Origin of the sequence: Acinetobacter sp. CWB-B33 (assembly GCF_039655955.1) — a bacterium.
Classification (GTDB): Bacteria; Pseudomonadota; Gammaproteobacteria; order Pseudomonadales; family Moraxellaceae; genus Acinetobacter; species Acinetobacter bouvetii.
On the sequence record NZ_JAGFEU010000003.1, the window covers coordinates 229,480 to 287,150 of the forward strand.

Below are 57,671 nucleotides of genomic sequence, written 5' to 3' on the forward strand. Positions count from 1 at the left end.
CTTCCAAACCAAGAGAAAGCGCTTACTATGCTTGCAAGCGTTCTTCAAGCTCCTATTTCGAAATTGGGCCGCTTGCTTACAGCGCTTCAAGAGAAAAACGAGTCAGAAGCTGCATAAGCTCAAACTTAAACACACATCATTCAATACCCATTTGGAGTTACTCTCATGGCTTTAACAAACGAAGAAATCTTAAACGCAGTTGCTGAAAAAACTGTTCTTGAACTTGTTGAACTTATTTCTGCTTTCGAAGAAAAATTCAACGTATCTGCTGCTGCTGTAGCTGTAGCTGCAGGTCCTGCTGCTGCTGCTGCTGAAGAGCAATCAGAATTCAACGTAGAGTTGACTTCTTTCGGCGCGAACAAAGTAGCGGTAATTAAAGCAGTTCGTGAAGCGACTGGCCTTGGTCTTAAAGAAGCTAAAGACATGGTTGAAGGCGCACCTGCAGTTCTTAAAGAAGGCGTTTCTAAAGAAGAAGGCGAAGAACTTAAGAAGAAACTTGAAGAAGCTGGTGCTACAGTTACACTTAAGTAATCTTAAGAGGAGCCGATTTTTTTATAATCGGCTCCAGAAAATGGCTGATGGCTCTTGGGTCATCAGCCTTTTTGCGTTACAATAATCGGCTCGATTTTTGTTTGCATGATATAAAAATCATACAAATTAGAAATACAGATAAATGTCAAACGCTTACCAATATTTTTCCGTTTAAAAAATATTGTTAAGCGTTTTAATACCACTATAAATTGCAGCATTTGTCAAAGTGGTGGCCATATCGGCCTGCGTAATTCCTTCTAAACCCGTTCTGCAGGCGGGTTTAGTTTACTTTCCGAGGACTCCAGATGGCATACTCATATACCGAAAAGAAACGGATCCGTAAGAATTTTGGTAAATTGCCCAAGGTAATGGATGTTCCGTACTTGCTCGCGATTCAAGTCGACTCGTACAGAACTTTCTTGCAAGATGGCAAAACTCCAAAAAACCGCGAAGATATCGGTCTCCAAGCCGCATTTCGTTCAGTTTTTCCTATAGAAAGTTATTCTGGCAATGCTGCTTTAGAATTTGTTGAGTATAGTCTTGGTAAGCCTGAGTTTGATGTGCGTGAGTGTATTCTCCGCGGCTCAACTTATGCAGCGCCAATGCGTGTAAAAATTCGTCTGATCTTAAAAGACCGCGAAACTAAATCAATCAAAGACGTGCGCGAGCAAGAAGTCTACATGGGCGAAATGCCGCTCATGACTGATAACGGTACCTTCGTTATTAACGGTACTGAGCGTGTCATCGTATCTCAATTGCACCGTTCACCGGGCGTGTTCTTTGACCATGATAAGGGCAAAACCCATTCAAGCGGTAAAGTGCTTTATTCAGCGCGGATTATTCCTTACCGCGGTTCATGGTTAGACTTTGAATTTGATGCGAAAGACCTGGTCTTTGTACGTATTGACCGCCGCCGCAAATTGCTTGCGACTGTGGTGCTTCGTGCCTTAGGTTACAACAACTCTCAAATTCTTGATTTGTTCTATGAAAAAGTGCCTGTCTACCTAGACATGGGCAGCTATCAGATTGATCTTGTGCCTGAACGCCTGCGCGGTGAAATGGCCCAGTTTGATATTGCTGATAAAGACGGCAAGGTCATTGTAGAGCAAGGCAAACGTATCAACGCGCGTCACGTGCGTCAGATGGAAGCAGCAGGGCTTGAGAAGCTTTCTGTTCCAGATGAATACTTGTATGAACGCATTATTGCTGAAGACGTGGCTTTACGCGGCGGCGATGTGATTGCGGCAAATACAGTGCTTAGCCATGAAATTATGGTGAAATTGGCTGAAGGCGGTGTGAAGCAATTCAACATCCTGTTCACCAACGATATTGACCGCGGTTCATTCATCGCGGACTCTTTGCGTGCAGATACAACGTCCAGCCGTGAAGAAGCGCTTGTAGAAATCTACAAAGTGATGCGTCCAGGCGAGCCGCCGACGAAAGAAGCAGCTGAAAACTTATTCAACAACCTGTTCTTCTCTTCTGAACGTTATGACCTGTCTCCTGTAGGCCGCATGAAGTTCAACCGCCGTTTGGGCCGCCCTTACGAAGTGGGTACAGATCAGAAGTCACGTGAAGTTGAAGGCATTCTTTCAAATGAAGACATTACTGATGTTCTTCAAACACTGATTGAAATCCGCAACGGTAAAGGTGAAGTCGATGATATCGATCACTTGGGTAACCGCCGTGTGCGTTCTGTCGGTGAAATGACAGAAAACCAATTCCGTGTAGGTCTAGTTCGTGTAGAACGCGCTGTAAAAGAGCGTTTATCACAAGCTGAAACTGACAACCTGTCTCCGCAAGATTTGATCAATGCGAAGCCAGTTGCTGCTGCAATCAAAGAATTCTTTGGTTCAAGCCAATTGTCTCAGTTCATGGACCAAAACAACCCATTGTCTGAAATTACACACAAACGCCGTGTATCAGCGCTTGGGCCTGGCGGTTTGACGCGTGAACGCGCAGGCTTTGAAGTACGTGACGTACATCAAACTCACTACGGCCGTGTGTGCCCAATTGAGACTCCTGAAGGTCCAAACATTGGTTTGATCAACTCACTTTCAGTTTACGCTAAATGCAACAACTTCGGTTTCTTGGAAACTCCATACCGTAAAGTTGTTGATGGCCGTGTAACTGATGACGTTGAATACTTATCTGCAATTGAAGAAGTCGGTACTGTTATTGCACAGGCCGATTCTGGCGTCGATAAAGACGGCAACCTGCAGGAAGAATTCGTATCTGTACGTCATCAAGGTGAATTCGTACGTATGCCTCCTGAAAAAGTGACGCATATGGACGTATCTGCTCAGCAGGTTGTATCTGTAGCAGCATCATTGATTCCGTTCCTTGAACACGATGACGCCAACCGTGCATTGATGGGTTCTAACATGCAGCGTCAAGCTGTGCCTACGTTAATTGCTGACAAACCGCTTGTAGGTACAGGCATGGAAGCAAACGTAGCGCATGACTCTGGTGTGTGTGTAATTGCGAACCGCGGCGGCCGCATTGAATTTGTTGACGCATCACGTGTCGTGATCCGTGTCAATGAAGATGAAATGGTTGCTGGTGAAGCAGGCGTAGATATCTATAACCTGATTAAATACACCCGTTCGAACCAAAACACCTGTATCAACCAGAAAGTTCTGGTGAAACTGGGTGATAAAGTTGGCCGCGGCGATGTATTGGCTGATGGTCCATCGACTGATGGCGGTGAGCTGGCGCTGGGTCAAAACATGCGCGTAGCGTTCATGACTTGGAATGGTTACAACTACGAAGACTCGATCTTGTTATCTGAGCGTGTACTTCAAGAAGACCGTTTAACGTCGATTCACATCCAAGAATTATCATGTGTAGCGCGTGATACTAAACTGGGTGCTGAAGAAATCACTGCGGATATTCCAAACGTTGGTGAAGCTGCACTGTCTAAGCTTGATGAATCAGGTATTGTTTACATCGGTGCTGAAGTCACTGCTGGTGATATCTTGGTTGGTAAAGTGACACCTAAAGGTGAAACTCAGCTGACTCCTGAAGAAAAACTGCTTCGCGCAATCTTCGGTGAAAAAGCGGCTGACGTAAAAGACTCATCTTTACGCGTATCTTCATCTGTGAAAGGTACGGTTATTGACGTTCAAGTGTTTACACGTGACGGCCTTGAAAAAGACGAACGTGCTCAAGCAATTGAAAAAGCGCAATTAGATGCATACCGCAAAGACTTGAAAGAAGAATACAAAATCTTCGAAGAAGCTGCGCGTGAACGTATTGTGCGCTTGCTGAAGGGTCAAGAATCGAATGGTGGCGGCACGACTAAACGCGGTGACAAGCTTTCTGAAGAAGTATTGTCTGGTTTAGAGCTTGCTGACCTGCTTGAAATTCAGCCGACAGACGAAGGCATTGCTGAGCGCTTAACTCAAATTCAAGTGTTCTTGAAAGAGAAGAGCACTGAAATTGATGAGAAATTTGCTGAGAAGAAACGCAAACTTTCTACGGGCGATGAATTGACAACTGGCGTATTGAAAGTTGTTAAAGTTTACTTAGCTGTAAAACGCCGCATCCAGCCGGGTGATAAGATGGCGGGCCGTCACGGTAACAAAGGTGTTGTATCTAACATCTTGCCTGTAGAAGACATGCCGCACGATGCCAACGGTGTTCCTGTAGACGTAGTGCTTAACCCGCTGGGTGTACCGTCACGTATGAACGTGGGTCAGATTCTTGAGACTCACTTGGGCATGGCAGCGAAAGGTCTTGGCGACAAAATCGACAAGATGATGAAAGAGCAGCGCACAGTTCTTGAACTTCGTGAATTCTTAGACAAGATTTACAACAAAGTTGGCGGCGAGCAAGAAGATCTTGACAGCTTGACTGACGATGAAATCTTGGCGCTTTCAGGCAACCTGCGTGCCGGTGTTCCTTTGGCAACGCCTGTATTTGACGGTGCTGAAGAATCACAAATTAAAGAATTGCTGGAACTTGGCGGCATCTCACGTACTGGTCAAACAGTATTGTATGATGGCCGTACTGGTGAGCGTTTCGACCGTCCTGTAACTGTAGGTTACATGTACATGCTGAAACTGAACCACTTGGTAGACGACAAAATGCATGCGCGTTCTACCGGTTCTTACTCTCTTGTTACGCAGCAGCCATTGGGCGGTAAAGCGCAGTTCGGTGGTCAGCGTTTCGGTGAGATGGAAGTCTGGGCACTGGAAGCATATGGCGCAGCGTACACGCTCCAAGAAATGCTTACAGTTAAGTCGGATGACGTTGAAGGCCGTACCCGCATCTATAAGAACATTGTAGATGGCAACCATTATATGGATCCGGGCATGCCTGAATCGTTCAACGTATTGACCAAAGAGATCCGTTCTTTAGGTATCAACATTGAACTGAAAAATGGTGACTAAGAAATCTCCCCCGACGCCCTCTTTAGAAAAGAGGGGAGAAAGTCCCCCTTCATAAAGGGGGACTTAGGGGGATTTTCAAGATTCCCGAAATTCAGTAAAAACAATATTTGTGACCCAGTTGTGAAGTGAAAATCTCCACAACACACGGAGAAAAAAATTGAAAGACTTGCTCGATATCATGCGCAAAAAGACGGATTCAGACGGCCACGCTCCTGTAGAGTTTGACCGCATCCGTATTGGTCTTGCGTCACCAGAAATGATTAAGTCATGGTCTCACGGCGAAGTTAAAAAGCCTGAGACAATCAACTACCGTACGTTCAAGCCAGAGCGTGACGGTTTGTTCTGTGCCAAAATCTTTGGTCCAGTAAAAGATTACGAATGCTTGTGCGGTAAATACAAGCGTATGAAATACAAAGGCGTCATTTGTGAAAAATGTGGCGTTGAAGTAACAACAGCGAAAGTTCGCCGTGAACGCATGGGTCACATTGAGCTTGCTTCTCCAGTTGCGCACATCTGGTTCTTAAAATCACTTCCAAGCCGTATCGGTCTTCTTTTAGACATGACGCTGCGTGATATCGAACGTGTATTGTATTTCGAATCTTATGTTGTCACTGACCCAGGCATGACTCCATTTGAGAAATACCAGCTTCTTAACGATGAAGAATACTTCAATGCGTTAGAAGAGCACGGTGATGAATTCACAGCGAAAATGGGTGCGGAAGCTGTTCAGGACTTGTTGAAAGACATCGATCTTGAAGCTGAAATTTCTCGCCTGCGCGAAGAAATTCCGAACACAACTTCAGAAACGAAGCTTAAAAAAGCCTCTAAACGTCTGAAATTGATGGAAGCGTTTAAAGAGTCAAACAACAAGCCAGAATGGATGGTGATGAATGTACTTCCAGTACTTCCGCCAGATCTTCGTCCGTTGGTTCCGCTTGAAGGCGGCCGCTTCGCGACTTCTGACTTGAACGACCTTTACCGCCGTGTGATTAACCGTAACAACCGTTTGAAGCGTCTTCTTGACCTTGCAGCGCCAGATATCATCGTACGTAACGAAAAACGTATGCTGCAAGAATCTGTAGATGCATTGCTGGATAACGGCCGCCGCGGCCGTGCAATTACGGGCTCGAATAAACGTCCGCTTAAATCTTTGGCAGACATGATTAAAGGTAAGCAAGGCCGTTTCCGTCAAAACTTACTTGGTAAGCGTGTTGACTATTCTGGCCGTTCGGTAATTACTGTAGGTCCATCACTGCGTTTGCACCAATGCGGTCTTCCGAAAAAAATGGCGCTTGAATTATTCAAGCCATTCATTTTCGCTAAACTGCAGGCATCTGGCCAAGCGACAACCATTAAAGCTGCGAAGAAAATGGTTGAACGTGAAACTCCAGAAGTTTGGGACGTTCTTGCTCACGTGATCCGTCAGCATCCAATCATGCTGAACCGTGCGCCTACACTTCACCGTTTGGGTCTTCAAGCATTTGAACCGACTCTTATTGAAGGTAAAGCGATCCGTCTTCACCCACTCGTATGTGCTGCGTTTAACGCCGACTTCGATGGTGACCAAATGGCGGTACACGTACCATTAACACTTGAAGCTCAATTAGAAGCTCGTGCGTTAATGATGTCTACAAACAACATCTTGTCTCCAGCGAACGGTGAGCCAATCATCGTGCCGTCACAGGACGTTGTCTTGGGCTTGTATTACATCACGCGTGATGCAATCAATGCCAAAGGTGAAGGCATGGTGTTTGCGGATACTGACGAAGTAAACCGCGCGCTTGCAACAGGCCAAGTTGATTTACACGCCCGCGTTAAAGCGCGTGTACATCAAACGGTGATTGATGAAAATGGTAACCGTGAGCATCAAACCATTGTTGTAGATACAACACCTGGCCGCTGCTTGCTTTGGGAAGTTGTGCCTGAAGGTATGGACTTCCAGCAAATTAATGTTGAGATGACCAAAAAGAACATCTCTAAAATCATTAACTCTTGCTACCGTAAACTGGGCTTGAAAGATACGGTTATCTTTGCTGACCAATTGATGTATTTGGGTTTCCGTCAAGCGACACGTTCAGGTGTGTCTGTCGGTATGGAAGACATGCTGATTCCACCGCAAAAACAAGCCATTATTGACAAAGCTGAAACTGAAGTTCGTGAAATTGAACAGCAGTTTGAACAAGGCTTCGTAACTGCGGGCGAACGTTACAACAAAGTGGTCGATATTTGGGCGCGTACCAACGACCAAGTTGCGAAAGCGATGATGGACAACTTGTCATTCACGACTGTTAAAAACAAGCAGGGTGAAGACGAGAAGCAAAAATCATTCAACTCAATCTATATGATGTCTGACTCGGGTGCCCGTGGTTCGGCAGCGCAGATTCGTCAGTTGGCGGGTATGCGTGGTTTGATGGCGAAACCGGATGGCTCGATCATTGAAACCCCAATTAAAGCCAACTTCCGTGAAGGTTTGACCGTACTTCAGTACTTCATTTCAACACACGGTGCGCGTAAAGGTTTGGCCGATACAGCACTGAAAACAGCAAACTCAGGTTACTTAACGCGCCGTCTTGTAGACGTAGCGCAGGATTTGGTTATTACTGAGCCAGATTGCGGTACATTCGACGGTCTAGTGATGACGCCATTCATTCAAGGTGGCGATGTCATTGAGAACCTGGGTGCACGAGTTCTGGGCCGCGTTGTTGCTGAAGATGTGAAGAAAGTGGGTTCGGAAGAAGTTCTTCTTGCGCGCAATACTTTAATTGATGAAAAACTAGCTACATTTATTGAAAATGCTGGTATTGACGAAATTAAAGTGCGTTCAGTGGTTAACTGTGCGTCAACATTCGGTGTTTGTGCGAAATGTTACGGCCGTGACCTTGCACGCGGTCATCAGGTGAACCCTGGTGAATCTGTAGGTGTAATGGCTGCGCAGTCAATTGGTGAGCCGGGTACACAGTTAACCATGCGTACATTCCACGTGGGTGGTGCTGCAAGCCGAACATCTGCTGCCAACAGTATTCAAGTGCGCAACAAAGGTACTGTACGTTTCCATAATGTGAAAACTGTACAGCACGCAAAAGGCCACTTGGTATCGACTTCTCGTTCAGGCGAAATCGGTATTGCAGATGACTTGGGCCGTGAACGCGAACGCTACAAAATTCCATACGGTGCTTCGATCATTCTGAAAGATGGCGAAGAAGTAGCTGCAGGCGGTATCGTGGCGACTTGGGATCCGCATACGCATCCACTTGTTACAGAAGTTGCCGGTAAAGTGCGTTTCAGCCAAATCGCTGACGGCGTAACTGTGACATCGAAAACTGATGATGCAACAGGCATGACTACAATCGAAATCTTGCCAGTGACTTCACGTCCTGCGTCAGGTAAAGATTTACGTCCTGCAGTTGTGTTAGACACAGTTGATGGCGGTGAGCAGTTCTACTTCCTGCCGCAAAACACGATTCTTTCTGTCCGTAATGGCGAAACAATCGGTGTCGGTGATGTTATCGGCCGTGTACCGCAAGAAACTTCACGTACCCGTGACATTACCGGTGGTTTGCCGCGCGTAGCTGACTTGTTCGAAGCACGTAAGCCGAAAGAGCATGCGATCCTTGCTGAAATTTCAGGTGTGGTCAGCTTCGGTAAAGAAACGAAAGGCAAAAACCGTTTAGTGATTACCCCGGATGACGGTTCTGAGATCTACGAAGAACTGATTCCGAAATGGCGTACCATTAACGTGTTCGAAGGCGAACATGTGAACCGCGGTGAAACGATTTCTGACGGTCCGCAAAACCCGCATGACATCTTGCGTCTGAAGGGTGAAGTGGCGTTGACTAACTACATCGTGAACGAAGTTCAAGATGTATACCGCCTGCAAGGTGTGAAAATCAACGATAAGCATATTGAAGTGATCGTGCGTCAAATGCTGCGTAAAGTCGACATCACGGATGGCGGCGATACAAGCTTCATTAAAGGCGAACAAGTGGATTATATCCGCGTTGTCGGTGAAAACCAGGCCGTATTGGCTCAGAACAAGTTCCCTGCGAAGTTTGAACGTCAGTTAATGGGTATCACCAAAGCATCGCTTTCTACTGATTCGTTCATCTCTGCTGCATCGTTCCAGGAAACAACTCGCGTGTTGACTGAAGCGGCTGTAACAGGCAAAGAAGATGACTTGCGCGGTCTGAAAGAAAATGTGGTTGTAGGCCGTCTGATTCCAGCAGGTACAGGTTTGGCTTACCACTTGGAACGCCGCCGTCAAGAAGCAGAAGCTGCTGAACAAGAGCTTCATAATGACTTCTCTGATGTTGATCAGGCGCTTAGCCAAGCATTTAGCCAAGAGTTCAACAACGGTCTTTAAGCCCTGAGTTGATGTGATATGAAAGGCGCCTTCGGGCGCCTTTTTTTATGCCGGCAATGTTCCAGATAAATGAAAAATACCGCTTTATTATTATTCAAAATTTGCCTATATTGAAATGAGAACGAATTTATTTACTTTATTTTTTTAATAAAAGAATAGGAAAAATTTATGAAAGCAATTCAAAAAGTTTTAGCATTTACGGTTTTATCTACGTCTGCAAGTGTGTTTGCAGCACCGCTGCCAGCCAGTATTGTGGTGGAAGATAAGGCTGTTGTCCCTGTCTTGAAAACTGAAGTAATCCGTAAGGCAGCAGGGCAAGAACCTGTACGTGAGGTTCAAGCAACTGTTTTTGAAGTAACCAATAACGGCAAAGATATTGTGGCTAGAGAAATTCAGCTGCAAGATAATCAAGCTCAGTTTTCAGACAAAAAATTGTCCGCGCCTGTGATCAAAAAAGGCGGCGTGATTGTTCCAACCTCGAAAGTTGAAGTCAATAAAACGGTTAAGCAGGATGGCCAAGTTCTGCTTCAAACGAAAAGCATTGATGCGGAAGGCGTAGAATTTAAGAAGGGTCAGGAGCCAGTGAAGCGTACTTTACAAGTGGAGCAGGCCAAACTTCCAGAAAGTAAGGCGAAGGTTTCACATGCGGTCATCACTAACAATGGTACAGTGACCAGAGACGTGACTGTACTCAGTGAAGATGAATAAGATCACTGTATTTTATGCAGTTTTGAGTCATGAATAGCGCTGATTTATTCAGAGCTATTTTACAAATTACTGCAAATTTTTTCTTAGAATTAACAATCATTCAGATTTAGTTCCATAATATGAAAATATAATGTAACTAAAGCAAAATGGGGAATGGTTATGAAAAAAGTATTAGGCGCAGTTGCAATAACTGCGATGTCTGCAATGCTGTTGGCTGGCTGTGAAAACATGTCCGCCAATGAACAGCGGATCGGCGCAGCGGCATTAGGCGGTGCAATCGGCGGCGGCGCAGGCGCTGCAATCGGCAGCAAGACCCAAAATGGCTCTAACCGCAACGCGACATATAGCGGTGTGGGAGGCGCAATTGGTTCTGCAGTCGGCAAAAGTGTTTTTGGCGGCAATGCAGGCGCAGCAATCGGCGGCGCAATCGGCGGCGGCGCAGGCGCTGCAATCGAGCAGAAACGCTAGGCTTGAATATTGAGAAAAGCGCTTGAATGATCGGGCGCTTTTTTATTTGCGGGCTTTAGACGATTTCCGCCGGATATACAGTGTTTTTTGAACTTCGGCAATGCGCAGGCCTGCCTCATCAAAAATATTTAAAGAATAGTTGCGGATCACAGGCGTGTAGTTTTCCGCTAAAACTTTGATATGTTCAATTTCCTGAAAGTCCAGGCGGACGTCCGCATAGACGGTGCCGCGCCCAGGCGACAGAAATTGAATATTGGCGCCTTTATCCCAGACAATATATTTTGAGCCTAAATGATGCATCAGGAGCAGCATATATAGAGGATCCACCATGGAATATAGGCTGCCGCCAAAATGCACGCCAATGATATTGCGGTTCTTATGCGTCAGCGGCATTTTTACGCGAATATGATAATTAGGCAGGTCTATCTTGGTGATTTCAATGCCGGCGCCTTTATACGGCGCGTAGTGGTTGAGTAAAAATTTCGAGACAATTGGAATTGTCATTATTTTTTGCTTTAAGCTCATATCGGTCAATTTCTTTTTATGATCAGACCACCATACTAGAACAGAATAAAAGCTCTGGCATTGATCGGACAGCCAGCGCATCAGCGCAAAACGCCAATAAAAGGACCGCGACATGGAAGCACGTACACAGTGGGTGAATACCTCGGATCAGCAGCGACTTTACGTGAAAGCCTGGGGCGATGAGCGCAGCCCGGCTTTGGTTTTGGTGCACGGCTATCCGGATAACCAAGAGGTTTGGGAGCCGGTGATTCAGCTGCTGATGAAAGATTTTTATATTGTGACCTATGATGTCCGCGGCGCTGGCCAGTCAACTATTCCCAAGCGCGTGAAGGATTTTCGGCTGGAACAGCTGTCGCAGGATTTAGACAGCGTCACGCAGGCTGTATTGGGCGGCCGGCCTTTTCACTTGGCTGCGCATGACTGGGGATCTATTCAGTCGTGGGAGTCTGTGACTGAACCGAAGTTCCGCGGGCAGATTTTATCCTATACCACAATATCTGGACCTTGCCTGGATCATGCCGCTTTTCTGTTGCGTGAGCAGTTTAAAAATAAAAAAGCAAATTTGCTGAAATTGCTCAGCAAGTCTTGGTATATCGGAGTATTTCAATTGCCTTTTCTTGCGCCTGCAGTATGGCATTTTTTTAATCCTGAGCGTTGGGGGAAAATTGTCAACGAGCTGGAGCGGAAACAGCAGCTGCCGCTGAATCATAATATTCAAAAAGACGGCAAATATGGTATCAGTTTATACCGTGCGAATTTTATTCCGCGTTTAACCAAGCCTAGACAGCGCTATGCGGTTTGTCCAGTACAAGCAATTGTTTTAAAGCATGATAATTTTGTCAGTCCAGACTATATTGCTACTCTTCCGCAATGGGTAGAGGATTTATCGATCATTGAAGTTGAAGCTAACCATTGGGCAGTGTTAAGCCAGCCCGAAAAAATCGCGCATTCGATTGCTGAATTTGCTCAGAAGCAGCCCAGCCAGGAAATTTAATCTGGGGCAGCAAACCGGCCCATCTGCAAAGTGAAGATGAATGCGGCTCAAATTGCAGTTTATGGTTTTTTAATCTGCTAAAATGGCGTTTTTTCATCTTCCCTTAATCTATTCATGAATGCCGTAGTAATCGCGATTGCGGTGATGTTTATACTCTCCATCGCACGAGTTTCTGTTGTCTTGACTTTGGTCATTTCAGCAATCATTGGCGGCCTGGTCGCTGGACTGAGCCTGTCAGATACCATCAATGCATTTAACTCAGGCTTAGGCGATGGCGCAGAAGTTGCGCTGGCTTATGCAGTGCTTGGCGCATTTGCGCTAGCGCTGTCAAAATCAGGGCTTCCTGATTTATTGGCGCATAAGCTGATTGGCCTGCTGGGTGCAGAAGTCAGCCATGTCCGGGCCAAAAGGGTGAAATATTTGCTGTTAAGTATTTTGCTGGTGGCTGCAATCTGCTCTCAAAACCTCATTCCTGTGCATATTGCCTTTATCCCTGTATTGGTTCCACCTTTATTGAAGGTCATGAACCATTTGAATTTAGACCGCCGCGCCGCTGCCTGCGTTTTAACGCTGGGCTTGGTGGGGACGTATATTTTGCTGCCGGTCGGCTTTGGCGCTATTTTCCTGGAACAGATTTTGATGGGCAACATCAATAAAATTGGCGCAGCTTACGGTTTGCATGTAGAGCGCTGGATGATGCCTGCGGGGATGGCCATTCCTGTATTGGGCATGGCGCTTGGGACGCTTTTTGCAGTGTTTGTCAGTTACCGCAAGCCCCGCATATATGTGGACCGAGCTGTAGCCCGGGTCACTGCAATTGATTTAGATAAACCGATTCGCGCAGGCGAAGTGCAGCTGCTGGATGATGCAGAAGAATTAAAGCATGAAGCTGAAAAAGCGCCGGTGATCGCTAAAAAAACCATGCTGATGGCGTTCTTGGCCATTGTATTGACCTTGGCTGCTCAGCTGTATTCAGGCTCAATGATTTTAGGCGGTTTGGTCGGTTTTGCCGTCTTGTCCGGCGCAGGCATTTTTAAATGGCAAGATGCAGATGATGTTTTTGTGCAAGGCATGCGCATGATGGCTTTAGTGGGCTTCATCATGATTTCCGCAGCAGGTTTTGCATCCGTGATGACACAGACCGGAGACATTAATCAGCTGGTCAATGGCGTGGTGCATATCATTGGTGATAACCATGCGCTTGCGGCCTTCCTCATGCTGTTTATTGGCTTGTTTGTCACCATTGGGATTGGCTCATCATTTTCCAGCGTGCCTGTACTGGCGGTGATTTATGTCCCGCTTTGCGTGCAATTCGGCTTCAGTCCGCTGGCGACGGTCGCGCTGATTGGCACAGCGGCTGCATTGGGCGATGCCGGTTCGCCTGCGTCAGATTCAACTTTGGGCCCAACCGCAGGCCTTGGGGTGGATGGCCAGCATGATCATATCTGGGATACGGTGATTCCTACATTCATCCATTTCAATATTCCATTGATGATCTTTGGCTGGATTGCGGCAATGGTGCTTTAATCCGTTAAATGAATAAAAAAGGCGATTTTAAAATCGCCTTTTTTTATGCCTAATTCTGATTAAAACTGTCTGGATAAAATAATATTTATTGTTTAATTCCGATGATTTTGGTTGGTATATAATGAGGATGTTATAATATTTTAATAAATTAATAAAACCCACCTTCAAGCTTGGTTTAAAATAAATAATTAAATTAAACAAACACTTATTAAATAATAATAATGAATATTAATTAATGCTATTGCATAATTTTTATAATAGCGGATATGATTAATTAATGTTTGAAATTAGATATTAATTTTCCCAGAGGTTGTTTGAATATGTTAAAGCAAGTTGCTCTTATTTCATTATTGGGTCTTTCTGCTTCTGCGATGGCAGGCCAATGGCAGGTGAAAGTTGGCGGTTCAGCAGTTGCTCCGACAAGTGATACTTCTGTCTCTGGCTTAGGTGTTGTGAAAGCGGATAGTGAATTAGCATTCACACCATCTGTAGAATATTTCTTTAATGATAATATTTCTGCAGAGCTGCTTTTAGCGGCGCCTATCAGCCATGATGTAACATTAAATGGTGTAGATGCCGTTAAGCTTAAGCATTTGCCGCCAACAATTACTGCAAAATATCACTTTAAAAATGCAAGCCGTTTTACGCCTTATGTGGGTGTAGGTGCAACTGCATTTATTCCATGGGATGAAGAAACGCGCGGTTTAGGCGGCCTTGATGTTGATGTCAAAGAGGCTTATGGTGTTGCTGGCCAGATTGGTTTTAACTTCCAGCCCGCAGATGCGAAGAACTGGGGCGTTTTTGCAGATGTCCGTTATGCACAGCTGAGCCCGGAAGTGAAAATTGAAACACTTCAATCTTTTGATCTAGATATTGATCCGCTTGTTTATACCATTGGCTACAGCTACAAATTCTAATAATAAAAAATAAAATCAGCGCTTGAACCCCGTCTATATGATGGGGTTTTTATTCATGCGCCGCACAAAATTATAACGATTATGGAAGTAGGCTGTATTGCGGCTTAAGCTGATTCAACGTACAGTTTAATAACTGAAATTTATAAAAAAAGCCCTAAAGGGAATTTTAATGAGAAGGGCAGCAGGCATGAAAATTCAGCAATATTTAGTTTTGGTTCTTTTCAGCGGCGCAAGTTATTTTACTTCTGCAGCCAGCTTTGACTGCAGTCAGGCAAAAACCGTCACGGAACATACGGTCTGCAATCATCTCATTTTAAATGATGCAGATGTAAAAATGGCCACGACTTACAATATTCTTAAGCGTCTGGTGCCGATGGGCACGAGAGGGGCGATTCAGGATCAGCAGGTGAAATGGCTGCAGATGCGGGACCAATGCCGTGACAATGTCAGCTGCCTGACGGAGGTCTATAAAATGCGTCAGCAAAAACTGGATCTGTATATGAACCGCATCTATCAGCAAGGGCCGTTTTAAGCCCTTTTTTCATGCTTGCAGGATTGAAAATTTCTGAAGTTGCTCCATTCATATAGCTGTATATAAAAAAACTGTTCATATTTGAGGATAAACTGATGAGCGAGCAAAACGTAAAAAAACACAGCTTTCAGGCAGAAGTCGCACAGCTGCTGCATTTAGTAACCCATTCGCTGTATTCCAATCCTGAAATTTTTCTGCGCGAACTGATTTCAAATGCGTCTGATGCCTGTGATAAATTGCGTTTTGAAGGCATCAATCATGCCGAATATTATGAAAATGATCCAAACCTGCATATCCGCGTCATTTTAGATCAAGACAATAAAACGCTGACGATTTCTGACAATGGCATCGGCTTGAGCCAGCAGGAAGCCATTGACAACTTAGGCACTATTGCAAAATCCGGCACCAAAGACTTTATGTCCAAACTGACAGGCGACCAAAAATCGGATGCACAGCTGATTGGCCAGTTTGGCGTCGGCTTTTATTCAGGCTTTATTGTTGCAGATAAAATTACTGTGGAATCGCGCCGCGCCGGCTTAGATGCCTCTGAAGGCGTGCGCTGGATCAGCGGCGGTACAGGCGAGTTTGAGGTGGAGCAAATCAGCAAGGCTTCACGTGGAACCGATATCATTCTGCACCTGCGTGATGATGCTTTGGATTATTTGGACGCGTATAAAGTCAAGCGGATTATCAATAAATACTCAGACCACATCAGCCTGCCGATTGAAATGCAGAAGGAAATCTGGCAGGAAGAAGAAGCGGCAGAAGGTGAAGAGCCAAAAGCTGGCCAATATGTGAAAACGGATGAGTGGGAAGCCATTAATTCCGCCAGCGCCTTATGGACCCGCAGCAAAAGTGAAATTACCGATGAGCAGTACATCGAATTTTATAAGAATTTGACGCATGATTTTGATGCGCCTTTGGCTTGGGCGCATAACCGTGTCGAAGGCAGCACTGAATATACGCAGCTGCTGTACATTCCAAGCAAAGCGCCGGGCAATATTTTTACCCGTGAAGCCAAAGCGGGCATCAAGCTGTATGTGAAACGCGTGTTTATCATGGATGATGCTGACAGTCTGATTCCAAACTACCTGCGATTTGTACAGGGTGTTGTAGACAGCGCTGATTTGCCGCTGAATGTCAGCCGTGAACTGCTGCAGGAAAGCCGTGATGTGAAAACCATTCGGGAAGGCAATGCGCGCCGTGTCCTGAATTTGCTGGATAGTTTAGCGAAATCTGAAAATGAGCAGGATCAAGACAAATTCAAAACCTTCTATGCTGAATTTGGTTCAGTATTGAAAGAAGGCTTAGGCGAAGACATGGGCAACCGTGAACGCATTTTGAAATTATTGCGCTTTGCCAGCTCAGTGAATGATGAAGTATCGACGTCTTTGGCCGATTACAAAGCCCGTATGAAAGAGGGTCAAAAGGCTATTTATTATGTGACGGCAGACAGTCTGAGCGCCGCCAAAAATTCGCCGCAGCTGGAACTGTTCAAGAAAAAGGGCATTGAAGTGCTGCTGATGTCTGAGCGTGTGGATGAATGGGCGATGGAATTCGTGACTGAATTTGATGGCTTGCCGATGCAGAACGTGGCAAAAGGCGCTGTAGATTTAGGTGATTTGCAGGATGCGGAAGAGAAGAAAGCCTTGGAAGCTGCCGCTGAACAATTTAAGCCCGTGGTGGACAAACTGGCAGATTCTTTAAAAGGCAAAACTAAAGAGGTGCGTGTCACAACGCGCTTAGTTGATTCGCCAGCCTGTTTGGTCACAGGGGATGGTGAACTTTCACCGCAATTGATCCGCATGCTGAAGCAGGCGGGCCAGCCAGTGCCGGAAAGCAAGCCCATTTTAGAAATTAATCCAGAGCATCCTTTGGTGAAAAAACTGGATGGCGCTGCGCATTTTGATGATTTGGCGAATGTAATTTTTGATCAGGCGCTGATTGCGGAAGGAGGTTTGCCTGAAGATCCGGCGTCGTATTTAAAACGCATTAACAGCCTGCTGTTAAAATCATAAACAGCAGGCGCTAAAACAGCGTCAGAACAATACCAGTCAGTGCATAAGCTGACTGGTATTTTTTTTGAATATGACTGCTGTATTGAAGCAGCCTGAATGTCATCCGCGGCGGTTAGAAGCGAGCGCCTTGCATGGCGCAGTACCGCTGCAAATGCACATCCTTGATTTGATTTGAGCTGCTGAGCCTGCATCAAGACCGGTAAAATGGCCGGCGGATATGTTTAAACGCTTTGACTGCAGCATGATTCCGTCAAGGGGCTTTTGCGCCCAGGCTGAATTCAGAATAAGGCTTCCATACGCACCAGCGCGCCAATAAAATGGCTGCGGTCATTGCGGTGATCATTCAGGTAATTTAAATCGCCCTGAATATAAAACCACTCTCTTAAAAATGGCTGACGCCATGATACATAAGGCCCCCAGCTGTTTAAGCGCAAATCTTTATTATTGAGGAAACCACCTGTATATACGCCGTAGCTGAACGTATGCTCATGGAAAAACTTATGCTGGCGGAAGATGAAATTATCCCAGGTGAGATCATCTTCCTGCGTATCCGCATAGGTAAGGTTAAACTGGTCCGCCAATAGGGCTTTATTGGGGCTGTTTTGAACCAGCTCTAAATTGGTGCGCAAATAATTTTCACTGTCTACGCCGTAGCGGTAAATTTGTTCAGCATGGAATTTGAAATCATTTTCAAGTTCCCAGTCTTTTTTTGCTTTGACACGGATATAGATATCATCTCCAGAGCGGACACCGAGGTCAAAATCAGTTTCAAAAGGAAGGTGCTTGGAAAAATTTGACCAGCGCAGCGCCAGAGAGCTGTTGTCTTCACGTATGCGCTCTTTATCAAAATTTTTATCTGATGCGCTTGGGGTATTCTCATTGGTAATAGCATTGTTATTGGCCAATTCATTGTCTAGAGAGTCATCACCAAACACCAGGCTGACTTTGCGCTCTAAGGTCGGCAGTTTGATCTTGCCTCGAATGCGGGGCTTGAATTCGTAGCCGTCATGCTTATTCCAGCTGCTGTCTAACAGGACCCGCAGTGTTGCAGATGCTGGATGACGGGGATCTGGGTCTCCAAACCAATTGTCAATTTTATTGGCGGTTCGGTCTGCCCAGTTGCGGATGCTTTTCTGCTGGCGGTCGCTCCATGTGCTGTCTTCTGTTTCAGCAGTCGTTGGCACATAGCTGGAATCAGACTGTTCGGGCAGAAAGGTTGGAACCGCATCGATCATCCGGGGAATTAGATAGAGCAAGCCCTGTTCACTGTTATTAACCGTATCTATATTTTCGGCATCAGCTGCTGGCGCTGCAGCTGGTGTTTCATTGGCCAAAACTGTACAGCATGTGATCCCTAGAGCCGCAGAAAGAAAAATTTTTTTTGCAAAGCAGATATTATTTTTGGGCATATTCTAAAGCTCTTATATATCTTTTACTTAACCGTAGTTTTGTTGGATATCCCATAGAAAAGCAAGAATAAGCTGCAATAATAATACCATTTAAAATCAGCTAGGCCGTCTCGCCTGGCAGATGCTGCTGAATGGCCTCATACAGTTCTGCAGCATGGATGGGCTGCGGCAGAGTTGAAATAATGGATTGGATCATTTGCCAATTTAGGCCATGCCTGCGGTGCAAAATTAAATAGGGATAGGCGGTTTCTGTTTTAGACAGCGCTAAGCGTTTTTCGCCATGAATCACGCGGATTTTTTGCCGTTCTTCCAGCAGTAAAATAGGGGTGCTGAAATCTGCCTCTGGTTCCGAAAATTGAATGAACTTTTGTGTGTGAATGGCTTGAGACGGGATAAAGGGATGGCCATGATCCATTTCCCAGACAGTTTTTGCCTGTTCATAACAGCATTTAAACAGCGTGTCTGCACGCTGCATTGAAGTTTCCAGCGCAATCAGGCTGATTTCGTGAGTGGAGGCCAGCCGATGGCCGGACTGCTGGGCGAACAGTTGGCTGAGTTCTACCGCCTGCACTGGATTGCATGCGCCCAAAAGGATCAGATGCTTGATGAATTGCCCTTGCGCATTGATTTGCGCCGCAATATAGACTGGGCGGGTGTGCCATGTAGCAAATTCGGCGCCATACAGTGCAATATCATACTGCTGTGCAATCTCAGGCGCATCAGGCAGCAGCACGGTATACAGCGGCGGCTTTTCAGCTGCAGGCAATGTCAGTTTATGCAATTGGCCCTGCATTTTATTGAATAGAATAGATTCAGGAATCTGCCTTGACACGTCCATTATATGCGTTGAATCTTCGGCTTCGGCTTCGGCTTCGGCTTCGGCTTCGGCTTCGGCTTCGGCTTCGGCTTCGGCTTCGGCTTCGGCTTCGGCTTCGGCTTCGGCTTCGGCTTCGGCTTCGGCTTCGGCTTCGGCTTCGCGCTTTGCATCATCGGTGCTAAGGCACGCATAGTGCTTTTGCATTTGAAGCATCCACGAATAGTTGTCTTCAAAATTTCCCCAGTCACTGATCAATGCCGTCCGGTTGGATGCGGGAATCAGCCAGATTTGCCAGCCTTTATTCAAGACATGCAAAAATGCCCAGCCAGATTGAGGCATTAAATACAGCTGCTTTTCCAGCGAAAGCTCATCGGTGAAATAGCCCCGGAAATCTTGCGCAAAGGGTGTGCCTGCAGCAAAAGTTTGGGCTGCCGCGTGCGGCTCAATTCGAGCTTTATAAGAGAGGATCTGCTTTTGAAAAATAGGCTCGTCACAGAGCGAAAAAATATCTTTAATGCGCTTTTTTGCTTTGGCAATTTCATAAAAAGAAAGCGCCCGATGTTCTAAATCATTTGTTAATTGATGCAGTTCTTTAATGAGAAGCGCTTTTTCTAACGCATTCATTCAGTTGATTCCCCTAGAGAAATTTTTGAGCTTTTTCTAAATATTTTGCTAAAACGATATTGGCTGCCAATTCGATTAATTTATATTCTGCAGAATTTGGCTGCGGGTGTTGTTCTGCCATCTCAATCAAGTCATCAAGATTAATGGCTTGCGGTGAAACTTTTCCCTGTATAAGCGCCTGAAGGTTTTGCATAGGCAGACCTATGTATTTGACAAAAAGAATGATATTGAATTGATTATATGTATTTCAGGAAAAAAAGCATGAAAAAAAACGTCAAGTTTTGACGAATAGTCTGCAAAATTGACAAAAAAAGTGCATTTTAGTGAAAAAATAACCGTATTTTTAAAATCGGGCTTTGGATTTCCGCATGCTCACGGGCTTGCCTTGCTCGGGAAAAGGCCGAAAAGCGGGCGCTCTGTACTGGCTTAGGCATATTGTCAAATGAAATAAAAAAAGCAGACCCGTAGAATACGGATCTGCTTTTTTTTGACAGAAAAATCAGCTTGAATTTAAGCCGATTTTTCTGATGCTGCCTGATTTAATCCAGATGCTTCAGAAACAGGCGCTTGAGTGCCGGGATTTGAAGCTTGAACAGGTGCTTCTTTTTTAACTGGAAAATCAGGTGTATAAACAACTTGTGCAGAGACAGTAGCAGAAATGGCCATAACAGCAATAGCGAAGACTGATTTTAGTGCGTTCATGATTATTTCCTTTTCTAAAGTCCAGCAAAGCTGGACGGGAGATGCATTTAATGCTTTCAATTTCATTTAAAATAATAGCAAAACACATGCAATAGAAAATGATCAATTCGGCAACAGAAGATGAGCGGTTTGTTTTTTATTGCTATAAAACAATTGTTTAGAGTAAATATTCTAAGTGGTCAGCCTTGCGCATGACCACTTGCTGCAGGTTCTTAATGCTCGAAATTAAGCATGCTTCGAACATTTTTTTTGGTAAACTTTTCCAGCAATACCGCCGATTACAGCGCCGCTGAATGTGCCGAAAACGGGTAAAATGCTGCCGGCAACAGCGCCAATCAATACCCCTTTTACCGTGGGTGAAAACTTAGATGATTTCGCGCAGCTGCTTTTGCGGCAAGAGGCCTCTGCAGCAGTGTCCTGAGGCGCAGAGTCTGAAGCAGAGGATAGATTTTCTGTAGTCATATTGCTCTCGATAGCTGATAGGGTAGAGCCTTTAGATTATAGGGCTTTGAGGCTTTGCATTGTCTTGAGCATGTAAGATGGAGCAACGATTTGTAAGCTAAAAATAAAGAAAATATTAACTGTGTCTATTCCGTAAGTTTTTGCTGTTCAAGTTTTAAAGTGCCTATTGTTGTTTATTTTTTAATCTAGTATAGAGCCTCGATAAGAAAAATTGAGGAACAGCGGTAATGGCCATTGCAAAAATTGTAGAAGTAAATTCCAGCAGTACCCAAAGTTTTGAGGATGCAATTCAAACCGGAATCGCCAAGGTAACCGAAACGGTAAAAAACGTGCAGGGCGCTTGGGTCAACGAACAGAAAGTGATGATCTCAGACAACAAAATTACGGAATACCGCGTCAACTTAAAGATCAGCTTCTTGGTCGATTAACAGATTTATAGATATGCAGCGCTAAAAAAATCCCCAGATGAGGGGATTTTTTTATTCAGGCAACGCTAATTATTTTTCTGGGGTTTCACAGCTTTCATCACTGCATACCGGGGTTGGGGCAAGCTCGGGAAGCTCAGCGGCTTTATCCATCACTTGTTTAAACACTTCTTTGGGCTGAGCGCCTGCCAATGCAATACGCTGTTCAAATACAAAGAAGGGTACACCGGTAATTTTTAATTGATCACGGGCAACTTCTTCATCATATTTTACAAAATCGGCAAATTCATCTGAGTCGAGCAAGTCATCAACTTCAACTGGATTCAAGCCAATGCGGGAGGCAACATCTTCCAAGGTTTCACGCTCACCAATGGCTAAGCCTTGGGTCATATAACTATAGAAAAAGGCTTCTTCCGCTTCCGAGCCTAGGCCTTTGCTTTGCGCCAAATGAATGAGGCGGTGCGCATTCAATGTATTGCCTGAATTGGCTTTTTGCCAGTTAAAATCAATGCCTTCAGCCTTGGCCATTTCTGCAATATTGCGCTGCATGTCTTCAACTTCTTCAATGCTGCGGCCGTATTTTTGCGCCAGACGTTCAGTATTGGAAATTTCCAGGCGAGCGGGCGCATCTGCATCAAGTTGATAGCTGTGCCAAAACACTTCAAGTTCTACACCGGATTCTTCGGCAGCGGCTTCAAGACGTTTTTTCGCAATATAACAAAATGGGCAAACCACATCTGACCAGATATCTACACGCATGGGAAATCTCTTTTCTATATTCTGGGGAATTTATGGGGGCAAATCCTAAAATTTAAAGTCATGCATTGCAATCCATTTTTAGCCATGCTGCTGTAAATCACATCAATTTATTGGCCTTTAAAATAGCAGAAGAGGGGCTATATCTCTATTTATCCGGAATCAAGCGCTTGCCCAAACAAATCATGTCGATTTCTTCATAGCCCTATTGTTCATAAAAATTCTGTACATCGATGTTGTCGTGACGAATGAATCATTGAAGTTTTGGGCAGCCTCATGCTGTAAGCGCTTTTTCAATTGCTGAATCAGAGCAGTGGCAATGCCGTTGCGCTGTAAATCTGGGTGTACAGCAAGATCATTGACCCAGCCCCAGTGACCGTCATAGCCGCCCATGACACTTGCAATAAGCTGATCATCTTTGACGGCGAATAGAAAGAGCCGGTCTTGCTGGGCGAGCTTTCTGAAAATATCGATTTCCAGGTTATTCCATGGACGGATCAGATTGCAAAGTTCCCAAAGCGCAATCACGGCATCTAAATCAGATTCGAGATAGGGGCGAAGAATAAACATCGGTTTTTAAGCTTTTATTTTGATCAATATAAATCCGTCGGGTTTGCAGGATTTAATCAGCGGTCTTCAAAAATAAAAGGCATAAAAAAACGCCCTTGGGGGCGTTTTTTTATTGCGCAGAATTAAGCAGATTTCGCTTCTTTTTGTTGCGCCAGCATGTGGCCAGTTTCTTCGAAGTTAACGTGCCAAGACAGCGCTTCACGAAGAATGTGCGGCGTTTGACCGCCTTTTTCGCATGCGCGGTCAAAGTAATCGTTCAATGCATCACGATACATAGGGTGAGCGCAGTTGTCGATCACAGCGCGAGCACGTTCACGTGGCGCTAAACCGCGCAGGTCAGCTAAGCCTTGTTCAGTTACCAGGATATCTACGTCATGCTCTGCATGGTCAATATGCGATGCAAATGGCACAACCGAAGAAATGTCGCCGCCTTTCGCAATTGATTTAGTCACGAAGATTGCAAGGTGAGCATTACGCGCGAAGTCGCCTGAACCGCCGATGCCGTTCATCATTTTTGTACCGCAAACGTGAGTTGAGTTTACGTTGCCGTAAATGTCGAACTCAAGCGCAGTGTTGATGCCGATAATGCCCAAGCGGCGAACCAATTCAGGGTGGTTCGAAATTTCTTGCGGACGAAGCACCAACTTGTCTTTGTACTGTTCAAGGTTGTTAAATACTTTTTCGCCGTATTTAGCAGAAAGCGTAATGGAAGAACCTGAAGCAAATTTCATTTTGCCTGCATCAATCAATTCAAATGTGCAGTCTTGCAGCACTTCTGAGTACATCACCAGATCTTCAAAGTTGGATTCTTTCAAGCCAGTCAATACAGCGTTTGCAATTGAACCGATCCCTGCCTGCAGCGGGCCAAGGTCTTTCGGCAGGCGGCCTGCTTCCACTTCTTTTTCAAAGAAAGCGATTAGATGGTTAGCAATGCCTTGAGTCTCATCATCCGGTTCAGTCACTGTAGATGGAGAATCGTGGTATTCGCTGTTGAAAACGATGCCGACAATTTTAGACGGATCGATATTGATTGCGCTTGTGCCAATGCGCTCATCCACTTGAGTCAATGGAATTGGCTGGCGCGTTGGGCGGTAAGACGGGATGTAGATATCGTGCAGGCCTTCAAAAGCCGGGCTTAAGTTGGTGTTGATTTCTACAATCACTTCTTTTGCAAAAATAGCAAAGCTTGCAGAGTTGCCGACAGAAGTCGTCGGGATGATGCCGCCGTCTTCAGTAATCGCCACAGCTTCAATCACTGCAACGTCCGGTTTTTTCAGCTGCAGGTTGCGCATTTGTTCAACCGTTTCAGACAAGTGCTGATCGATGAACATCACTTCGCCTTTGTTGATCGCTTTACGTAAAGTATTGTCGACTTGGAAAGGCAGGCGGCGTGCAAGAACACCGGCTTCAGTTAACTGCTTGTCGAGGTCATTGCCTAAAGACGCACCCGTGATCAATGTGATTTTCAATGGGTTTGCTTTTGCTTGTTTCACCAACGCTAAAGGCACCGCTTTTGCTTCACCTGCGCGGGTGAAGCCGCTCATACCTACCGTCATGCCATCTTTGATAAATGCCGCTGCTTGTTCAGCGCTGATAACTTTATCGTGAAGTGATGCTAAACGAATGCGATCTAAAGACATGTTTTACTCTCTGGGAAATCTTAAAACTGATACGGATTGTACCGATCAAAAAAGCTATTTTGCATACCTGTTAGGCTAAGGTCTAATTTTTTGAAAAAATGCGGGTATAAGATATTTTTATGATTTTTAAGATATTGTTTTAAAAAACAAAAACTAAGCTTGTTTAAGGATTGCACAAAACTGTTTGTTCGCTATTTGAGCGCTTGCTAGAAGCGCTCACTGAAAGTTTGCTTGATTTTTTCTAAGGGGCTGCTGCTTAAAACTTCATCAGCTTCGGTTTTCTTCAGCGGCAATGAAATCACCGCTTCTAAACCGCCTTGAGGGCGGTTATGAATTGAAAGCTGCCCTTCATGGATATCCACAATGCGCTTGACAATCGCCAGGCCTAAGCCGCTGCCTTGCACCGTTCGGGCATCATTGCCGCGGACAAAGGGCTGCATCAGGTCTGCAATCTGATCATCCGGAATGCCTTCGCCATTGTCCGCCACACTGATCATCAGCTGCTCAGCTTCTACATATGCGGACAGCTCAATGGGTTCTGCGCCGTAGCGTTTCGAGTTGTTGATTAAATTGCCGATCAGGCGTTTGAGAGACAGGCTGCGCGCTTGAATAATCGGCAGCTCTTGCGCTTCAAAGCGGATATCCAAGGGTTTGAATTGAATAATCAGTTCCTGCAGCAGCATGTTGATATCGGTATCTTGCGGCTCTTCATCTGAGCCGTCACGCATATACGAAATAAACTGATTTAAAATCGCGTCCATATCCTCAACATCATAAATCAGGCCTTCTTTGAGGAAGTCATCATCCGGCATCATTTCTGCACTCAGGCGGATGCGGGTCAGCGGCGTGCGCAAATCATGCGAGATGCCCGCCAGCATGATGCGGCGGTCACGCTCGGCCTGATCCAGCGTATAAATCATATGATTAAAGGCTTGGTTCACCTCACGGATTTCCTGCGGGCCGTGATTGGTTTCCAAGTAGGGCGCTGTGCCGGTCTTGCTGTAGCTGTTGGCGGCATGCTGCAGGCGGGCTAAGGGCCGGTTGAGCTGGCGCACTAAAGTTAGAATAATTACCGCGGCAATCAGCGGAATCCCCAGCAGCCAGCCAAAAATCAGCTCGGGGCTGTAATTGGCATAGGTCTTTAACGGCTCCCTCACCCAATTGCCATTCATTTCAGGCGTTTGAATCCAAATGCGCGGGTCGGGCTTAAATTGGAAATACACGGTGGCATTGTCAATGCGCATTTCATTGGCGAGTTTTTTTTCAATTTGGTTGGTAAAAAACTCAGCAATGACTTTGTCTTTGACATTGGGAAATTCTTTGGGATCGGTAATGTATTCAATGCCAACGCGGTTTTTCATCCAGGTGTCGACATCCACTTCGGCATTGTTATGGAAAATGCGCAGATCAGGATTGTTGATAATTTCCAATTCGACCGCTAAATAGCGCGCATGCTGCTGAATTTCCGGCAAATACAGCGTGCGCCAAAAGAACCAGAGGGACATGAATAAGCTGAAAAAGACAATAAACAGAACCAGAACCGTGGTGCGCATGGCGGCGGATCGCGGTTTGACTTTGTCTAAGAAGCGTTCCCAAGAGGTGCGTTTTTTTTCTTGGTAGGCTGCGTAGTCGGTAAATTCTTGCGGGTCGATGGGGTCAAGTTTCACGAATTGATCCTGAATTGATACATCATGATTTTCTGCTTTTTATTGTTCAGATGCGATTGCACAGCACGGCGGCGTCTTGCCATTAGAATTAATTTGATGGAATAACCTTCGGTTCGACCTACTTTTGTTTCGGCAAAAGTAGGCAAAACCATTTCATTCGCAAAACTCGTTCGCTTACAGTGATAAAAGTATATTTATCGCAGAAACAAAATTTATCGGATGCCTCCTGTCTCAAACAGTTGCGAATGGGCTGTCACGTAATTCAAAGCTGGGAATTCATCTATGACTTAAAAAATTACTCAGCGCCATCTGGAACAAAGACATAGCCTACGCCCCATACGGTTTGAATGTAGCGCGCGCGGGCAGGGTTTTCTTCCACTAAACGGCGCAGGCGCGAGACTTGAACATCAATTGAGCGCTCCATTGCGCCCCATTCACGTCCGCGGGCTAAATTCATCAGCTTGTCCCGGGTTAAGGGTTCACGCGGGTGCTGAACCAGCGCTTTCAATACCGCAAACTCGCCAGTTGTTAAGGTGACCACCTGACCTTCACGCGTCAATGTGCGTGTAGATAGATCTAAAGACCAAGGGCCGAAAGAGACCACTTCCATGTGCTGGCTTGGCGCGCCAGGCACTTCACGCACTTGGCGGCGCAGTACTGCGCGGATGCGCGCCAGCAGCTCATTCGGGTTGAATGGTTTCGGCAGATAGTCATCCGCACCGGCCTCCAGCCCCGCAATGCGGTCAGAATCGCTGCCGCGCGCTGTCAGCATGATAATCGGCGTATCAATATTGGATTGGCGCAGGCGGCGGCAAATGCTCAAGCCGTCTTCAACGGGCAGCATAAAATCCAGCACGATCAGTGAGAACAGCTCCCGCTGCAAAAGCCGGTCCATCTGAGTGGCATCATGTGCAGTTTTCACCACAAAGCCTTTGTCTTCTAAAAATCGCTGCAATAGCGTACGCAGGCGCACATCATCATCGACTACGAGAATGCGCTCTACGCGGTCTGTATCGGCTTGTACGGCATCAGTCTTCTCGGCAGGTACCACTAAACTCATGATGTGCTCCTTATTCTTTATTGTCTTCGTAACAAAAGTTGGCATAACTTGAGTATACGACTCATGTGTATCTGTTGACTATGTTCTAAAGCAACAAATATTGCAGTTAAAATCAAGACATAGATACTAAATATATACATGGTTTGGCGGATAATTGACTTATATTTTTTGGGCTAAATTCATGTTTCATTAAAACTTTAAGTGAAAAATGTTAAATTGCAGTGAATTGGCAATAAAAACCGTAAGCAAATTAATAAAAACAATTGTGGATTTTATGGTCTTGGTCTTTATAATCATGGCTTTTAGAACTTATCCTTGTGGGATCACATACGATGACTGACTTAGTTCAGCAGTTGGCAACAGAAATTGCCGTACGTCCAAATCAAGTTGAAGCTGCCATTAAATTAATTGATGAAGGTGCCAGCGTTCCATTTATTGCGCGTTACCGTAAAGAGGTGACGCAAGGCTTAGACGATACGCAGTTACGCCAACTCGACACGCGCTTATCGTATTTGCGTGACTTATACGAACGCCGTGAAAAAGTTATTGAATCGCTGAAAGAACAAAATAAATTATCTGACGATTTGCTTGCCCGTGTGAACGGTGCAGAAACTAAAAACGCATTAGAAGAAATTTACGCGCCATACCGTCCAAAACGCACCAGCAAATCATTTAAAGCTAAAGAAGCTGGCTTAGGCCCAATTGCTGAGAAAATTTTTGCAGAAGCGGTAGATCCTGCTGAAGCATTGGCGGGGTTCAGCCATGAAGACTATCCAGATGCAGAAAGCCAGCTGGACGCCATTCAGCATATTCTGATTGATGACTGGGCGCAAAATATCGCATTGACTGCAGAGCTGAAAGACACCTTTGCTAAAACTGCGGCGTTGAAAAGCTCCGTAGCGTCTGATGAGAAAAAAGAAGTCGGTAAAAAATTCCGTGATTACTTCGATTTCTCTGAAAATCTGAACAAAGTGCCGTCACACCGTTTGCTGGCGATGCTGCGCGGCCGTCAGGAAAACGTGCTGGGCTTGAAAGTGGACGGCGAAGACCATGCGCCATTGGCCCGCATTGAAACTGAATACAGCCTGGATGCAGTGCAGCCGCAAAGCCGTCAAGACTATTTGAAGCAAACAGCAAAACTGTTCTGGTTAGGCAAAATCCGCCCTGCCATTGAACATTCATTGCTCACGGAAAAGCGTTTGGCTGCCGAAGCTGAAGCAATGCATGTATTTGCAGAAAACTTACGCCATTTATTGCTGTCTGCGCCTGCAGGCGCGCGTTGCACATTGGGTGTAGACCCAGGCATCCGTACCGGTGTTAAATTGGCGGTCGTGAACCAGTCGGGCGATGTGGTTGCGCACAGCACAGTTTATCCATTTGCGCCAAAAGAAGACAAAGCTGGCTCAATTGCAGAGCTTGCGCGCCTTTGCCGTGAATTCAATGTCGACTTAATTGCCATTGGCAATGGCACAGCGAGCCGTGAAACTGAAGCTGTGGTTGCCGAAATGATGGCGGCCAACAGTGACTTGAAATTGACCCGCGTGTCTGTGTCTGAAGCAGGCGCATCGGTGTATTCAGCGTCTGAACTGGCATCGAACGAACTGCCTGATCTGGATGTTTCAATCCGCGGCGCCGTGTCGATTGCGCGCCGCCTGCAAGATCCATTAGCGGAACTTGTGAAGATTGATCCAAAATCGATTGGTGTGGGCCAGTACCAGCATGATGTGAATCAAACCGGTTTGGCGAATACGCTGGATGCGGTTGTGGAAGACTGTGTGAACGCCGTGGGTGTGGATGTGAACACCGCATCCGCCGCAATTTTGGGCTATATTGCGGGCCTGAATAAATCCATTGCGCAGCAAATTGTCGATTTCCGTAAAGAAAACGGCCGTTTTGACAACCGTCAGGCGTTGAAAAATGTGCCACGTTTGGGCGAACGCACTTTTGAGCAATCCGCGGGCTTCCTGCGCATTCAAGACGGTTCTGAACCATTGGATGCATCTGCCGTTCACCCTGAATCTTACGGTTTGGTGAATAAGATTGTTGAAGCGAAAGCAACAACAGTCAAAGACATGATCGGCAACAGCGAAATTATCCGCCAAGTCAAGGCGGAAGATTTTGCCGACGAACAATTCGGTTTGCCAACGATTCAGGATGTGTTGTCTGAATTGGAAAAACCGGGCCGTGACCCGCGTCCAGAATTCCGCACAGCGAAGTTCCGTGAAGACATCACCGAAGTATCACAGCTCACCGAAGGCTTGCAGCTGGAAGGCGTGATCACCAATGTGACCAACTTCGGCGCATTTGTGGATGTTGGCGTGCATCAGGATGGCTTAGTGCATATTTCTGAATTGGCGAATGAATTTGTGTCTGATCCGCATAAAGTGGTGAAACCGGGCCAAATCGTGCAAGTGCGTGTACTGACTGTAGACGCTGAGCGTAACCGCGTGAACTTGTCGATGCGTCCTGAAGGCTCAGAAGCGCCTGCTAAAGCGCCGCGTCAGCCGCGCCGTGAGCACAGCAATGAGCAGCGCGGTGACCGCAAGCCGCAAGGCAAACGTCCGCAAAACACGCGTCCTCAAGGTGATCGTCCGCAAAATAACCATAAGAAGCCGCAGGCTGCTAAACCGCAAGAAAATAAAATTGGCGGTTTGGGCGCATTGCTGCTTCAAGCAGGGATTAAAGGTTCGAAGTAATCTTTAATGCTGAAATAAAAAAACCTCCCGATGGGAGGTTTTTTTATGTCTGTTTCATGCGGTATTAAGCATGCAGCATTGGCACAATCCAGCTGACTAATATCAGCATAATGCCCAAATGGCCTAATTTACGGGTCACATACACCAATTTAGACGGCGGCTGCTCCAGCTGTTTTGCGTAATCTTCAAAACTGATGCCGTCCTGTTTTTTGCTGCTGAATAAGAACGTCGCTAAATCAATACAGATTAAAATGGTGCCGACGTCAGCCACAACTTCCATTAAATCGTAATGCGGTGTGCTCAGGGCAATAGCAACCTGGTAGCACAGGAACAGCGCAAAAGCGATGCAGGCAAACTGCAAGACAAGAAGAAAAATCCGCATAAGCATCTTAAAAATTCAAAAAGTGGCTCGATTATACAAGCCAATTGCGCCTGCTGCATTAATCCTTACAAAGGCTGTATAAACTGCGGGAAATTCTGCTTTTCCACCATCTCTAAAAATTCATCGCCCAAGCGCTGGCTTTCAATGACAGACTGCTTCCACATCTGAATCCGCTGTTTCGCATCCAGACCTTTGAGGACAAAGTCCTTACGGTCAGGCAAGCGCCCTAAGGGCAACGATTGCAGATAATCTGGAGATGGAGAGATCAACACCGTGCGCGCTTGATTTTCAGGATTGGCAGTCCGTGATTTAAACATTTTATCGAACCAGCCGGGAATGATGCTGTCGCTAAAATGCGGGTATAAAACAATTCCTTGGCTCTCAAAGGGCAGATCAATATGGTAGTCGATCAAGCCGCCGTCCCGGTATGCGCCTTGCGGCGCATCCGCGATATTTTTAACAGCAGGCGTTACGCCTGGAATTGAACCGGAGGCCATCAGCCAATCAGCGACATTGTACTGATTAAAATTTAAATAATGGGTTTTAAACGCATCCTGCTGAATTTTAAATTGCGGAAAATGTTCAGGCTGGCAAATCACCCGCTGCATAAATTTATTCAGATGGTTTCGAGACAATGCATTGCTGCCGATAATCCCCAAAAGCGAGCTGTAAAGGGCTAAGCGCTGATCACTTTGGAACAGATGTTCGGCTTTGGCGGCGATAATGGTGAGATGATAATCGGGATGCTCAACCAATTGCTGGGTTTGACTGCCCAAAATGCCTGAGAGCATCTCTCTGGAAATTTTTTCAATTTCCGCAATTTTCATTTTTTGATGAAAAGGCAAATGAATGTATAAATCCGCTAATTGCTCAGGCCCCAGTTTTTCTCCTTGCGCGACAATGCCGGCAAACCGCCAGGCGCCTACGGATGAGCCGATTAAGAAGCGTCTTTGCTTGGATTGAGGGAGAAACTCTCCAAAAATTGCTAAATCAAGACCGGTGAGCCCAATGCCTTTAGGGCCGCCTGCAGCGCCAGGAATCATATCCACGTGGCTGGCCTGCAAGCCTGCCTGCTCAATCAGCTGCCGTGCTGTGGCGCCGGCACGGATGGTCAGGGCGGGAGGCCGTTTCTGCAGAATCTGGGTCATTGTTTTTACGCCGCTATACACTTGTGCATAAAGTTTAGAGTAGAACAAATGTACAGCAATGGCGAGATGACTCAGTCAATGACTGCTGAGTCATTTAGATGCGTGATTTAAGAAGGCCGCTGCGCAAATTTGGCTGCGCGTGAATAAAATTCATTTAGAAGCTATGGAGCGTTAATCCGATTGAGGCAAGCCCATAGCGTTTGTCCAAGCGGGATGCGGTTACACCATTGTATAAAAATGGAATTTGCCCGATAAAATTATGCTGGTAAAGCTCACCTTGCAAAAAAGCGCTGAGGTGCGGGGTGAATGCATAATCCAGCTTGAGCCCTAAGCTTTGATTGTAATGAATTGCTTTACTGCCAAAATTTGAAATGCGGTCATCAATATCTTTACGCCAAAGCTGTTGATATTGATAAGCGAGCTGGCTTTCAAAGTTCTGGTATTTCCAGTTCCACGAAGCGCCGATGCTGGCAAAATAAGCGTCGTAATTCAGGTCTTGCTGCATATCAAGTCCGAATTCACTGGCGTTGCCGCTGATTTTTAAGTCAGTAACCGTTATATTGCCTGTTTTGCAGGGCTGAGCAAGATTTCCTGAATATTGATTGCTGCTGTCAATATTCACATTCATTAAACAGCCTTGCTGTGTGGCTTGAATTTGCAGCTTATTCACTTCTACTTTGCTATAGCCAAGGCTAACGAAAGCATTCAGTTGATTCATGTGGTCCAGCTTTCGTGAAAACAGAGCGTCTAGCTGTACTTGAAAATCTTCAGGATCTTCAACATTCACTGCATTAAATGTGCGCTGATTTACGCGCGTAGGGCTGGTTTTGCTGAGCGTATCTGCGCGGTTTGACCAAATGCTTCCGCGAAGTGTGAATGCATCTGAGGTTTTTAAAGCTAAATCGGGGGTATAGCGCACACCCAATAATGCGCTCTGAATTTTATTGCTATCATCGCTGAATTCGATTTTCCGGTGCCAGTATGTTCCTTCTATTGCCCAATTCGGATTAAAATCATATTGGGCGGCCAGATTGAAACCTTGATAATCCCCCATGGATTTATCTGACACACCTTCACTTTCACGGATATCAAATACATCTAGGGTATCGTTAACGGCATCAGCTGAAAATTTGAGTTGAAGCTTAGAGCTGGATGGATTAATTAAATCTTTGGCTTGAAGAAATAAATCGCTTGGCGCCGCTATGGACTGCAAAGAGATAAAACAGCCGCTACAAAATAATGCAAGTTTGCTACGCATGTGAGGCATCACTAAAAAATTAAGCAAAAAAACAAAAAAGCCAGTCCGAAAACTGGCTTAGAGGCAATAATTAGTTCAGTTTGAAATATGCAGTCAGCGTACTCGCAAGATAGTTGTCACCGCCAAAGTCTACAGCGCCAGTTGCAAGGCCTAAGTTGGCATCAATCACATAAGTGATAGGCAGAACAAAAGCCGATACTTGTACAGTGTCATTGGCTTTAAGCTTGTCCACATATTGATTGTAGAAGTCCTCTAGCGTTGTATTGCTGTCAATTAAATTCTGTAATGAAACTGTGCCATTTGCAGATGTGATATCCACAGGCTTGTTAAGTGTAAATGAAGTGTTATTAACACCATTAAATGTAGTAATGATATTAATCTTAGTGCCCGCTGGAATAGTGGCACTTTTAATTGAACCATTTGCATTGAAATTTAACGTGACATTATTCACAGTGACATTTAAATCTTCTGTTTGCGCTCCGCTTTGGCCCCTTAACTTAAAGGCTAATTTTACGGTATCGCTTAATTCCTTTTGTGTATTATTTAATTTGAAATCTACACTGAGAACTGTATTAAGCGTACCTAAATCAATGTTTAGCGGCGATGCGCTGCTTGAATTTTTGAGATCAGCTAATGAGTAGTGAGCAAGACTGAATTCTGAATATACTGGAGTTTTTAGATTTTCTGCAATGGAATCTTTAATACCGCCTTGGTTGCTTGTAATCGCATCTTGCAGGCTTTCAGCTGTTGTGCCAGATGCCACAATGTTATTTAGCGCACTTGTAATTATGGTGATGCTGGTATGAATTTGATCCACAACAGACTGATTAATCGTTACTGCTGGATCGTTAATGTATGGGCCTGCATCAGTGACTGCTTGGGTCAAAACTGCATTAAGCGCAGTACCGTCAATAATTAAACTATTTGGTGTAAACAAGGGCGCTGTTTGGAGCTGATTTAGAATAGCGCCAAATGCAATTTTAGCAGCTTCATCTTGATCGATTGGATTTGTGCCGTCACCCTTGCTTACGGCTTGTAAGCTGTCTTCAATTTGAGTTGCCAGCTGCTGTACGGTAAAAATAATGGCCATGTCTTGCGCGGTTGCATCTTTTGCCGGGTCAAACTGAGATAAATCAAAGTTAGCGGCTTGAAGTTTCGTAATTGTGCTGCTGCTCAGGCCTAATTTTTCTAAAAGAGGCTTAATGTCGGCATTATTGGCTGCGCCTAAATACGACTGCAATGTTGTGAGCGGCGTGATAACAGCAGTATTACTATTAATTGCTTGCAAATTGGTTTTCTTTAATTTCAATGTACCTGTAAAAGGTAGGCCTGTTGCAATATCTGTACCGCCTGTAACCGTGATTGCTGAGTTTTGGCAATTTTCTGTAGTATTAAACTTGAAGTTCCCCGCGGCGTCAGTTTTTACAAAAACAGGATTGCCTGCAGAGTCCTTGCAGTCATCCAGCTGAACTGTTGCATTTGCTAAATAAAAGTCAACAGCCGTTCCAGAGATCGGTTTAGATGTAAATGGCGCTGCAGCAGATCCTGAATCACCGCCGCCACCGCCGCATGCTGTCAGCAAAGCCATAATTGAAGTGACAAGCAGTGTTTGTTTAACCGATTTATTCAATAACATGTGTTTCCCCGAAAAAATAATCGTGATTTTTGATCTCTTATAACAAATTAAATATTTAAAAAATATTAAGGTTTATCTTTCTATTAATATTTGGTTGGTTGTTATTTGATTTTTTGCATATTTTGAATTGTATTTTTATATTTGGTAAAATCAGTTGGTTGCATATAATGTTTTTGGCGCTATTTTCGTTATTTGTTAAAATAATATTATTATGTGAAAAATATATTAAATATTGATTTTCAATAAATTAATAAAATACCGAGAAATAGGGATGTTATTTTTTTATTATTTATGGTCTTGATTGTAATATAAATCAAATAAATTTTTATTTAAAGTTAAATTGTTTTTTATCGTGAATTATATTTTATGTTGCATAGTTTGATTGAGGTTATGCGGTTTTTAAAATTTCCGCCTTTGGAATAAATAAAGCCTCATCGATGAGGCTTTATTTATTTGTGCATTTTACGGGGGTTATTTCACTATCCGCCACATTGCCAGCAGGCTGGACAGTGCAATCAGCACAATTGAAACATACCATGGCGCAATAATCGCGATTGATAACAAAATTGCCATAATGCTGCCGAAGATCCAGCTGCGTTTTTGCTGATGTTCCATTTGCAGGCGCATGCTTTGCAATTCATTTAACTGTTTGGCATGCCAAGCAGACTGGTTTTTCAAGCCGTTCAGGCTGTCAATCAGCATTGTAGGAAAGTCCTGCGCACCGAGCAGCAAATCAGGAATTTTCTGACCCAACTCCTTTAGATTTTTCTGCGGATTCATTTGGGATTTAATCCAATCCGTGAGAATCGGCTTAGCTAAACTCCAAATGTCCAGTTCAGGATAAAGGTCTGTGCCTAAGCCTTCCACATGCACCAGTGTTTTCAGCAGCAGCATCAGCTGCGGCGGAATTTCCAAATGGAAGCGGCGGGCAATGTCCATGACTTCAATCAGAATGCCGGCAAAGTCCAGCTCATGCATCGGCTTCGACACCATTGGGCCAACCGTGCGGCGCATTTCACGCGCCAAGGCGTCCTGATCGGTGCCCGGCGGAATCCAACCGGCCTGATGCACAATTTGGATCAGCTGCATAAAGTCGCTGTTCATCACGGACAGCAGCATGCGCGCGACTGTCATCTGGTCATGTTTGGACAGCTCGCCCATAATCGCGCAATCCAGCGCAATAAAGCGCGGATTGGCAGGATTGATCGTTTCAACAAAGACGTTGCCGGGGTGCATGTCGGCATGGAAAAAGTTGTCGCGGAAGACTTGGGTAAAGAAAATGGTCAGGCCTTTTTCCGCCAAGTCCTTGCGGTCCATGCTCAATTGATCAAAAGTGGCGATGTCTGAAATCGGCACACCGGTGATGCGCTCCTCGACCATGACATCTTTGCTGTCCATATAGACTTCAGGCACATACATCATGCTGGAGCCGGTAAAGTAATGGCGCATGCGACGGGTGTTGTCGGCTTCCAGTGTCAAATCCAGTTCTTTTAGAATGATCTGGCGGTAGTCCTGAATGATTTCAGACAGATGCAGCGCGCGGGCGGCTTCTAGGCGTTTTTCCAGGAAATTGCCCAGCCATTCCAGAATTTCGAAATCCTGCAGAATTTGACTGCGGATATCGGGACGGGTGACTTTAACGACAACTTCACGGCCATCATGCAAGGCTGCGGTATGCACTTGAGCAATTGAAGCAGCCGCAAGCGGCTGTTCATCAAAACGGGCAAATAGGGTGTTGATATCTGCCTTGAGGGATTCCTGAATGCGTATTTTAGCGACATCAGAACCGAATGGCTTGACGCGGTCCTGCAGCAGCACCAACTGCTGCAGGATTTCGGGCGGAATCAGATCGCGGCGGGTCGACAGCAATTGTCCCAGCTTAATCGCCAGCGGGCCCATATCTTCCAGCGCCTGCTTTAATTTCAGCGGATTTTTACGTTCTTTGCTGGACCATGCCGCAGGGTGCATGCGGATAAAACTCAGCACATGGCGGGCTTTTTCAGGCAGCTCTTCCGCAGGAAACAACGTGTCGAGTCTATAGTGCGCGGCAATGCGCCAAAGGTCGAGTAAACGTGTAAGGTGCGGAATCATATGAGCAAATACCTAGTTTTGAGTTGTATCTTGTAAAGTGTCTATTTTAGCCTGCAGCTGCTGAATTTTGGCTTCTGCACGGTCTAAATTTTGATTGAGCAGGCGGGTGTCCTGATTTAAATCATCCATTTGCCAGCGCGGCGCCAGTAACCCCGTGTCTTCTTTTAAAGCATCTTCGGCAAAAAATAAATGACTTTGCAGGCTGCGCTTAAGATGTTTCGGCGCCAGCTGAATTTTGCCGAGTTCATGCGCCAGTGCAGGGCCAATCCAAGGCGAAAGATGCGAGGCCAAATCAGGTTCAGCCTGCGCAATGATGCGCTGGAGATCCTGCAGCAGATGATAGTCGCCTTGAACAGGGATGGTGCCGATATCATCGGCCAACAGCAGCTTCAGCAGTTCTGCCGTATTTTTGACATGCAGGGTCGCTGTTGCTTCAGCAGGAGAATCCGCCTGATCAAAAGGGCGCTGTTCAAATATGGAAGGCTGTGCGCTGTGGCCAGTGGCTGTCGGCTCTAAACGGACTTTGCCTTCATCAAAGAACACATCTACGGAAAGCTGCGGTGAATCAATCACCACGCGCAAAGTTTTGCCTTGCAGCTGATTGAGCTGGATGCGGCTGATGGCATCCAAATCAATCACATGGTGAATGAATCGTTCAGCTGCACCCAGTGCAAGAATCGACCACATAGATTTGACCTTAATTGCTTACAGTTTAAAGCCGCGGTGAACGGCAACGATCCCGCCAGTGAGGTTGTGGTAGTCACAATTCTGGAAGCCGGCATTTTCCATCATGCCTTTCAGCGTGCGCTGATCGGGATGCATGCGGATAGATTCGGCCAGGTATTTATAGCTTTCCGAGTCATTGGCAATGATTTTGCCCATAATCGGCAGCGCGGTAAATGAGTACAAGTCGTACAGTTTAGAGAAGGGTTCAAATACGGGTTTAGAGAACTCTAATACCAATAAGCGGCCGCCCGGCTTTAATACACGGTACATGGCTGCCAAAGCAGCATCTTTATCCGTCACATTGCGCAGGCCAAAAGAAATGGTCAAGAGGTCAAAGCTGTTGTCTGCAAAGGGCTCAAGTGTTTCAGCATTGGCCAGTACAAAATCGACATTGGTGCAGCCGGCGTCAATCAGGCGGTCACGGCCGACATTCAGCATGGATTCATTGATGTCTGACAGCACGACATGGCCAGTCGGGCCCACTTCACGGCTGAACACTTTGGCTAAGTCGCCAGTACCGCCGGCAATGTCCAGCACCTGCTGGCCGCGGCGCACGCCGGACATATTGATGGCAAAGCGTTTCCAGAGGCGGTGAATGCCGAATGACATCAAGTCATTCATAATGTCGTATTTGCTGGCCACCGAATGGAATACTTCAGCGACTTTTTGCGCTTTATCTTCGCTGCTGACCGTTTGATAGCCGAAGTGGGTGGTCGCGCCGACATTGCCGGTATTGGCGCCGCGCGGCAAATTGTATTTGGGTACAGAACCTGTCACTGGCGTATCAGTCAAGCGCTGTTCTAATGACTGCTGCTGACCTTGCGGTGCGCCTTGCGGAAGCGGTTCAGTTAAGAAAGGACTCGCTGTGTCTTTGTTTTGGGCTGGCTCTGCAGCAGGGGCCGGCGTTTGATTTTCATTAGACATAGAGTCGCTCCTAACGGAAAAATAGGGTGAATGCAGCATTGCATGCATGATGACAGATTCTTTGCTGTTATACAGCAATCAGCATGCAATTGTTATGAATAATATACAGAAATCTTGCAGATTTGCATGGATTTAAAACCGGATGGCGTTCTGGGCTGCAGTCAGCGCTTATGCAAAGGGCAATGGGTCGCCGGCATGCACTTTGCCAATAATTTGCCGTTCCGTCGCAGTAAAATCTTTGACAAACTTTTCAGCAGACTTTAACGGCTTCATGGCTAAAAAGCCATCCTGCATAAATTCATACATGACATTAAAGTTGTATTTGAGCGCTGCGCCTTTGCACATTTTAAAGGCCGCATAGACCACAAAAGAACGCATGTATTTGTCGAGGCTTTGACCCAGCTGATCCAGCAAATCCAGCTGTTTCAGGCGGCCTCCGCCCTGATTCAGCTTTAAATAAGTGATGCGCATCATCTCATCGGTCAGCTTTTCATAGGGATGATAGTCCTGCAGCAGCTGCATCGCGACCTGTTCATCCAGCTGAACCGCCAAGATGGCCAATTCAACCCCGGATGTGCCGGTTTTAATGGCATTGTCTGGAATCAGCTTTTCCGCTTTGTGCGCATATTTGCTCAGGCGCGCAATCTGCTGCGCCAGCGCATCGAAATCCGGCCCGCCGTATAGGCGGTTGATAAAGTATTCAGCCATCAGCAGATTGTGCTTTTCAGCAAACTGTTTAGCATGCGTGCGCTGCATGCGCTGTTTCTGCCAAGCTTGAACGTCTTGCAGGCGCTGAAAAATTTCCGGATTTTTATGGTAGTTCAGCTGGTAATACAGATCTAAAAGATCATCTAAAACTGCAAGCTTGGACATTGCGCGTCTCAATAATTTCAGGGTTCTGCAAATTTTAGCTGCAGTTGGGGCGGCCTGCTATGACAAATTGACAGAAAATTGCCATTCAAGCAGCCAGTCTGCTGTGCTTTTACACAAAAAAATGCTGCATAAATATATGAATTGGTGATTTCGAGTGCCTGCCGGCTTGGTTATACTGCAGTTCAAGAACAGAACAATAGAGAAAAAGATGGCCGCGCAAGACAATGGAATTCAGCTGATGGATCCGGATCAGCTGTCAGTAGAATTGATTGAAGCGCAGTATGCGCTGAAAGACACCAAAGGCAAAAGCAATGCCAAAAGCGTGCTGATTTTGGTCAGCGGCATTGAGCTGGCGGGCAAGGGCGAGGCGGTCAAGCAGCTGCGCGAGTGGGTCGATCCGCGCTATTTGCGGGTGAAAGCGGATGCGCCGCAGACGTTCAATCATAAGCAGGCTTTCTGGCAGCCTTATGCGCGCTTTATTCCTGCCGAAGGGCAAATCATGGTAATGTTCGGCAATTGGTACAGTGATTTGCTGACCACCTCCATGCATGTGTCTAAGCCCATCGATGAAACCATGTTTGATGATTATGTCGAACGCATGCGCGCGTATGAGCAGGATCTGAAAAATAACAATGTGGATGTGATTAAGGTCTGGTTTGACCTGTCGTGGAAATCCCTGCAGAAACGCCTGGATGATATGGACCCGGGTGAAATGCGCTGGCATAAGCTGCATGGTTTGGACTGGCGCAGCAAAAAACAGTATGACAGCCTGCAGAAACTGCGCCAGCGTTTTACCGACGACTGGGAAATGATTGACTGTGAAGAAGAGGCGGAGCGTGATCAGCAGTTTGCGCAATATATTTTACAGACGCTGAAGCATTGCCCGGAGCATCTGCATAAGGCTAAAGGGCGCTGGACGCAGGCGGAAGTGCCAGAAAGTCTTTTGGCCCCTGCAGAAATTCCTTTAGAAAAACATGATTATAAAGAAGAGCTGAAGCTGCTGAGCAAGAAAGTGGCGGAAGGGCTGCGCTTCGACTCACGCAATGTGGTGATTGTTTTTGAAGGCATGGATGCTGCGGGGAAAGGCGGCGCGATCAAGCGCATAGTGAAAAAGCTGGACCCGCGCGAATATGAGATTTATACCATTTCCGCCCCGGAAAAATATGAGCGGAGCCATCCGTACTTATGGCGGTTCTGGACGAAAATTCAGCCCGAAGAAAAAATCAGCATTTTTGACCGTTCCTGGTATGGCCGGGTGCTGGTGGAGCGGGTAGAAAGCTTTGCCAACGATGTGGAATGGCAGCGGGCCTATGATGAGATCAACCGTTTTGAAAAAGACTTATTTGATAGTCAAACCATCGTGGTGAAATTCTGGCTGGCCATCAGCAAGGATGAACAGGCAGTGCGCTTTAAGGCGCGGGAAGAAACCCCGCATAAGCGTTTTAAAATTACCGAAGAAGACTGGCGCAACCGCGGGCGCTGGGATGATTATTTAAAAGCGGCGGCCGATATGCTGGAACGTACGCATACCGGCTATGCGCCATGGCATGTGATTGCCACCAACGATAAAAATACTGCGCGGCTGGAAATCTTGCGCGCGATTGTCAAACAGCTCAAATCGGAATAATCCGCGCTGAGCTGAAGCAGCGCCCCTTATTGAGCGGCAACCGTTTGCGCCTGCTGCTTTTGCTGAATGCTTTTCGCCAGCTTGTAGCAGTCTTCAATATGCGCATCGGCCACTTTTTTCATCACAAAGTAACCTAAGCTGGCGGCAATGGCTTGGCCGCCTAGAGGAATGAATTTGGTCACCTGCTTAGTGATATATTTGGCTGCCGCATTATTGATGGACTTTTTCACTGCCGTGCGGGCAATCACTAAACCGGAAAACTCGACGCCGCGCTTGCGCAGCTCTTGCCAGTGAATCTGTTTGGTGGCCGGGTCATATACACTGATTTGTTCTGGAGAGAGCCCAAAGCGGGCATTAATTTCAGGAATCAGCTGCGATAAAATGCCGACGTCGATGATCACATCAAAAAATGGAACAGGCACAATGGCTGCGCCGGCAGAGAAATATGCCCGCTTTTTGGCCAGCTCCAGACATTCCGCGCGAATGCTTTCTAAATTCAGGGTCGGGTCGATAGAATCTGGAATATTGTCTATTTTCATCTGCGCTTACCTTCAGCTTGATACTGATTTTTTTCATTAAGGATCACTAAGATACTTGTTTCAAAGTGTTTTTTAAACTGCATTTGACTGTCAAATTCGCATAGACAGCTGCGGAAGTATAGTCAATAATCTTTGTGGTTTTGTAGTCTGAACGGAAGGAAATAAGGAAAAGATGGCCATTCATGTGATTCAGAGTCAGCGCATAGAGGTTTTGCTGCAGGAAATGCTGCGCGCCGGCCATCAGCCATCTGCCAATCCTTTTGAGGCCCTGAAAACGCAGCATTTTATTGTGCCTTCTGCCGCCGTGCAGGCGTGGCTGACAGTCAGGCTGTCGGAACATCAGGGCATCAGCGCCAACCGCTTATTTCATCAGCGTATCCGCGCCTTTCAATGGTTTGCCTATCAGGCGGTTTTAGACAATAAAGAAAAAGTCCGTAAAGCCAATATTCCGCGCATGATTATTAAATGGCGCACGTATCAGGTTTTAAAAGCATTTCTTCAGGCTGCAGAAAACCCGCTGGCGCTTGATCATCCGCTGCACAGCATCATTCAGCGCATTTATGACAGCGCTTCCCGCTTAAGCAGCGGCACCGAACAGCAGCTGAAAAAGCAGGGCATGCTGTATTGGGTGTCTGAGCAGGTTTCGCGCTTATTCAGCAACTATATGGAATACCGCGGCCACTGTTTTAAACAGCATGCGGCGGGGCAGGCCTGTGACTGCAGCAGTAACTGGCTGAAAGATTGGGGGCAAAATCAGCCTTTGGATTTAGATCAGCAATTTTTCAGCATGCAAACAGCTTTTCCTGGGCTGGATTCGAAAGAGCAGCTGGCGCAGCAGCGTCAGGTTTCAGATTTTGCGAAGGATCAGGCGGAAAAGCTGGAACAGTGGCAGCGCTGGCTGTGGCACCGCGAGTTCCATGCCGATTTTGAATTGATGCAGGGCATTGATGATGATTTCTGGGCCATCATGGATCATCCTGAAACCCGCGCTGCGGCTTTAGCCAAGCTGCCGAAACAGGTCACGCTGTTTACCGTGCTGGATCTTCCGCCCAGCCAGCTGGCCTTTCTGCGCCGTTTGGGGCAGTACATCGATGTGCTGATTCTGCATTTCAATCCGTCACAGGAGTATTGGGCGGATACCGTCGATGCCAACTGGAAAAAGCAATATGACGTCAAGCTGAAACAGCGCTTTAAGGATAAGCATCCGCAAGCCAGCGATCAGGAAATAGAGGCCTTTTTCGAAAAATACACACTGGAATACGGCCAGATGAAAGAGTCGCGCCATCCGCTGCTGACCCGCTTCGGCAAGCAGGCGCGCGATCATTTTTCGCTGCTGGTGAATTTGGCGGCCGGTGAAAATGGCGAGGAATGGGAAGATCAGTTTCCTGCGGATTATCAGGATCATTTGCTGGGCAAAGTGCAATATGACATTTTGAATTTGGCTGAACCTGAACAGGGCAGTTTTGCTTTAAATGAACAAGATGATTCGATCCGCATTCATGTCTGCCATTCTGCGCTGCGTCAGCTGGAGGTGCTGAAAGATCAGCTGACCTATTGGCTGTCGCAGGGCAGTGAAGAACGGCCGCGTTCACCGAATGATATTTTGGTGTTAAGCCCTGATTTAAAAGATTTAGAGCCGCTGATCCGCAGCGTATTTGCGCCGCCGCCAAGGGAGCAGTTTTTTGATGATCAGGCGAAGGCTGAAGCCGTGCGCAAAGACAGTGTGTACTTGCCGGTTAAAATCGCCGGTGTCGCGCCCTTGGATGCACAGAATGCATGGCAGGCGGTGCTGGGGCCGATTCAGCTGCCGCAAGGGCGCTTTAGTTTAGAGGATTTTGCGGACTGGCTGAATTTAAGCGCAGCGCAAATCCGCTATGGCCTCAATGCCGAACAGACGGCGCGGATGATTGAGCTGCTCAGTGAGGCGAAATTTAAACGCGGACTGGATGAGGAGCATTTGCGCCGCACCCTCGCGCCGAATGACACCGATTTCCGCTACAGCTTTAAATTTGCCTTGGACCGTCTGGCGCTGGGTGTCGCTGTTGCAGAGCATGCGCTGTGGGATGACACTCTAAGCTATGCTTTTGTGCGCCGTGATGATTTTAAACTGGTGAATATTCTTATTGAAATTTATCAGGATTTTGCCGAGCGTAGGCACTGGATTGTGGAACATGAAATGGGGCAGCTACGCAATGTCGAAGAATGGCTGCACTTGCTGCTGCGTGATTTGGAGCGCTATCAGAAACAGGGCGTGACTGTGCTGAAGCCGGTCCGCGATGCCATCCGCAAGCAAATCACCATGCTCACGCTGTCCTATTATCAAGAAGAAGCCGGCGCTGCTGAAGCGCAGAGTGATGTGCTGAAAGACATGCAATTGCCGTTGCCCTATGTGCTGCAGGAAATTCAAAGCATTTTGGATGCCCAGATGGATCAGGCTGTGCCATCGGGTCAGATCACCTTTAGCCAGATTGGGCAAATCCGCCCCGTGCCCTATAAGCTGATTGTCATGCTGAATTTGGACAGCGGGCAGTTCCCTAGCCGGCAGGCGCATTTGCCTTTTGACCTGATGGATCAGCTGAAGCCGCATTTGGGGGACCGTTCGCGTTTGGAAGATGATCAGGGCGCATTTTTGGATGCTTTGCTGCTGGCGCAAGACAGTCTATGGCTGTTTTATAACGGTTTTGATATCAATGACGGTGAAGTCCGTGAGCCGTCCAGCGTGGTGCAGGAATTTATCCGCCATTTGGCGCTGATTGTACCGGGCAGCAGAGCCAATCCAAATTTGCCTGTCTTGGCAAAAATTGAAGGCGATATTGAAGTGCCTGCAAATCTGCAGGCGTTGTACAGTGTGCATGAGCTGCAGCCCTTTGAGCTGCAGGGCTTTGATGCTGAGCGCTCTGGCCGGAAAATCCGCTATCAGGACCATTGGTTTCATGTGGCGCAGCAGCTGCAGCAGGCACAAGGCACGCGGCAGCCGTGGGCAGCACAGGCAGCCGCTGTGCAGGCGCCAGCTGAAGTGCTGTTAGACAGTGCGCAGTGGATTAAACAAATGACCTTTCCCGCCGAGCTGTATTTAAAGACGTTAGGCATCAGCAATTTAAAAGCAGAAGACGGTTTGGCAACCGATGAGCCGCTGCTGCTGAATGGGCTGGAACAGTATGCGGTACGGCATTTCCTGCAGGATCAGTCCTTAAAAGCGTCGTCTATCGAGGCGGCGCAGCCGGAACTGCTTTTGGATCAATTGCCGGTCGGCAAATTTAAAGAGGCGGCGTGGTCGGTGAGCCAGCTGCAGCATGAGCAGCTGTGGCAGCGGGTGAAAGAAGTGATGCAGGCGGAACAGCCGGTATTGACTGCGGTGACGCAGCGCCAGCTGAAAATTGACGCGCAGACGCTGATGCAAATCAGCCTGCCTGAAGCCCCTGTGCAGCAATGGGTGAGCATGACGCCGGCCAGCGCCCGCGGCAAGCGCCGTGCGCAAATTTGGCTGGAATATCTGCTGTGGCTGGCGGCATTGCCGGCCGATGCGCTGCTGCTGAATTATGAACGCATAGAAGTCTGCAATGATGTGACGATCCGCTGTTCAGGGGTTGGCCCAGAAGATGCCCGTGTACATTTGGCGCGCTGGATGCAGGCATGGCGCTATGGGCAGCATCAGCCTCTGGTTCTGCCGGCTGCCCTGATGCTGGCCACAGATAAAAATAGCGCATTGATCCTGCTGGAAGGCAAAAAAGGCGAAGAGCAGGAAGTGAAATGGCAGGAGAATGATCGCGGTGTTCTGGTCTTGAATCAGTTCGATAAATTGACTGCTAAATGGACTGATCCCGGCGATTTTTCTGCCTTTGACATCCGGCAGGATGAAGCCAATCAGGCGCATGCCGACTGGGCGTTTATTCTACGTGATCAGGACAGCGTGCGGAGGCTGACGCAAAGCTGTGAGCAGTTTGCTTATGCGCTGTATCAGCCGGTTTACAGTCATCAAACTGCGGAGCAAGCGCATGCAGATTAAGGAAATTGAAAACCCGATCAGCAGCATGCAGTTTCATGGCCTGCATTGGATCGAGGCCTCCGCAGGCACAGGCAAAACGTTTACCTTATCCAGTTTGATGGTGCGCATTCTGCTGGAAAAATATCTGCCGCGCCAAGTCATTGCCACCACCTTTACCCGCAAGGCGGCAGCTGAGCTGAAAAGCCGGATCCGCCAGCGCCTGTATGGCATTCTGCAGCTGCTGGAAAGCCTGCGCAGTGAACTGCCGGCCAATATTGAAGCCCGCGCAAAACTGGAAAAAGATGAACTGGTGCAGGCGGTGCTGGAGCGCAACGCCAATCAAATCGGCTATGCCTGCGAACGCCTGCAGCTGGTGCTGGATCAGCTGGATGAATTGTTTGTGGGCACCTTGGACAGTTTCAGCCAAACCCTGCTGCGTGAGTTTGCCTTTGAAAGCGGTAAAATTGAGCGCGCCGACATTAGCCATGATGACAAAATGTATGTACAGCAGCTGGTGCATGACATTTTACGGGAATGGGTGCAGAACCAGCCGCAGGCCGCTGTAAACATCCTGCTGCAGCGCAGGCAGCTGAAATCTGTCGAAGCTTATGCGGAGCTGATCGAAAAAAGTTTAAATTTCAGCTCGGCAAAACTGAATCCTATCCCTGCGCCCGCGTTTTCTCTGGCTGCGATAGAGCAGGCGGCAGAGGTCTTGGCGCAGCTGCCGCTGGAGGATTTATCGGCGCTCGAAAATTTCACCCCAGAGGGCGCGTATGCCAAGCTGATGAATCAGCCCTGGTCCAAATTTTCAATTGTTGAGGTCCTGAGGCAATTGCCCGCAGCATTGGAAAAGATACAGCAGCAGGGTGCGCAAGTGCTGTTGAATGGACAAGCGCCCGAAGCGTTGAGCCTGCTGCAGGCGTTTATCAAAAAGCCTGACCCGCGCAGCGCGAATGGCAAAAAGAAAATTGATGATGCTGAAGTGGATGCGTTGCTGCGCCATCCTGTTTTGGCGGCGGTGCAGGCATTGCTGGAGGCGGTGAAGCAGGCCTCTGCCGATTTAGACGGTTTGGATCTTTATCTGAAATACCATATTGCCACAGAAGTCAAATACCGCTTGCCGCAAGTGCTGCAGAGCAAAGGCGAAACTACTTTTTCGCAGCAGATCCGAACCTTGTCGGAAGCGCTGCAAGGCGAGCAGGGCAATCAATTTTCGGCTTTTGTGCATGCGCGCTATCCGCTGATTCTGGTAGATGAGTTTCAGGACACCAACTTGGATCAAGACACCATGCTGGCGGAAATCTGGCGTCATCCAGCGCGGGTGAAGCAGGGCTGCATGATTATGGTGGGTGACCGTAAGCAGGCCATTTACGGTTTCCGCGGCGGTGACATGCTGACGTTTTTAAAAGCGCGTGAGGATGTGTACCGCAAGCAGGGCAGTTTTTATCAGCTCAAGAAGAATTTCCGTTCCATTGCGCCTTTGGTGGAAGCCGTGGATGCTTTGTTCCAGCGGCAAATGGATTTTGGCGAAGATGTTCGCTATGTGCCGATTACCGCAGGCGCAGAGCATGCAGATTTGCATGATCAAGGGCAGATTAACCCTGTGCCGCTGCGCTGGCTGCAATTGGAAAATAAAGAGCAGGAAGCCGAGCAGGTGGCATGGAAAATTCAGCATTTGCTGCAGCAGTCGGCGCAGCAGGAACTGTATTTTACCGAGCCAAAAGCCGCAGAGCCCGCTGCTGAAAAACAGCCGTTAAGCGATAATGATATTGCTGTGCTGGCCACGAGTCACAGCGCATTAAATGCGGTGCAGCAGGCATTGCTGTCACTAGGCATCCGTGTCAATCGGGCAGCCAAACGCAGTGTCTTCAGCAGCGCGATTGCGCAGGATGTGGGTGCCGTATTGGCGGCCGCGCTGTCGCCGTATCAGGAAGCCAAAGTGAAACGCGCTTTGCTGGGGCGCCTGCTGGGCTTAAAGCTGAATGATTTGTGGCGCGCCGATTCGCAGACTGCAGACCTGAGCCATTATATTGCCCAGTTTGATCATATCCGTGAGTTATGGCTGAACCAGGGCTTTTTGCCGGCTTGGCATTACTGTCTGAACTATTTCAAAATTTGGGAACGCATTGTCGCGCTGCATAGCCGTGAAAATGAACGGGATGTGGTCAATCTGCGCCACCTGACTGAAATTTTGAGTGATCAAAGTGAGCAGCTGCAGGGCGCGCAGCATTTATTTCATTGGTACTTAAAGCAGCTGAAAGCGCCTAAAGGCCATGAATGGGAGCTTGAACGCCCATTAACCAATGCCGAAGGCGTCAAGCTGATGACCATCCACCAGTCGAAAGGGCTGGAATTCAAGATAGTCTTTTTGCTGAATGCGGACGGCAAGCCGAAAGAGGATAATTCGCTGATCTTCTCCTATGAAGATGTACAGCAGGATGCGCATAGCGAAAAGCGCCGAGTCATTGATATTGGCGGAGGGGCTGCCGATGAGCTGAAAAAGCGGCAGCATGATGAGCGGCGGCATGCTGAGCAGCACCGCCTATGGTATGTCGCGCTGACCCGCGCCAGTCACCGCATTTATGCCGTGCTCAGAACGCAGGATCATAAATCGCTGTACAGCCTGCCGTTTTGGGCCGGGCAAGGTGAGTTCAGTTTTCAGCATCCGCATTGCGCGATAGAAAGCCTGATCGCAGACAGTCCTGCGGCTTTGCATGCCGCGGCGCAGGCTGAACTGGTTTTAGATGCCTTGCCTTTGCCTGAAGCGCGTTTTTATCCGCGCGGCAATACCAGTTTTACCGGGCTGTCACAGCATTTGGCCTACCGCCAGCTGCCGCAGGATCAGCTGGCGCTTCAACCCGTTGCTGAAGACAGTGCAGATGATGAAACAGATCATGTCACAGAAGCGGAATTGCCGGCCCGTGAAATCGACTGGATTAAGCAGCAGTTTCCCAAAGGCACGGTGGCGGGAACCTTCCTGCACAGTATTTATGAGCAGATTGATTTTCAGGATGCCGCAGGCTGGAAGCTGGAAGTGCTGCGCCGTTTTAAAAATGACGGTCCGCAGCTGCTGATTGAACTACGTTTGAAAATGCAGGAAAGTTTCTCTATTTGGAAAACCTTTGCGCAGGCGTGGAAATCCAGTTATGTCCAAGCGGTTCAGCCGCTTTATCAGCAAGTCCAGCAGCTACTCGGGGTGCAGGTTGCATCGCATGAGCAGCATAAATGGGTCCGCGGCGCATTCATGGAGTTTAACCATCTGCTGATGCAGCGGATTGCCGCCAGTGAGCAGATCAGTCCGCAGCGGGTTGAAATTTTCAAAAATTCAGAACGCTATCAGCCTGAACAGCTCTTGGCGCTGCTGCGGGACTTAAGCGGCGAGTTTCAATCGGTTCATGCAGATGACTTAATGCACCGCCTGCAGCAGACAGCGCATGCGCTCAATGCGCAGCAAGTGAAAACGCCGTTGAAAGAGGCGCCTGCGTATGAAGCCAGAAGCCTGCAGAGCTATGTGGATATGGGCTTTGGCGCATTGGTTGAAAGCATGCAGAATGAAATCCTGTATGTCTTGATGACCCAATGGATGCATGATGTTGCCAAGACGCCTTTGCATGCAGATTTCAGCCTCAGCCGCTTGCCTGCCAACAGCCATTTGCCGGAATTTCCTTTCCACTTGGCGCTGTCTGACCAGCCCGTGCAAATCCGGAAAATCCAGCGCCTGTTTAAGGAACAGGGCATTCAGATTGAGGCCTTAAATGAAGCCAATTCTGCACGCTATCTGACGGGCGCAATCGATTTGGTCTACTTTGACGGTCAGCGCTATCATATTGCCGATTATAAAAGCAATTTTTTGGGCAAAACCGAACAGCACTATGCGCTGAGTGAGGTGAAGAGCAGCATGAGCCAATCCAGCTATTGGCTGCAGGCCGCGTTGTATTTAGCTGCGCTGCACCGCTATTTAAGCGTGAATTTGCAGGGCTACGATATTCATCAGCATTTAGGCGGCGCCAGCTATTTATACTTAAGAGGGATGTGCGCCGCGTCGGATTATGGCATTTGCCATTGGCAGCCGGATGCGGATTTTATTCTGCAGCTGGACCATATTTTGGGCTATTTGCATGCGGATAAGCTGTATGAAACTTCCTGAATTATTTAAAAAAGAACAATTAAACAACGTATTACCTTGTGGATAATACTGAGGATAAGCTTGTGGAAAATTCACCTAAACGCTTGAATATGCAGGCTTGGATCAATAGCTTGATTTCGCTGCGCATTTCAGAGGATGCGCAAGAGCCGGCAGCATTGCTACTGCAGCAGGTTTTTCAAGCGATTGAACAGGGTGACAGCTGTATCCAGTGCGCTGAATCTCAAGCGCTGCAGCTGCAGGGTTTGAGCATCGATGCAGAGCAGGCTGCTACTCAAGTGATTGCGCCTTTTATCTTTGACGGCCAGCATCTATATTTATACCGTTACTGGGCTTTGGAAGATCAGCTGGCGCAGGCGGCTGCGCAGTTGAAGCGGCAGAATATTCAAACTGCGCAATTGACAGAGCAGCATATGGCGCTGCTGACCGATCCGCAGCAGCAGCGCGCGCTGCAAATGGTGGCGGAAAATGCGCTCAGCATCATTACCGGCGGACCGGGCACTGGAAAAACGTACACCTTGGCGCGAATTATTGCCGTGATGAATCAGTTGAATCCCGGCATCCGCATCGCCATGGCAGCGCCGACCGGCAAGGCCGCGCAGCGCATGAAAGAAGCGCTGCAGAATTCATTTAATGATGCCAAGCTGCAGGATTTGGTCAGTGAGAATCTGACACGCCTGATGCCCATTACGATTCACCGACTGCTGGGCTTGGGTGAGGATCAGCGTCCGCGTTTTCATGCTAAACGCCCGCTGCCTTTTGATGTCATTGTAGTGGATGAGGCTTCGATGCTGGATTTGAATTTGGCGCAGATGCTGTTTGCCGCTATAGCGCCAGAAACCCGCCTGATTCTGCTGGGAGATGCCAATCAGCTGGCTTCGGTTGATGTCGGCGCTGTGCTGGCGGATTTGCAGCAGGTGCCGGAGCTTGCTTCAAATAGGATTAATCTCATTACCAGCCACCGTTTTGATGGTGAAAAGCTGATTGGGCGCATGGCGGCTTTTATTCAGCAGAATGCATCTGAGCAAGAGGTGCTCGCGCGTTTTGAGCAGGAAATTGCGCCAGCCGGCGCTTTGCAGGCGGTTACGCTGACTCCGGATATGCAGGACGTGGTTCAGCTGCAGTATCTGCCTGAAGAAGGGCAAGGCCATCAGATTCAAATGGATTGGGCCGCCTATTATGATCAGCTGATGCTGGGGTTTAAGGCTTATGCTGCGGCCTTGGATGAATATTTGGCCTCAGACAGTGATGCGCCGCCGATAGGCGCAGTCATTCATCATTTTGACGATTACCGGATTTTGGCCGCTGTGCGTCATGGCTATTTGGGGCTGAAGGCGCTGAATGAACAGATGGAAGCACGCATCTTAAAGCAAACCGCTCAGGCCAAAACAGGGGAATGGTATACTGGCCGGCCAGTGATGATGACTTACAATGATTATCAGCTGGGGCTGTCTAATGGCGATATTGGCATTTGCTTTGGCCGGAGGCAGGCTGGAAAAGTGCAGTTTTCTGTGTATTTTCCCAGTCTGCAGAAATGGGTGGCTGCGGCGCGGCTGCCGAAAAATATCGAAACAGCGTATGCCATGACCATTCATAAATCACAAGGTTCTGAATTCAAGCATACGGCAGTGGTGTTGGATGCCAATGCACTGCAATTGCTGAGCAAGGAATTGATTTATACAGCCATTACCCGGGCAAAAAAAGCCGTCAGCCTTTTAGCAGCGCCCTCTGCACTGGCTGCGGCCATGACAGTCCAAACTGCGAGAAGAAGCGGGTTATCCGGTCAAATTGCTCAAAAACTTGGAATATTATGCCAATAATGTGACATATTCGTGTAAGTAATTTCTTACATCATTTCGAGAGATTTGCGCATAGAGCTTTGATTCGGTTTCTGAGAAGATGACTTCACACAATAAAACGCTCGATATGGAATGTTGAGTACAATCGCAAAAAAATAATAATAACGTCATCAGACAGCGAACTTACAGTGAAGTAAGTAAAGAGGAAACTTACAGCCGCTAAGCCTTGCAGTTTTGGGAGAGACTGCAGGGCTTTTTTATGCCTGTTTGAGGGATTGAATGCATGAAAAATCAAGAAATGGCGGATTTGCTGTAAGAAAAAGCTTACAAATAGATGCGAAAAAGGCGGCTTTTTAAACAGCAGTTTTGTGGCAAAATGTACCACATAGGGAAATGCTAGTTAAAACATGGAATGTTTGTTTAAAAGACGCGGAAAGCGCACAAAAACACAATAAATAATAAAATTATAATGAAAAAAGAAGAAACTACAGCGCAAAAAAGCCCGAGCTCTGCTCGGGCTTTTTCTATTCTGAGCAAGAGTTGTGTGTTTATATTGGCAAAAAATACCAGCGTCTGAATAATAACCATGGCTGAAACCATACTTTTTTCAATGAGGGGGCATGAATAGAGTCTAATCTGGCCTGCCGTGGCAGAAAATATGCAGTCAATTGAAATTTATTGAATAAAAAAATTGAACGGAGATTGATCAGCTGCACGGTTCAAGATTTTTATTAAATTGCCATGAAACTTTATTGAAATTGCGGCGATGTATTTTTGCAATCGGGCCGTTTTTCCCTTAATATAATGCACTTGCTGTAGTGATGCACGGCAGTCAAATTGATTTTGAAGAATCAGTTTGATTTGTATCAAATGTAATTTATAAGCATCTCGGAGAAATCGAATGGCTTTAACAAACGCAGATCGCGCAGAGATCGTTGCAAAATTCGCTCGCGCTGAAAACGACACTGGTTCACCAGAAGTTCAAGTAGCTCTTTTGACTGCTCAAATCAATGATTTGCAAGGTCACTTCAAAGAACACAAACACGACCATCATAGCCGCCGCGGTCTTATCCGTATGGTTAACCAGCGTCGTAAGCTTCTTGACTACCTTAAAGGTAAAGACGCTACTCGTTACAGCGCTTTGATTGCTGCTTTAGGTTTACGTCGTTAATTCGATTAAACTTTGATTTTCGGACTATTGCATGTCGAATGCCGTAATACTGAAATCTAAAGTCTATCCAACCTTGGTTGGATAATGGGGAAGGGGCGATGATTCGCTCCTTCTTTGTGTCTTAAATGTGTATTTAATGTCTCTAGTGAGGTCGGCTTCTAAGCTTTGTCATTTATGTTGCGGGCTAGTTTTAGCTGAGTGAATGCCAAACCTTAGGGGTCTCCACTAGAATAATTGTTCACAAGAACTAGGAAAAAATAAAACATGTCGATGTTTAATATTATTCGTAAAGAATTCCAATTCGGTCAGCACAATGTTGTGCTGGAAACAGGCCGTGTTGCACGTCAAGCAAACACTGTTGTGATTACAATGGGCGGCGTACAAGTACTTGTTGCTGTTGTTGCTCAACCAAAAGCAAAAGCAGGTCAAGACTTCTTCCCATTGACTGTTAACTATCAAGAAAAACAATATGCTGCTGGCCGTATCCCTGGCGGTTACGGCAAGCGTGAAGGCCGTGCGTCTGAAGCTGAAACTTTAATTTCACGTCTGATTGACCGTCCAATCCGTCCGTTGTTCCCAGAAGGTTACTTCAACGAAATCCAAGTTACAGCAACTGTTATTTCTTCTGACAAAACTATGGATGCTGACATTGCTGCAATGTTGGGTACATCTGCAGCAATGTCTATTGCTGGCACACCGTTCCGCGGTCCAATCGGCGGCGCGCGTGTTGGTTTGATCAACGGCGAATACATCCTGAACCCGAACCACGAACAGTTAAAAGAATCTGATCTTGACCTTGTTGTTGCAGGTACAGAGTCTGCTGTATTGATGGTTGAGTCTGAAGCGAAAGAACTATCAGAAGACCAAATGCTGGGCGCTGTATTGTTCGGTCATGACGAAATGCAAATCGCGATCCAAGCGATCAAAGAATTTGCTGCAGCTGCTGGTGCAGTTGAGTCAACTTGGGTTGCTCCAGTTAAAAACGAAGAACTTCTTGGCAAACTAAAAGAAGCATTCGAAGCGAAAATTTCTGAAGCATACACCATCGCTGTTAAGCACGACCGTTATGCAGCACTTGATGCACTTCAAGAAGAAGCATTGGCTCAATTCGTTCCTGAAAATGACGAAACTGGCATTGCTGATGAAGTAAACGAATTATTCGAAGACCTTAAATACCGTACGGTTCGTGACAACATCTTGTCTGGCAAACCGCGTATTGATGGCCGTGATACTAAAACTGTCCGCGCAATTGACGTACAAGTTGGCGTATTAGGTCGTGCGCACGGTTCTGCATTGTTCACACGCGGTGAAACTCAAGCATTGGTAACAACGACACTGGGTAACACTCGTGATGCGTTAATGGTTGATACCCTTGCAGGTACTAAAACTGACAACTTCATGCTTCACTACAACTTCCCTGCATACTCTGTAGGTGAAACTGGCCGTGAATCTGGTCCAAAGCGCCGTGAAATCGGTCACGGCCGTTTAGCGCGCCGTGGTGTTCAAGCTGTTCTTCCTGCAGCTGACCGCTTCCCGTACGTAATCCGTATCGTATCTGACATCACTGAATCTAACGGTTCATCTTCAATGGCTTCTGTATGTGGTGCTTCATTATCACTTATGGATGCAGGTGTTCCACTTAAAGCACCAGTTGCGGGTATCGCAATGGGCCTCGTGAAAGAAGGCGAGCGTTTCGCAGTTCTTTCTGACATCCTGGGTGACGAAGACCACCTTGGCGACATGGACTTTAAAGTAGCAGGTTCTGCCAATGGTATTACTGCGCTTCAAATGGACATCAAGATCGAAGGGATTACTGAAGAGATCATGGAGTCTGCATTAAACCAAGCTTATGCTGGCCGTATGCACATCCTGAATGAAATGAACCAAGTCATTTCACGCGCTCGCCCTGAAATTTCAATGTTCGCGCCTACATTCCAGGTGATCAACATCAACCCGGACAAGATCCGTGATGTGATTGGTAAAGGCGGCGCAACTATCCGCGCGATCACTGAAGAAACTAAAGCGGCGATTGACATTGAAGACAACGGCACAGTCCGCGTATTTGGTGAAACTAAAGCGGCTGCTTCAGCTGCTGTAGCGAAAATCCAAGCGCTGACTGCTGAAATTGAACCAGGCACACTGTATGTCGGTAAAGTGATTCGTATTGTTGAATTCGGTGCGTTTGTAAATATTCTTCCGGGTACTGACGGCTTGCTTCACATCTCTCAAATCTCGAATGAGCGCATTGCGAACGTTTCAGACGTATTGAAAGAAGGTCAAGAAGTGAAAGTACAAGTTGCGGATGTTGACAACCGCGGCCGTATTAAATTGACAATGAAAGACATTGAACAAGCTTAATTGCCTGATGTTTTGAATTTGTAATATAAAAAAAGCCTGCTTGATGCAGGCTTTTTTTATGGCATGATGCAGGGGAGGAAAGACAAATAAGAATTGGGTCCATGCAAATTTATTCATTTTTTCAGCAACCGGCGGACAAGCATATCTATGTGCAGAAAGGCTGCTTAGATGCATCAACAGAACCTGAATTTATCTGGATAGACTGCACCCGTGAAGATGTTGTGAACCGCGCTGAAGCGTGGCAGCAGGAAATTGCTGAACAGGCCTCAGTGTGGCTGAATGAATATCACCTTAAAGATATTCTCAATTTAGAGCACCCATGCTCTTTTGACACCATGGATGATTATGATCTGCTGGTGTTCAGGAAACTGATTACTCCTGACGATGATATTAAAACGGGTGCAAAGGCTTTAGAACAGCATGAGCGTGTTTTTGGGCTGGCTACAACGCCCATCAGTTTTATTATGACGCCGCAGGCGCTGATTACCGTTCGGGAAAAAGGCAACAAGGAGGTAGAAAATTATCTGCAGCGAATCAATGCCATTTTAGCCCGCAATATAGATGAGCAGAATAAAACTAAAAAACTGCCGCTGACAACGCTTGATCTTACGCTGCGGCTGCTGAACAGCATGGTGGATGGTTATTTGGATTTGCGCATGCCATTAACCCGCCGTGTAGAATACTGGCAGCAGGAACTGCTGCAGGGCCACCGCCGGTTCAGCAAATGGCAGCAGCTGCTGCAGGAAAACATGGCATTCCAGCAAGTTGAAAATCTCTGCGAAGAGCAGATTGAGTGCCTGCAGGAGCTGCGTGATGAAATCGTCGATAATTACCCGCATTTAAAAGGTAAAAAGAAAACAGAACGGCAAGATATTATGCTGGTGCGGATGGATGATTTAAGCAGCCATATCGAACGGATTCAGAAGCATACGATTCGGCTGCGGGGGGCTGTACAGGCGGCGATTGATCTGCATTTTTCAGCCATTGCGAATCAGACCAATGAAAATATGCGCATTCTTGCGATTATTACCGCAGTTTTCGCGCCGCTGACTTTGCTGACAGGGATCTACGGCATGAATTTTGAGTTTATTCCGGGGCTGAAATACGAACGTGGCTTTTGGATTATGCTGGGCATCATGCTGATCACCACGGTATTGCTGATTTACTATTTTTACCGCAGGCATATGGTTGGCCGGGGCGAGAAGAGCGTTATTGATATGCTGGCGCAGCAAAATCAAGATCAGCATTTAAGCTTATTCTGGTTTTTAGATTATGAGCCTCTGAAGCAGACTGTAAAAGGCACGCTAAAAGAGGTGGAAAAGCTGACAAGGATCAAATAAAGCCAGTCACTGGATCTGCCTCACTGTTCCGTGCAATCACGATCCTAAATGCTGCGGCGGCAGCAGAAATGTCCATGGCTGGGCCGTTTCCTTGGGAGGCCAGTTTGCATGCAGATGATTACGGCCTTTTCATTTGCCGAGCCGCACTGTAATTTTGTGCCGGAAATGCACGTCAAGATCAAGTGTTAGGAGCTATGCAGGGGACTGCCGGAACTTTGCAGATAAGGGATTAAAATGCAAAATTACCGTTTTGTGTCTGCTTCAGCAGCCGGTATATTTCATCTTTCAGTTTCAGTTTTTTCCGCTTTAAGCTCTCAATATCAATATTGATCAAGTTGACAGGGTCTTGCTCCAGCTGGCAAATCTCCTGATCCAATTCTTCATGCCGCTCAAAAAGATGAGCGAAATGCGGATTGTCCTCACGGAGTTTTTGTATCAATTCCTTAAACTCAGGAAACATATTTTTAATCTTTTTATTGCATTCTTTGGTTTTCATAAGCTTGAACAGTTCTCTCAGATAAATGAAAAAAATATCCAGCTTCCCCAGCAGCACGGCTGCTGGGGAAGAGATCAGAATAGATTAGTGGGGCTGGAATTGCTGATGTTTGACTTGACGTCGCAAGTTCTGCACTTCATCAATTAAATCCAGCATCATGGCCACTGCCGTAAAGCTGGCATCGAAGTCCCGCTGTAAACGGTATGCGCGCCGCGCGCGGGAAATATCATCGCCAAAAAACTGGTGCACGCGGCTGTCAGGCCGGTTCGGCAAAATATCGTACTCCAGCAGCTGCAGCACCCATTCTGGGCTTTGTCCGCAGGCTTGGGCAAAATGCTGCAAGTCAAAACTGCGCTGTTCATCGACAATTTCAGTCTGTTCGCAGCCGTCAGATACAATTTCACGGTAATAAATTGTTGTCATGAGGGTACTCCTTAAGGCTGTCTAGGCTTAAATTGCTGAAATGTTTCAGCAAATGCCTTATATGCCTGCTGCTCTTCCGCACTTTGAGCAGGAGGGTTTACTATATTTAATACCAAATACAAATGACCAGATGTTTTATTTGGTATCCCTTTATCTTTGAGGCGCAGCTGCTGGCCTGTTTTTGCATTTTTCGGCAAATTGACCTGAACTGTACCGCCATCCAAGGTTCTGACTTGAATGCTTTCCCCCAGAGCGGCTTCCCATGGCGCTACATCAACAGTCATATACACATCTGCGCCATCGGCATGCAGACGGGGACTGCTGCGGTAATGCACTTCAATATACAGGTCACCATTGGCGCCGCCATTGATGCCAGACTGGCCTTGACCGCTGAGGCGGATTTGCTGGCCATCCTTTAAGCCTTTTGGAATTTTAACCTGCAGCGTTTTGCGCTGTACTTCAGGTTCCCCATAAGCATTTAAAGTCGGAATCTGCAAGGTAATATTCTGGGTGGCGCCTGTGTAGGCAATATCTAAATCAACCTCGATACTGGCGTGCTGATCTTCGCCTTTATACGGCTGTTTGGTCCGGCGGCTCTGCTGGTACTGGCTTTGGCCGCCGCCAAAACCGGAGCCAAAGCGGCCAAACAGATCTTCAAATCCGCTGAAATCTGCCTGCTGGCCATTTTGACTGGAACTGTAGCGGTAAAATTGTGAATCATCAAAACCGGAACCGCTGCGTCCAGCTTGACCGCCAAATTGGCCAAAGCCTTCAGGATGATCCAGCTGAAAGTCATACTCCTGTTTTTTTTCTTCATTGCTTAAGGTGTCATAAGCGACATTTATTTCCTGCATGCGGGTTTCGGCATCAGTTTCTTTGCTTACATCCGGATGATATTTCCGCGCCAGTTTCCGGTAGGCTTTTTTCAGTTGATCCTGTGAAGCATCAC

The 57,671-nt window shown here is 46.9% G+C and carries 42 protein-coding genes and 1 pseudogene (2 of these 43 only partly in view); 20 read left to right on the top strand and 23 right to left on the bottom strand.

The features are described 5' to 3' along the window. The 6 genes from rplJ to JZ784_RS10510 all read left to right on the top strand — a co-directional run. Positions 1-117: the 3' portion of a 50S ribosomal protein L10 gene (rplJ, locus tag JZ784_RS10485; protein ID WP_004692769.1), read on the top strand. Its footprint begins 390 nt before the window's first position; the window shows 117 of its 507 coding nt (coding positions 391-507); its start codon lies beyond the left edge, outside the window; the stop codon is at positions 115-117. 48 nt (positions 118-165) lie between these two features. Beyond that, entirely contained in the window at positions 166-531 is a 366-nt protein-coding gene (gene rplL, locus JZ784_RS10490; RefSeq protein ID WP_005006983.1) for a 50S ribosomal protein L7/L12, read from the top strand. Between the two features lie 305 nt (positions 532-836). Then, positions 837-4,925, top strand: a complete 4,089-nt coding sequence (rpoB, locus tag JZ784_RS10495) for a DNA-directed RNA polymerase subunit beta (protein WP_005006986.1) — start codon at positions 837-839, stop codon at positions 4,923-4,925. Positions 4,926-5,082: 157 nt separating this feature from the next. Beyond that, on the top strand, positions 5,083-9,285 hold the full coding sequence (gene rpoC / locus JZ784_RS10500; protein WP_005006987.1) for a DNA-directed RNA polymerase subunit beta': 4,203 nt from the start codon (positions 5,083-5,085) through the stop codon (positions 9,283-9,285). A gap of 168 nt (positions 9,286-9,453) precedes the next feature. Further along, complete coding sequence (locus JZ784_RS10505) at positions 9,454-9,993, top strand: hypothetical protein (protein ID WP_346314838.1); 540 nt, start codon at positions 9,454-9,456, stop codon at positions 9,991-9,993. Positions 9,994-10,152: 159 nt separating this feature from the next. Further along, positions 10,153-10,461, top strand: a complete 309-nt coding sequence (locus JZ784_RS10510; protein WP_346314839.1) for a DNA transfer protein p32 — start codon at positions 10,153-10,155, stop codon at positions 10,459-10,461. A 42-nt stretch (positions 10,462-10,503) separates the two neighbouring features. Here JZ784_RS10510 and JZ784_RS10515 read toward each other — a convergent pair whose 3' ends face one another. Further along, entirely contained in the window at positions 10,504-10,986 is a 483-nt protein-coding gene (locus JZ784_RS10515; protein WP_026253377.1) for a DUF4442 domain-containing protein, read from the bottom strand. Positions 10,987-11,098: 112 nt separating this feature from the next. On the opposite strand from JZ784_RS10515, the gene JZ784_RS10520 reads away from it, so the two are divergent. The 5 genes from JZ784_RS10520 to htpG all read left to right on the top strand — a co-directional run bounded on the left by JZ784_RS10520 (position 11,099) and on the right by htpG (position 16,974). Further along, the gene (locus tag JZ784_RS10520; protein ID WP_346314840.1) at positions 11,099-11,980 is read left to right on the top strand and encodes an alpha/beta fold hydrolase; all 882 of its coding nucleotides are present in this window, start codon (positions 11,099-11,101) and stop codon (positions 11,978-11,980) included. Between the two features lie 114 nt (positions 11,981-12,094). Further along, the gene (locus JZ784_RS10525) at positions 12,095-13,507 is read left to right on the top strand and encodes a Na+/H+ antiporter family protein (protein ID WP_005006997.1); all 1,413 of its coding nucleotides are present in this window, start codon (positions 12,095-12,097) and stop codon (positions 13,505-13,507) included. A gap of 320 nt (positions 13,508-13,827) precedes the next feature. Further along, positions 13,828-14,424 (top strand): OmpW family outer membrane protein, encoded by a 597-nt coding sequence (locus tag JZ784_RS10530; RefSeq protein WP_005006999.1) that lies wholly within the window; start codon positions 13,828-13,830, stop codon positions 14,422-14,424. Between the two features lie 187 nt (positions 14,425-14,611). Further along, entirely contained in the window at positions 14,612-14,956 is a 345-nt protein-coding gene (locus JZ784_RS10535) for a hypothetical protein (RefSeq protein ID WP_346314841.1), read from the top strand. A 95-nt stretch (positions 14,957-15,051) separates the two neighbouring features. After that, positions 15,052-16,974 (top strand): molecular chaperone HtpG, encoded by a 1,923-nt coding sequence (gene htpG / locus JZ784_RS10540; protein WP_346314842.1) that lies wholly within the window; start codon positions 15,052-15,054, stop codon positions 16,972-16,974. A 278-nt stretch (positions 16,975-17,252) separates the two neighbouring features. Here htpG and JZ784_RS10545 read toward each other — a convergent pair whose 3' ends face one another. The 5 genes from JZ784_RS10545 to JZ784_RS10565 all read right to left on the bottom strand — a co-directional run bounded on the left by JZ784_RS10545 (position 17,253) and on the right by JZ784_RS10565 (position 20,988). Beyond that, a complete protein-coding gene (locus JZ784_RS10545; protein WP_346314843.1) occupies positions 17,253-18,383 on the bottom strand; it encodes a hypothetical protein in 1,131 nt (376 codons plus the stop codon). A 100-nt stretch (positions 18,384-18,483) separates the two neighbouring features. Further along, positions 18,484-19,824 carry a hypothetical protein gene (locus JZ784_RS10550; protein WP_346314844.1) on the bottom strand — a complete coding sequence of 447 codons (1,341 nt, stop codon included), beginning with the start codon at positions 19,822-19,824 and terminating at the stop codon, positions 18,484-18,486. 13 nt (positions 19,825-19,837) lie between these two features. Then, positions 19,838-20,017 carry a hypothetical protein gene (locus tag JZ784_RS10555; protein WP_346314845.1) on the bottom strand — a complete coding sequence of 60 codons (180 nt, stop codon included), beginning with the start codon at positions 20,015-20,017 and terminating at the stop codon, positions 19,838-19,840. A 317-nt stretch (positions 20,018-20,334) separates the two neighbouring features. After that, positions 20,335-20,592, bottom strand: coding sequence for a hypothetical protein (locus tag JZ784_RS10560; protein WP_346314846.1), 258 nt, complete (start codon positions 20,590-20,592; stop codon positions 20,335-20,337). Between the two features lie 159 nt (positions 20,593-20,751). Then, positions 20,752-20,988, bottom strand: a complete 237-nt coding sequence (locus JZ784_RS10565) for a hypothetical protein (RefSeq protein WP_346314847.1) — start codon at positions 20,986-20,988, stop codon at positions 20,752-20,754. Positions 20,989-21,215: 227 nt separating this feature from the next. Between JZ784_RS10565 and JZ784_RS10570 the strand changes: the two genes are divergently transcribed. Further along, on the top strand, positions 21,216-21,416 hold the full coding sequence (locus JZ784_RS10570) for a dodecin family protein (RefSeq protein ID WP_005007015.1): 201 nt from the start codon (positions 21,216-21,218) through the stop codon (positions 21,414-21,416). Positions 21,417-21,485: 69 nt separating this feature from the next. Here the strand turns inward: JZ784_RS10570 and JZ784_RS10575 are convergent, their stop codons facing one another. The 5 genes and pseudogenes from JZ784_RS10575 to ompR form a co-directional block, all read right to left on the bottom strand. Further along, positions 21,486-22,172: a DsbA family oxidoreductase gene (locus tag JZ784_RS10575; RefSeq protein ID WP_346314848.1), complete on the bottom strand. Its 687-nt coding sequence runs from the start codon at positions 22,170-22,172 to the stop codon at positions 21,486-21,488. Between the two features lie 202 nt (positions 22,173-22,374). Beyond that, a pseudogene (locus JZ784_RS10580) lies at positions 22,375-22,739 on the bottom strand (GNAT family acetyltransferase). Between the two features lie 122 nt (positions 22,740-22,861). Next, positions 22,862-24,379, bottom strand: coding sequence for an acetyl-CoA hydrolase/transferase family protein (locus JZ784_RS10585; protein WP_005007022.1), 1,518 nt, complete (start codon positions 24,377-24,379; stop codon positions 22,862-22,864). 206 nt (positions 24,380-24,585) lie between these two features. After that, positions 24,586-26,046 (bottom strand): ATP-binding protein, encoded by a 1,461-nt coding sequence (locus JZ784_RS10590; RefSeq protein WP_346314849.1) that lies wholly within the window; start codon positions 26,044-26,046, stop codon positions 24,586-24,588. 295 nt (positions 26,047-26,341) lie between these two features. Further along, positions 26,342-27,106 (bottom strand): two-component system response regulator OmpR, encoded by a 765-nt coding sequence (ompR, locus tag JZ784_RS10595; RefSeq protein ID WP_005007026.1) that lies wholly within the window; start codon positions 27,104-27,106, stop codon positions 26,342-26,344. 332 nt (positions 27,107-27,438) lie between these two features. Between ompR and JZ784_RS10600 the strand changes: the two genes are divergently transcribed. Then, positions 27,439-29,802 carry a Tex family protein gene (locus tag JZ784_RS10600; protein ID WP_005007027.1) on the top strand — a complete coding sequence of 788 codons (2,364 nt, stop codon included), beginning with the start codon at positions 27,439-27,441 and terminating at the stop codon, positions 29,800-29,802. Positions 29,803-29,866: 64 nt separating this feature from the next. Here JZ784_RS10600 and JZ784_RS10605 read toward each other — a convergent pair whose 3' ends face one another. The 8 genes from JZ784_RS10605 to JZ784_RS10640 all read right to left on the bottom strand — a co-directional run bounded on the left by JZ784_RS10605 (position 29,867) and on the right by JZ784_RS10640 (position 38,840). Then, positions 29,867-30,184, bottom strand: a complete 318-nt coding sequence (locus JZ784_RS10605) for a hypothetical protein (protein WP_130143833.1) — start codon at positions 30,182-30,184, stop codon at positions 29,867-29,869. Positions 30,185-30,249: 65 nt separating this feature from the next. Further along, entirely contained in the window at positions 30,250-31,332 is a 1,083-nt protein-coding gene (locus tag JZ784_RS10610) for a patatin-like phospholipase family protein (protein ID WP_346314850.1), read from the bottom strand. A gap of 154 nt (positions 31,333-31,486) precedes the next feature. Next, entirely contained in the window at positions 31,487-32,590 is a 1,104-nt protein-coding gene (locus tag JZ784_RS10615) for a hypothetical protein (RefSeq protein ID WP_346314851.1), read from the bottom strand. Positions 32,591-32,660: 70 nt separating this feature from the next. Next, positions 32,661-34,226 (bottom strand): hypothetical protein, encoded by a 1,566-nt coding sequence (locus tag JZ784_RS10620; RefSeq protein ID WP_346314852.1) that lies wholly within the window; start codon positions 34,224-34,226, stop codon positions 32,661-32,663. A 471-nt stretch (positions 34,227-34,697) separates the two neighbouring features. Beyond that, a complete protein-coding gene (locus tag JZ784_RS10625) occupies positions 34,698-36,317 on the bottom strand; it encodes an AarF/UbiB family protein (RefSeq protein WP_346314853.1) in 1,620 nt (539 codons plus the stop codon). 12 nt (positions 36,318-36,329) lie between these two features. Then, on the bottom strand, positions 36,330-37,004 hold the full coding sequence (locus tag JZ784_RS10630; protein ID WP_346314854.1) for a hypothetical protein: 675 nt from the start codon (positions 37,002-37,004) through the stop codon (positions 36,330-36,332). 18 nt (positions 37,005-37,022) lie between these two features. Further along, positions 37,023-37,967, bottom strand: a complete 945-nt coding sequence (gene ubiE, locus JZ784_RS10635; protein ID WP_346314855.1) for a bifunctional demethylmenaquinone methyltransferase/2-methoxy-6-polyprenyl-1,4-benzoquinol methylase UbiE — start codon at positions 37,965-37,967, stop codon at positions 37,023-37,025. A gap of 168 nt (positions 37,968-38,135) precedes the next feature. Continuing rightward, positions 38,136-38,840, bottom strand: a complete 705-nt coding sequence (locus tag JZ784_RS10640; protein WP_346314856.1) for a hypothetical protein — start codon at positions 38,838-38,840, stop codon at positions 38,136-38,138. 208 nt (positions 38,841-39,048) lie between these two features. Between JZ784_RS10640 and JZ784_RS10645 the strand changes: the two genes are divergently transcribed. Continuing rightward, positions 39,049-40,467: a phosphate--AMP phosphotransferase gene (locus JZ784_RS10645; RefSeq protein WP_346314857.1), complete on the top strand. Its 1,419-nt coding sequence runs from the start codon at positions 39,049-39,051 to the stop codon at positions 40,465-40,467. A gap of 26 nt (positions 40,468-40,493) precedes the next feature. Here JZ784_RS10645 and JZ784_RS10650 read toward each other — a convergent pair whose 3' ends face one another. Further along, positions 40,494-41,006, bottom strand: coding sequence for a hypothetical protein (locus JZ784_RS10650; RefSeq protein ID WP_005007049.1), 513 nt, complete (start codon positions 41,004-41,006; stop codon positions 40,494-40,496). 172 nt (positions 41,007-41,178) lie between these two features. Here JZ784_RS10650 and JZ784_RS10655 point away from each other — a divergent pair, with 172 nt between their 5' ends. From JZ784_RS10655 to JZ784_RS10680, 6 genes are all read left to right on the top strand, one after another. Next, entirely contained in the window at positions 41,179-45,012 is a 3,834-nt protein-coding gene (locus tag JZ784_RS10655; protein ID WP_346314858.1) for an exodeoxyribonuclease V subunit gamma, read from the top strand. Next, positions 45,002-49,138 (top strand): UvrD-helicase domain-containing protein, encoded by a 4,137-nt coding sequence (locus JZ784_RS10660; RefSeq protein ID WP_346314859.1) that lies wholly within the window; start codon positions 45,002-45,004, stop codon positions 49,136-49,138. Before JZ784_RS10655 ends, JZ784_RS10660 begins: the two co-directional genes overlap by 11 nt. An 89-nt stretch (positions 49,139-49,227) precedes the next feature. Beyond that, a complete protein-coding gene (recD, locus tag JZ784_RS10665; protein ID WP_346315040.1) occupies positions 49,228-50,955 on the top strand; it encodes an exodeoxyribonuclease V subunit alpha in 1,728 nt (575 codons plus the stop codon). An 880-nt stretch (positions 50,956-51,835) separates the two neighbouring features. Further along, entirely contained in the window at positions 51,836-52,105 is a 270-nt protein-coding gene (gene rpsO / locus JZ784_RS10670; protein WP_005007057.1) for a 30S ribosomal protein S15, read from the top strand. A 270-nt stretch (positions 52,106-52,375) separates the two neighbouring features. After that, on the top strand, positions 52,376-54,463 hold the full coding sequence (gene pnp / locus JZ784_RS10675; protein ID WP_171457685.1) for a polyribonucleotide nucleotidyltransferase: 2,088 nt from the start codon (positions 52,376-52,378) through the stop codon (positions 54,461-54,463). A gap of 101 nt (positions 54,464-54,564) precedes the next feature. Then, positions 54,565-55,803, top strand: a complete 1,239-nt coding sequence (locus JZ784_RS10680) for a magnesium transporter CorA family protein (protein ID WP_346314860.1) — start codon at positions 54,565-54,567, stop codon at positions 55,801-55,803. 229 nt (positions 55,804-56,032) lie between these two features. Here JZ784_RS10680 and JZ784_RS10685 read toward each other — a convergent pair whose 3' ends face one another. The 3 genes from JZ784_RS10685 to JZ784_RS10695 form a co-directional block, all read right to left on the bottom strand. Beyond that, positions 56,033-56,299 carry a DUF465 domain-containing protein gene (locus JZ784_RS10685; RefSeq protein WP_005007065.1) on the bottom strand — a complete coding sequence of 89 codons (267 nt, stop codon included), beginning with the start codon at positions 56,297-56,299 and terminating at the stop codon, positions 56,033-56,035. An 84-nt stretch (positions 56,300-56,383) separates the two neighbouring features. Continuing rightward, complete coding sequence (locus JZ784_RS10690) at positions 56,384-56,722, bottom strand: chaperone modulator CbpM (protein ID WP_005007066.1); 339 nt, start codon at positions 56,720-56,722, stop codon at positions 56,384-56,386. An 11-nt stretch (positions 56,723-56,733) separates the two neighbouring features. Next, positions 56,734-57,671 carry the 3' portion of a DnaJ C-terminal domain-containing protein gene (locus JZ784_RS10695; RefSeq protein WP_346314861.1) on the bottom strand. Its footprint extends 37 nt past the window's final position, so the window shows 938 of its 975 coding nt (coding positions 38-975); the start codon falls outside the window, past its right edge; the stop codon is at positions 56,734-56,736.

Bases quoted from the DNA above. Each gene is read 5' to 3' on its own strand.
- rplL (WP_005006983.1), top strand. From the start codon at position 166: ATGGCTTTAACAAACGAAGAAATCTTAAACGCAGTTGCTGAAAAAACT.
- rpoB (WP_005006986.1), top strand. From the start codon at position 837: ATGGCATACTCATATACCGAAAAGAAACGGATCCGTAAGAATTTTGGT.
- JZ784_RS10505 (WP_346314838.1), top strand. From the start codon at position 9,454: ATGAAAGCAATTCAAAAAGTTTTAGCATTTACGGTTTTATCTACGTCT.
- JZ784_RS10510 (WP_346314839.1), top strand. From the start codon at position 10,153: ATGAAAAAAGTATTAGGCGCAGTTGCAATAACTGCGATGTCTGCAATG.
- JZ784_RS10515 (WP_026253377.1), bottom strand. From the start codon at position 10,986: ATGAGCTTAAAGCAAAAAATAATGACAATTCCAATTGTCTCGAAATTT.
- JZ784_RS10520 (WP_346314840.1), top strand. From the start codon at position 11,099: ATGGAAGCACGTACACAGTGGGTGAATACCTCGGATCAGCAGCGACTT.
- JZ784_RS10525 (WP_005006997.1), top strand. From the start codon at position 12,095: ATGAATGCCGTAGTAATCGCGATTGCGGTGATGTTTATACTCTCCATC.
- JZ784_RS10530 (WP_005006999.1), top strand. From the start codon at position 13,828: ATGTTAAAGCAAGTTGCTCTTATTTCATTATTGGGTCTTTCTGCTTCT.
- JZ784_RS10535 (WP_346314841.1), top strand. From the start codon at position 14,612: ATGAAAATTCAGCAATATTTAGTTTTGGTTCTTTTCAGCGGCGCAAGT.
- htpG (WP_346314842.1), top strand. From the start codon at position 15,052: ATGAGCGAGCAAAACGTAAAAAAACACAGCTTTCAGGCAGAAGTCGCA.
- JZ784_RS10545 (WP_346314843.1), bottom strand. From the start codon at position 18,383: ATGCCCAAAAATAATATCTGCTTTGCAAAAAAAATTTTTCTTTCTGCG.
- JZ784_RS10550 (WP_346314844.1), bottom strand. From the start codon at position 19,824: ATGAATGCGTTAGAAAAAGCGCTTCTCATTAAAGAACTGCATCAATTA.
- JZ784_RS10555 (WP_346314845.1), bottom strand. From the start codon at position 20,017: ATGCAAAACCTTCAGGCGCTTATACAGGGAAAAGTTTCACCGCAAGCC.
- JZ784_RS10560 (WP_346314846.1), bottom strand. From the start codon at position 20,592: ATGAAATTGAAAGCATTAAATGCATCTCCCGTCCAGCTTTGCTGGACT.
- JZ784_RS10565 (WP_346314847.1), bottom strand. From the start codon at position 20,988: ATGACTACAGAAAATCTATCCTCTGCTTCAGACTCTGCGCCTCAGGAC.
- JZ784_RS10570 (WP_005007015.1), top strand. From the start codon at position 21,216: ATGGCCATTGCAAAAATTGTAGAAGTAAATTCCAGCAGTACCCAAAGT.
- JZ784_RS10575 (WP_346314848.1), bottom strand. From the start codon at position 22,172: ATGCGTGTAGATATCTGGTCAGATGTGGTTTGCCCATTTTGTTATATT.
- JZ784_RS10585 (WP_005007022.1), bottom strand. From the start codon at position 24,379: ATGTCTTTAGATCGCATTCGTTTAGCATCACTTCACGATAAAGTTATC.
- ompR (WP_005007026.1), bottom strand. From the start codon at position 27,106: ATGAGTTTAGTGGTACCTGCCGAGAAGACTGATGCCGTACAAGCCGAT.
- JZ784_RS10600 (WP_005007027.1), top strand. From the start codon at position 27,439: ATGACTGACTTAGTTCAGCAGTTGGCAACAGAAATTGCCGTACGTCCA.
- JZ784_RS10605 (WP_130143833.1), bottom strand. From the start codon at position 30,184: ATGCGGATTTTTCTTCTTGTCTTGCAGTTTGCCTGCATCGCTTTTGCG.
- JZ784_RS10610 (WP_346314850.1), bottom strand. From the start codon at position 31,332: ATGACCCAGATTCTGCAGAAACGGCCTCCCGCCCTGACCATCCGTGCC.
- JZ784_RS10615 (WP_346314851.1), bottom strand. From the start codon at position 32,590: ATGCGTAGCAAACTTGCATTATTTTGTAGCGGCTGTTTTATCTCTTTG.
- JZ784_RS10620 (WP_346314852.1), bottom strand. From the start codon at position 34,226: ATGTTATTGAATAAATCGGTTAAACAAACACTGCTTGTCACTTCAATT.
- JZ784_RS10625 (WP_346314853.1), bottom strand. From the start codon at position 36,317: ATGATTCCGCACCTTACACGTTTACTCGACCTTTGGCGCATTGCCGCG.
- JZ784_RS10630 (WP_346314854.1), bottom strand. From the start codon at position 37,004: ATGTGGTCGATTCTTGCACTGGGTGCAGCTGAACGATTCATTCACCAT.
- ubiE (WP_346314855.1), bottom strand. From the start codon at position 37,967: ATGTCTAATGAAAATCAAACGCCGGCCCCTGCTGCAGAGCCAGCCCAA.
- JZ784_RS10640 (WP_346314856.1), bottom strand. From the start codon at position 38,840: ATGTCCAAGCTTGCAGTTTTAGATGATCTTTTAGATCTGTATTACCAG.
- JZ784_RS10645 (WP_346314857.1), top strand. From the start codon at position 39,049: ATGGCCGCGCAAGACAATGGAATTCAGCTGATGGATCCGGATCAGCTG.
- JZ784_RS10650 (WP_005007049.1), bottom strand. From the start codon at position 41,006: ATGAAAATAGACAATATTCCAGATTCTATCGACCCGACCCTGAATTTA.
- JZ784_RS10655 (WP_346314858.1), top strand. From the start codon at position 41,179: ATGGCCATTCATGTGATTCAGAGTCAGCGCATAGAGGTTTTGCTGCAG.
- JZ784_RS10660 (WP_346314859.1), top strand. From the start codon at position 45,002: ATGCAGATTAAGGAAATTGAAAACCCGATCAGCAGCATGCAGTTTCAT.
- recD (WP_346315040.1), top strand. From the start codon at position 49,228: ATGCAGGCTTGGATCAATAGCTTGATTTCGCTGCGCATTTCAGAGGAT.
- rpsO (WP_005007057.1), top strand. From the start codon at position 51,836: ATGGCTTTAACAAACGCAGATCGCGCAGAGATCGTTGCAAAATTCGCT.
- pnp (WP_171457685.1), top strand. From the start codon at position 52,376: ATGTTTAATATTATTCGTAAAGAATTCCAATTCGGTCAGCACAATGTT.
- JZ784_RS10680 (WP_346314860.1), top strand. From the start codon at position 54,565: ATGCAAATTTATTCATTTTTTCAGCAACCGGCGGACAAGCATATCTAT.
- JZ784_RS10685 (WP_005007065.1), bottom strand. From the start codon at position 56,299: ATGAAAACCAAAGAATGCAATAAAAAGATTAAAAATATGTTTCCTGAG.
- JZ784_RS10690 (WP_005007066.1), bottom strand. From the start codon at position 56,722: ATGACAACAATTTATTACCGTGAAATTGTATCTGACGGCTGCGAACAG.